General features: G+C 73.1%; 53 protein-coding genes (2 of these 53 cut by a window edge). 25 read left to right on the forward strand and 28 right to left on the reverse strand.

Translation table 11 applies throughout. From position 1 onward, the window contains the following. Window positions 1-1,244, forward strand: the 3' portion of a protein-coding gene (locus ABT129_RS02080) for a sensor histidine kinase (RefSeq protein WP_351895403.1). Its footprint begins 223 nt before the window's first position; only the last 1,244 of its 1,467 coding nucleotides appear in the window; its start codon lies off the left edge, out of view; it ends in the stop codon at window positions 1,242-1,244. Between the two features lie 208 nt (window positions 1,245-1,452). On the opposite strand, the gene ABT129_RS02085 is transcribed toward ABT129_RS02080, so the two are convergent. Continuing rightward, entirely contained in the window at window positions 1,453-1,710 is a 258-nt protein-coding gene (locus ABT129_RS02085) for a WhiB family transcriptional regulator (RefSeq protein WP_003953983.1), read from the reverse strand. 317 nt (window positions 1,711-2,027) lie between these two features. After that, window positions 2,028-2,996 (reverse strand): diacylglycerol/lipid kinase family protein, encoded by a 969-nt coding sequence (locus ABT129_RS02090; RefSeq protein ID WP_351895405.1) that lies wholly within the window; start codon window positions 2,994-2,996, stop codon window positions 2,028-2,030. Window positions 2,997-3,103: 107 nt separating this feature from the next. Between ABT129_RS02090 and ABT129_RS02095 the strand changes: the two genes are divergently transcribed. Continuing rightward, window positions 3,104-3,523, forward strand: a complete 420-nt coding sequence (locus ABT129_RS02095) for a hypothetical protein (RefSeq protein WP_351895408.1) — start codon at window positions 3,104-3,106, stop codon at window positions 3,521-3,523. Window positions 3,524-3,526: 3 nt separating this feature from the next. On the opposite strand, the gene ABT129_RS02100 is transcribed toward ABT129_RS02095, so the two are convergent. From ABT129_RS02100 to ABT129_RS02110, 3 genes are all read right to left on the reverse strand, one after another. After that, window positions 3,527-4,600, reverse strand: a complete 1,074-nt coding sequence (locus tag ABT129_RS02100) for an RNA polymerase sigma factor SigF (RefSeq protein WP_351895410.1) — start codon at window positions 4,598-4,600, stop codon at window positions 3,527-3,529. Then, complete coding sequence (locus ABT129_RS02105) at window positions 4,597-5,010, reverse strand: ATP-binding protein (RefSeq protein WP_019889334.1); 414 nt, start codon at window positions 5,008-5,010, stop codon at window positions 4,597-4,599. The genes ABT129_RS02100 and ABT129_RS02105 overlap by 4 nt, the downstream gene beginning before the upstream one ends. Window positions 5,011-5,373: 363 nt before the next feature. Further along, complete coding sequence (locus ABT129_RS02110; protein ID WP_351895413.1) at window positions 5,374-5,634, reverse strand: UBP-type zinc finger domain-containing protein; 261 nt, start codon at window positions 5,632-5,634, stop codon at window positions 5,374-5,376. Window positions 5,635-5,673: 39 nt separating this feature from the next. Between ABT129_RS02110 and ABT129_RS02115 the strand changes: the two genes are divergently transcribed. Then, a complete protein-coding gene (locus tag ABT129_RS02115) occupies window positions 5,674-7,266 on the forward strand; it encodes a Na+/H+ antiporter (protein WP_351895415.1) in 1,593 nt (530 codons plus the stop codon). Here ABT129_RS02115 and ABT129_RS02120 read toward each other — a convergent pair. Both ABT129_RS02120 and ABT129_RS02125 read right to left on the reverse strand, forming a co-directional pair. Beyond that, the gene (locus tag ABT129_RS02120) at window positions 7,245-8,180 is read right to left on the reverse strand and encodes a 1-aminocyclopropane-1-carboxylate deaminase/D-cysteine desulfhydrase (RefSeq protein ID WP_351895417.1); all 936 of its coding nucleotides are present in this window, start codon (window positions 8,178-8,180) and stop codon (window positions 7,245-7,247) included. The two genes, ABT129_RS02115 and ABT129_RS02120, sit on opposite strands and share 22 nt — an antisense overlap. A gap of 28 nt (window positions 8,181-8,208) precedes the next feature. Then, a complete protein-coding gene (locus ABT129_RS02125; RefSeq protein WP_351895420.1) occupies window positions 8,209-8,799 on the reverse strand; it encodes an N-acetylmuramoyl-L-alanine amidase in 591 nt (196 codons plus the stop codon). Window positions 8,800-9,078: 279 nt separating this feature from the next. Between ABT129_RS02125 and ABT129_RS02130 the strand changes: the two genes are divergently transcribed. Beyond that, a complete protein-coding gene (locus ABT129_RS02130; RefSeq protein WP_351895422.1) occupies window positions 9,079-10,497 on the forward strand; it encodes a family 2B encapsulin nanocompartment shell protein in 1,419 nt (472 codons plus the stop codon). A 183-nt stretch (window positions 10,498-10,680) separates the two neighbouring features. Further along, entirely contained in the window at window positions 10,681-11,724 is a 1,044-nt protein-coding gene (locus ABT129_RS02135) for a family 2 encapsulin nanocompartment cargo protein polyprenyl transferase (protein ID WP_351895912.1), read from the forward strand. A 16-nt stretch (window positions 11,725-11,740) separates the two neighbouring features. Here the strand turns inward: ABT129_RS02135 and ABT129_RS02140 are convergent, their stop codons facing one another. Further along, entirely contained in the window at window positions 11,741-12,316 is a 576-nt protein-coding gene (locus tag ABT129_RS02140) for a TetR/AcrR family transcriptional regulator (RefSeq protein WP_351895424.1), read from the reverse strand. Window positions 12,317-12,427: 111 nt separating this feature from the next. Between ABT129_RS02140 and ABT129_RS02145 the strand changes: the two genes are divergently transcribed. The 3 genes from ABT129_RS02145 to ABT129_RS02155 are packed head-to-tail and all read left to right on the forward strand — an operon-like array spanning window position 12,428 to window position 13,840. Then, window positions 12,428-13,009: a dihydrofolate reductase family protein gene (locus ABT129_RS02145; protein ID WP_351895427.1), complete on the forward strand. Its 582-nt coding sequence runs from the start codon at window positions 12,428-12,430 to the stop codon at window positions 13,007-13,009. Window positions 13,010-13,051: 42 nt separating this feature from the next. Continuing rightward, on the forward strand, window positions 13,052-13,378 hold the full coding sequence (locus ABT129_RS02150) for a hypothetical protein (protein ID WP_351895429.1): 327 nt from the start codon (window positions 13,052-13,054) through the stop codon (window positions 13,376-13,378). Between the two features lie 42 nt (window positions 13,379-13,420). Beyond that, on the forward strand, window positions 13,421-13,840 hold the full coding sequence (locus ABT129_RS02155) for a DUF6304 family protein (RefSeq protein ID WP_351895432.1): 420 nt from the start codon (window positions 13,421-13,423) through the stop codon (window positions 13,838-13,840). Between the two features lie 129 nt (window positions 13,841-13,969). Here the strand turns inward: ABT129_RS02155 and snpA are convergent, their stop codons facing one another. After that, complete coding sequence (gene snpA, locus ABT129_RS02160) at window positions 13,970-14,614, reverse strand: snapalysin (RefSeq protein WP_351895434.1); 645 nt, start codon at window positions 14,612-14,614, stop codon at window positions 13,970-13,972. 185 nt (window positions 14,615-14,799) lie between these two features. Here snpA and ABT129_RS02165 point away from each other — a divergent pair, with 185 nt between their 5' ends. Together ABT129_RS02165 and ABT129_RS02170 are read left to right on the forward strand one after the other, a co-directional pair. Further along, window positions 14,800-15,768, forward strand: coding sequence for a LysR family transcriptional regulator (locus tag ABT129_RS02165; protein ID WP_351895436.1), 969 nt, complete (start codon window positions 14,800-14,802; stop codon window positions 15,766-15,768). Next, complete coding sequence (locus ABT129_RS02170) at window positions 15,765-16,250, forward strand: GNAT family N-acetyltransferase (RefSeq protein ID WP_351895439.1); 486 nt, start codon at window positions 15,765-15,767, stop codon at window positions 16,248-16,250. Before ABT129_RS02165 ends, ABT129_RS02170 begins: the two co-directional genes overlap by 4 nt. 164 nt (window positions 16,251-16,414) lie before the next feature. Here the strand turns inward: ABT129_RS02170 and sodN are convergent, their stop codons facing one another. Beyond that, window positions 16,415-16,810 carry a superoxide dismutase, Ni gene (gene sodN, locus ABT129_RS02175; RefSeq protein ID WP_351895440.1) on the reverse strand — a complete coding sequence of 132 codons (396 nt, stop codon included), beginning with the start codon at window positions 16,808-16,810 and terminating at the stop codon, window positions 16,415-16,417. Between the two features lie 173 nt (window positions 16,811-16,983). On the opposite strand from sodN, the gene sodX reads away from it, so the two are divergent. Continuing rightward, window positions 16,984-17,418 (forward strand): nickel-type superoxide dismutase maturation protease, encoded by a 435-nt coding sequence (sodX, locus tag ABT129_RS02180; RefSeq protein ID WP_351895442.1) that lies wholly within the window; start codon window positions 16,984-16,986, stop codon window positions 17,416-17,418. On the opposite strand, the gene ABT129_RS02185 is transcribed toward sodX, so the two are convergent. After that, window positions 17,322-17,951: a CGNR zinc finger domain-containing protein gene (locus ABT129_RS02185; protein ID WP_351895444.1), complete on the reverse strand. Its 630-nt coding sequence runs from the start codon at window positions 17,949-17,951 to the stop codon at window positions 17,322-17,324. The genes sodX and ABT129_RS02185 overlap by 97 nt on opposite strands. 95 nt (window positions 17,952-18,046) lie before the next feature. On the opposite strand from ABT129_RS02185, the gene ABT129_RS02190 reads away from it, so the two are divergent. Then, window positions 18,047-18,796 carry a class I SAM-dependent methyltransferase gene (locus ABT129_RS02190; RefSeq protein ID WP_351895446.1) on the forward strand — a complete coding sequence of 250 codons (750 nt, stop codon included), beginning with the start codon at window positions 18,047-18,049 and terminating at the stop codon, window positions 18,794-18,796. Window positions 18,797-18,897: 101 nt separating this feature from the next. Here the strand turns inward: ABT129_RS02190 and ABT129_RS02195 are convergent, their stop codons facing one another. The 3 genes from ABT129_RS02195 to ABT129_RS02205 are packed head-to-tail and all read right to left on the reverse strand — an operon-like array spanning window position 18,898 to window position 21,610. Continuing rightward, window positions 18,898-19,665: an amino acid ABC transporter ATP-binding protein gene (locus ABT129_RS02195; protein ID WP_351895449.1), complete on the reverse strand. Its 768-nt coding sequence runs from the start codon at window positions 19,663-19,665 to the stop codon at window positions 18,898-18,900. Beyond that, window positions 19,662-20,612, reverse strand: coding sequence for an amino acid ABC transporter permease (locus tag ABT129_RS02200; RefSeq protein ID WP_351895451.1), 951 nt, complete (start codon window positions 20,610-20,612; stop codon window positions 19,662-19,664). The genes ABT129_RS02195 and ABT129_RS02200 overlap by 4 nt, the downstream gene beginning before the upstream one ends. Before the next feature lie 29 nt (window positions 20,613-20,641). Next, complete coding sequence (locus ABT129_RS02205; protein ID WP_351895453.1) at window positions 20,642-21,610, reverse strand: ABC transporter substrate-binding protein; 969 nt, start codon at window positions 21,608-21,610, stop codon at window positions 20,642-20,644. 536 nt (window positions 21,611-22,146) lie between these two features. Between ABT129_RS02205 and ABT129_RS02210 the strand changes: the two genes are divergently transcribed. From ABT129_RS02210 to ABT129_RS02220, 3 genes are all read left to right on the forward strand, one after another. Next, window positions 22,147-23,358, forward strand: a complete 1,212-nt coding sequence (locus ABT129_RS02210) for an NAD(P)-dependent malic enzyme (protein ID WP_351895456.1) — start codon at window positions 22,147-22,149, stop codon at window positions 23,356-23,358. A gap of 146 nt (window positions 23,359-23,504) precedes the next feature. Next, window positions 23,505-24,470 (forward strand): zinc-binding dehydrogenase, encoded by a 966-nt coding sequence (locus ABT129_RS02215; protein WP_351895458.1) that lies wholly within the window; start codon window positions 23,505-23,507, stop codon window positions 24,468-24,470. A 93-nt stretch (window positions 24,471-24,563) separates the two neighbouring features. Then, entirely contained in the window at window positions 24,564-25,958 is a 1,395-nt protein-coding gene (locus ABT129_RS02220; RefSeq protein ID WP_351895460.1) for a cellulase family glycosylhydrolase, read from the forward strand. 12 nt (window positions 25,959-25,970) lie between these two features. Here ABT129_RS02220 and ABT129_RS02225 read toward each other — a convergent pair whose 3' ends face one another. Both ABT129_RS02225 and ABT129_RS02230 read right to left on the reverse strand, forming a co-directional pair. Further along, complete coding sequence (locus ABT129_RS02225; protein ID WP_351895463.1) at window positions 25,971-26,870, reverse strand: PadR family transcriptional regulator; 900 nt, start codon at window positions 26,868-26,870, stop codon at window positions 25,971-25,973. Window position 26,871: 1 nt separating this feature from the next. Further along, on the reverse strand, window positions 26,872-27,747 hold the full coding sequence (locus ABT129_RS02230) for a DUF4097 family beta strand repeat-containing protein (RefSeq protein WP_351895465.1): 876 nt from the start codon (window positions 27,745-27,747) through the stop codon (window positions 26,872-26,874). Between the two features lie 150 nt (window positions 27,748-27,897). On the opposite strand from ABT129_RS02230, the gene ABT129_RS02235 reads away from it, so the two are divergent. Continuing rightward, window positions 27,898-28,713, forward strand: coding sequence for a hypothetical protein (locus tag ABT129_RS02235; RefSeq protein ID WP_351895467.1), 816 nt, complete (start codon window positions 27,898-27,900; stop codon window positions 28,711-28,713). Between the two features lie 48 nt (window positions 28,714-28,761). Here the strand turns inward: ABT129_RS02235 and ABT129_RS02240 are convergent, their stop codons facing one another. Then, window positions 28,762-28,947, reverse strand: a complete 186-nt coding sequence (locus tag ABT129_RS02240; protein WP_010061466.1) for a DUF6104 family protein — start codon at window positions 28,945-28,947, stop codon at window positions 28,762-28,764. Window positions 28,948-29,041: 94 nt separating this feature from the next. Between ABT129_RS02240 and ABT129_RS02245 the strand changes: the two genes are divergently transcribed. The 7 genes from ABT129_RS02245 to fxsT all read left to right on the forward strand — a co-directional run bounded on the left by ABT129_RS02245 (window position 29,042) and on the right by fxsT (window position 40,692). Then, window positions 29,042-29,479 carry a CU044_2847 family protein gene (locus ABT129_RS02245; RefSeq protein ID WP_351895470.1) on the forward strand — a complete coding sequence of 146 codons (438 nt, stop codon included), beginning with the start codon at window positions 29,042-29,044 and terminating at the stop codon, window positions 29,477-29,479. Next, a complete protein-coding gene (locus ABT129_RS02250) occupies window positions 29,476-31,521 on the forward strand; it encodes a VMAP-C domain-containing protein (RefSeq protein WP_351895472.1) in 2,046 nt (681 codons plus the stop codon). Before ABT129_RS02245 ends, ABT129_RS02250 begins: the two co-directional genes overlap by 4 nt. A 121-nt stretch (window positions 31,522-31,642) precedes the next feature. Further along, complete coding sequence (locus ABT129_RS02255; RefSeq protein ID WP_351895475.1) at window positions 31,643-32,653, forward strand: AAA family ATPase; 1,011 nt, start codon at window positions 31,643-31,645, stop codon at window positions 32,651-32,653. A gap of 7 nt (window positions 32,654-32,660) precedes the next feature. After that, window positions 32,661-35,864, forward strand: coding sequence for an SAV_2336 N-terminal domain-related protein (locus ABT129_RS02260; RefSeq protein ID WP_351895477.1), 3,204 nt, complete (start codon window positions 32,661-32,663; stop codon window positions 35,862-35,864). Between the two features lie 114 nt (window positions 35,865-35,978). Further along, window positions 35,979-36,176, forward strand: a complete 198-nt coding sequence (locus ABT129_RS02265; RefSeq protein ID WP_351895479.1) for a hypothetical protein — start codon at window positions 35,979-35,981, stop codon at window positions 36,174-36,176. Window positions 36,177-36,314: 138 nt separating this feature from the next. After that, window positions 36,315-37,613, forward strand: coding sequence for an aKG-HExxH-type peptide beta-hydroxylase (locus ABT129_RS02270; protein ID WP_351895482.1), 1,299 nt, complete (start codon window positions 36,315-36,317; stop codon window positions 37,611-37,613). Between the two features lie 58 nt (window positions 37,614-37,671). Then, entirely contained in the window at window positions 37,672-40,692 is a 3,021-nt protein-coding gene (fxsT, locus tag ABT129_RS02275; RefSeq protein ID WP_351895484.1) for an FxSxx-COOH system tetratricopeptide repeat protein, read from the forward strand. Window positions 40,693-40,830: 138 nt separating this feature from the next. Here the strand turns inward: fxsT and ABT129_RS02280 are convergent, their stop codons facing one another. The 11 genes from ABT129_RS02280 to ABT129_RS02330 form a co-directional block, all read right to left on the reverse strand. Beyond that, the gene (locus ABT129_RS02280) at window positions 40,831-44,637 is read right to left on the reverse strand and encodes a multifunctional oxoglutarate decarboxylase/oxoglutarate dehydrogenase thiamine pyrophosphate-binding subunit/dihydrolipoyllysine-residue succinyltransferase subunit (RefSeq protein ID WP_351895486.1); all 3,807 of its coding nucleotides are present in this window, start codon (window positions 44,635-44,637) and stop codon (window positions 40,831-40,833) included. 304 nt (window positions 44,638-44,941) lie between these two features. Then, window positions 44,942-46,012 (reverse strand): HAMP domain-containing sensor histidine kinase, encoded by a 1,071-nt coding sequence (locus ABT129_RS02285; protein ID WP_351895488.1) that lies wholly within the window; start codon window positions 46,010-46,012, stop codon window positions 44,942-44,944. A 50-nt stretch (window positions 46,013-46,062) separates the two neighbouring features. Beyond that, window positions 46,063-46,800: a response regulator transcription factor gene (locus tag ABT129_RS02290; protein WP_351895490.1), complete on the reverse strand. Its 738-nt coding sequence runs from the start codon at window positions 46,798-46,800 to the stop codon at window positions 46,063-46,065. A gap of 71 nt (window positions 46,801-46,871) precedes the next feature. Beyond that, window positions 46,872-47,543, reverse strand: a complete 672-nt coding sequence (locus ABT129_RS02295) for a spermidine synthase family protein (RefSeq protein WP_351895492.1) — start codon at window positions 47,541-47,543, stop codon at window positions 46,872-46,874. A gap of 243 nt (window positions 47,544-47,786) precedes the next feature. Continuing rightward, entirely contained in the window at window positions 47,787-48,389 is a 603-nt protein-coding gene (locus ABT129_RS02300; RefSeq protein WP_351895494.1) for a hypothetical protein, read from the reverse strand. After that, complete coding sequence (locus ABT129_RS02305; protein WP_351895497.1) at window positions 48,386-49,711, reverse strand: hypothetical protein; 1,326 nt, start codon at window positions 49,709-49,711, stop codon at window positions 48,386-48,388. Before ABT129_RS02305 ends, ABT129_RS02300 begins: the two co-directional genes overlap by 4 nt. Beyond that, the gene (locus ABT129_RS02310; protein ID WP_351895499.1) at window positions 49,708-50,502 is read right to left on the reverse strand and encodes an ABC transporter ATP-binding protein; all 795 of its coding nucleotides are present in this window, start codon (window positions 50,500-50,502) and stop codon (window positions 49,708-49,710) included. The genes ABT129_RS02305 and ABT129_RS02310 overlap by 4 nt, the downstream gene beginning before the upstream one ends. Beyond that, window positions 50,499-51,395 (reverse strand): zf-HC2 domain-containing protein, encoded by an 897-nt coding sequence (locus ABT129_RS02315; protein WP_351895501.1) that lies wholly within the window; start codon window positions 51,393-51,395, stop codon window positions 50,499-50,501. Before ABT129_RS02315 ends, ABT129_RS02310 begins: the two co-directional genes overlap by 4 nt. Further along, the gene (locus ABT129_RS02320; RefSeq protein ID WP_351895504.1) at window positions 51,392-52,006 is read right to left on the reverse strand and encodes an RNA polymerase sigma factor; all 615 of its coding nucleotides are present in this window, start codon (window positions 52,004-52,006) and stop codon (window positions 51,392-51,394) included. Before ABT129_RS02320 ends, ABT129_RS02315 begins: the two co-directional genes overlap by 4 nt. A 165-nt stretch (window positions 52,007-52,171) precedes the next feature. Continuing rightward, a complete protein-coding gene (locus tag ABT129_RS02325; protein WP_351895506.1) occupies window positions 52,172-52,756 on the reverse strand; it encodes a hypothetical protein in 585 nt (194 codons plus the stop codon). 82 nt (window positions 52,757-52,838) lie between these two features. Beyond that, entirely contained in the window at window positions 52,839-53,477 is a 639-nt protein-coding gene (locus ABT129_RS02330) for a GNAT family N-acetyltransferase (RefSeq protein ID WP_351895508.1), read from the reverse strand. 131 nt (window positions 53,478-53,608) lie between these two features. Between ABT129_RS02330 and lon the strand changes: the two genes are divergently transcribed. Both lon and ABT129_RS02340 read left to right on the forward strand, forming a co-directional pair. Next, a complete protein-coding gene (gene lon / locus ABT129_RS02335; protein WP_351895511.1) occupies window positions 53,609-56,026 on the forward strand; it encodes an endopeptidase La in 2,418 nt (805 codons plus the stop codon). Window positions 56,027-56,152: 126 nt separating this feature from the next. Further along, on the forward strand, window positions 56,153-56,183 hold the 5' end (the start) of the coding sequence (locus ABT129_RS02340; protein ID WP_351895513.1) for a DUF4240 domain-containing protein. Its footprint extends 575 nt past the window's final position; only the first 31 of its 606 coding nucleotides appear in the window; the start codon lies at window positions 56,153-56,155; its stop codon lies off the right edge, out of view.

Raw genomic sequence — 56,183 nt, forward strand, 5'->3', positions numbered from 1 at the left:
GCGGTCGCCGTCCGCTGCTCGACGCCGCCCTCGACGAGGGCAGGATCGTCCGCGAGGGCGACCCGGAGTGGCGCGAGGAGGTTCCGGTACGGGTCGAGTCCATCCCCGTGCGCCGCGAGGGCCGGGTCCTCGGGGTCATCGCCCGCAACACCAACCTGCTGACCGTCCGCACTCCCTCCCGGCTCGAACTCACCTACCTCCAGTCGGCCTCCGACCTCGCGCAGATGATCGCGGCCGGGACCTTCCCCTTCCCCGGCGAGCAGGTCGACATGGACTCCTCGCCCCGGGCCGGCGACGGACTCGTCCGCCTGGACGCCGAGGGCATCGTCCAGTACGCCTCTCCCAACGCCCTCTCCGCCTACCACCGGCTCGGCCTCGCCGCCGACCTCGTCGGCCAGCACCTCGGCCAGATCACCGCGGAACTCGCGCCCTCCCGCGGCCCGGTGGACGAGGCCCTGGAGACCCTGGCCTCCGGCTACGCGCCGCGCGAGTTCGAGGTCGAGGGCAACGGCGGCGTGATCCAGCTGCGGGCGATCCCGCTCAAGCCCAAGGGCACCCGCATCGGTTCGCTGGTCCTGCTCCGGGACGTCACCGAACTGCGTCGCCGCGAGCGCGAGTTGATCACCAAGGACGCCACCATCCGGGAGATCCACCACCGGGTGAAGAACAACCTCCAGACCGTGGCCGCCCTGTTGCGCCTCCAGGCCCGCCGGATGGACTCCGACCGCGGCCGTGAGGCCCTCAACGAGGCCGTGCGGCGCGTCGGTTCGATCGCTATCGTCCATGAGACGCTGTCCCAGAACCTGGACGAGCGGGTGGAGTTCGACGAGATCGCCGACCGGGTGATCGCGATGGTGGCCGAGATCTCTCCGGGCAGGGTCACCTGCCGGCGCAACGGCCGCTTCGGCATTCTCGACGCCGAGGTCGCGACCCCGCTCTCCATGGTCCTCACCGAGGTCCTCCAGAACGCCCTGGAGCACGCGTTCGCCCAGGGCGACGAGGGCACCGTCGAGGTCACCGCCGTGCGCGGCGAACCCCGGGCCGACGCCCGGCTCCTGATCACGATCAAGGACGACGGCCGCGGACTGCCCGAGGGCTTCGACCCCCAGCGGGCCGGCAACCTCGGTCTCCAGATCGTACGGACCCTGGTGGAAGGGGAGTTGGGAGGATCCTTCGACATGCTGCCGGGCGCCGAGCGCGGCACGAAGGTGGTCCTCGACATCCCCGTACAACCGCAGAAGTAGTCGACCGAAGAAGTAGCCGACCGCGAAGGGGCCACCGCTGAACGGCCCCCGCGGAATGGGTTCTCGGCTGCGGACAGCAGCGAGCCCCGGACCGAAGGAACTCGGTCCGGGGCTCGAATGCTGTGGGTTACTGCTGCGCGCTGCGGCTCGGGGGCGGTGATTGCATACGCGATGTATGCGCCGCTGGCCTCAGGCTGTCGGTGGGGCGTCAGGCGCTGGCGTTACGCGCCCGGTTGCGAGCGGCACGGCGCTTCATCGCGCGGCGCTCGTCCTCGCTGAGGCCACCCCAGACGCCGGAGTCCTGGCCGGACTCGAGCGCCCACTGCAGGCACTGCTCCATGACGGGGCAGCGGCGGCAGACGGCCTTGGCTTCCTCGATCTGCAGCAGCGCAGGACCGGTGTTGCCGATGGGGAAGAACAGCTCGGGGTCTTCCTCACGACAAACGGCGTTGTGACGCCAGTCCATGGCTGCTACCTCTCTTGGTATTACGTGCGGGTTGCTTGTGAATGTGAACGCTTTCACGAATCCCCCCGCAAGGGAAGGGCCGACTGCCAGATGAACTGGTGTGGTCCTAAGACTGAGGAGGGGTTCTGGCTCTCAGTGGAGGCCGGTGTTGCGGGCCGTCCCGATCGCCAAGAAGAGACTCGCAAACCTCGGCAGCGGATACAACCCCTTCCGGAAAGTTTTTTTTGATTCCTCGGTGTCGGCTAGGTCACAGCCGTACTTCTAAGGGGTGGATGCGCGCCTAAACGTTCGAGTGAAAGGACTTTGGGCCCTTCCACTCACACAATCACACGCAGTGCACGGCGTACGCCTGTGAACGCCACGCTCGTACGCAGTCCCAGGTGGTCTCCGTCCATCTGGAGGGGGAGCGGGACCTTCGAATGCAAGGTGAAGTCGGTCAGGTCGTGCAGGGATACCGCGTGCTTGCCGCGAGGCCCTCGTTCCGGGGTCGAGGTGAGCAGCTGAGTGGCGTAACGAGCCACCGCCGGAGTGGAGAGACGGCGCAGTCCGAGCACGTCCAGCGCTGTTTCGAAGGAGGCCTCCGGGGACGCGTAGACCGGACGATTGCCCAGGTAGGTCCAGGGGGAGGTGTTGCAGATTATGGAGAGGACCAGGTCCTCGACCGGCTCGGCGCCGGGGCGCTCCAGGGTGATCGTGCCGTGCCGCCGGTGGGGTTCCTCCAGGAACTGGCGCACCACCTGGCGCAGATAGAGGGCGTGGGTGGATCTCTTCCCGCGCTCCCGCTGCTGTTCGACCCGGCCGATGACGCTGGCGTCGAATCCGAGGCCGGCGCAGAAGGTGAACCAGCGGGCCGGAACCGACTCGTCCTCCGTGCCCGGCGCACCCGAGGCCAGACCGAGGCTCACTGTGCGTGCCCGCCGCTCACGCAACGCGTCGAGCAGGGCGCCGGTCGCCTCCACCGCGTCGTTCGGCAGTCCGAGGGCGCGGGCGAACACGTTGGTCGACCCGCCGGGGACCACCGCGAGGCCCGGAAGGCGCTCGGGATCGGGCCCGTCGTGCAGCAGTCCGTTCACGACCTCGTTGACCGTGCCGTCGCCGCCGAGGGCCACGACGAGGTCGATGTTGCCGGAGTCGGCGGCCCGTCGGCCCACGTCGCGGGCGTGCCCGCGGTACTCCGTGGTGACCGCCTCGATCTTCATCTCGCTCGCGAGCGCGTGGATCAGCACGTCACGGGTGCGGGCACTGGTGGTGGTGGCTGCCGGGTTGACCACGAGAAGTGCGCGCATGAGCGCCAGGGTACCTACCCGGCGGTACCGGGCCCAGTCCAGCCCGATCCGTGGACGGCCTCGCCCGGTTTCCGCCGCCCCGCCCCGCCCCCGCTACCCTGCCCTCTATGAGCAGTACGGAGCAGACCCCCCGACCCGCCCGACTCGCCGCCGCGGCGGCCGTGGCCGGTATCGAGGCCCTCGGACTCCTCGCCGGTGGCGTGTACATGCTGGTGCACGCGCTGACCGGGACGTCCGACGACCTCACCGGCGCCGCGACCGGCGCTGTGACGCTCGTCGCACTCGGTCTGATCCCGCTCGCCGCCGCCCGCGGTCTGTGGCTGCGCCGCTCCTGGAGCCGCGGCCCGGCCGTGATCACCCAGATCCTGGCCCTGCCGGTCGCCTGGCAGATGCTCCAGTCGAACAGCGCGATGATCCCGGCCGGCGCGGTCCTCGGCGTCCTGGCCGTCGCCGGGCTCGTCCTCCTGGTGAACCCGGCCACGACCGAGGCGCTCGGCATCCGGCGCCCCGGTCAGGACACCCCCTAGGGCCTACTCCTCCACCAGGAGCTTCTCCCGCAGCTGGGCGAGGGTTCTGGCGAGCAGCCGGGAGACGTGCATCTGCGAGATGCCCACCTCCTGCGCGATCTGCGACTGGGTCATGTTCCCGAAGAACCGGAGCAGCAGGATCCGCTTCTCCCGGGGAGGCAGGTCCTCCAGGAGCGGCTTGAGCGACTCCCGGTACTCGACCCCCTCCAGGGCCTCGTCCTCCGCGCCCAGGGTGTCCGCGACCGCCGGCGACTCGTCGTCGGTGTCGGGAACGTCCAGGGAGAGCGTCGAGTAGGCGTTCGCCGACTCCAGGCCCTCCAGGACCTCCTCCTCCGAGATCCCGAGCCGCTCGGCCAGCTCGTGCACCGTCGGCGAGCGGCCGTGCTGCTGGGAGAGCTCCGCCGTCGCCGTGGTCAGCGAGAGACGCAGCTCCTGGAGCCGGCGCGGCACCCGGACCGCCCAGCCCTTGTCACGGAAGTGACGCTTGATCTCGCCGACGACCGTGGGGGTCGCGTACGTCGAGAACTCGACGCCCCGCTCCGGGTCGAACCGGTCGACCGACTTGATCAGGCCGATCGTCGCCACCTGCGTCAGGTCGTCCAGCGGCTCGCCGCGGTTGCGGAACCGCCTGGCCAGGTGCTCGACCAGCGGCAGGTGCATCCGCACCAGCTGGTTGCGCAGCTCGGCCTTCTCCGGGGAGCCCTCGGGCAGTTCGCGCAGCGTGACGAAGAGGGCACGGGCGCCGCTCCGGTCGTGCGCGGCGTGACGGGGGACCTCCGGGGCCTCGTCGGCCTCGTCGCCGTCCCCCGGTTTCCCCGCCTCCGCGTCCGCCTCGTCGGCCTCGGCCCCGCCCGCCCCGGGCCCCTCCGTCGTGGACTCCGCCGGCGTGGGTCCCCCGGACGTCCCGGAGGAGCCTTCCGCACTCGCGGGGCCCCGGGGGGCTTCGGAGACGCCCGGCGTCTCGGGAACCTCAAGGTGCTGCTCGTGCTCGCTCATCTGGTCCGCCTGCTCCGTAGCGACCTCATACGGCCGCGCCTGCTGCTCAGGGATGCCGGCCGTCGCGTCCCCGCTCCTCACGCCGGGCCTGGCCCCGCGCCGCGCTGTTTGTACAGGCTGATCGAGACCGTACGGTCGTCGGCCACCGACGATTCCACCTTCCCGGCCAGTGCCGACAGCACCGTCCAGGCGAACGTGTCGCGCTCGGGTGCCCGGCCGTCCGTGGTCGGGGCGGAGACGGTCACGTCGAGGGAGTCGTCGACCAGCCGGAAGACGCAGCTGAGGACGGATCCGGGCACGGCCTGCTGGAGCAGGATGGCGCAGGCCTCGTCGACCGCGATCCGCAAGTCCTCGATCTCGTCGAGGGTGAAGTCCAAGCGCGCCGCGAGGCCGGCCGTGGCCGTACGCAGCACGGACAGATAGGCACCCGCAGCGGGCAGCCGGACTTCCACGAAGTCCTGGGTCCCGGGCTCGCCTGCGATCTGGGACACCCTCACCTCCAAGGTGGCACAAGCTCATTCGGGGTCCGGGGGGAGAGGCCCCCGAACCGGGCGGTACGCAGGGGGCTGCGCAGTCCGCCGTGACGCTATCGCGATCCGTCCCGCCGTGTCGCCGCGAGCTCCTGCCCCCACCGGCCCTCCGGTCACCGCTCGTCACCCATGGTAGGCACCATGGGTGCGGACGGTGGGCGGGAGTCTGCGGGGCCGGGAACGCGCGACCGGCGGAGGGGTGACGTACCCAACCGCGGGGCGGCCGAATCGTCGGACGGCCGAATCGCCGGACGGTCGTACCGTCGGACGACCGCATCGGCCCGACGGGCCTGACGTCCGGGCCGGTTCCGGGGGCGGGCCCCCTCAGACGATCGAGCCGTCCACGAAGCACCAGCGCCAGGCCTCGCCCGGCTCGAAGGTCCGCATCACCGGGTGACCGGTCGACGAGAAGTGCCCCGTCGCGTGCCGCCCCGCCGAGGAGTCGCAGCAGCCCACGTGCCCGCAGGTCAGACAGAGCCGCAGCTGGACCGGGTGCGTCCCGTCCGCCAGGCACTCGGGGCAGGTGTCGGCCAGCGGCGCCGGTTCGGGGCGCGGCATTTCGGCAACGTGCGGGCACTCGCTCATGATGGCCAGGTTACGTTGCGGCAGGAGACGGGGACGGGCATGGACGCACTGCAACTGGTGGCGCTGGTGGCGGCGAGCGCCGCGATCGCGGGGGTCGCCCGGAAGACCCCCGTGCCCGCTCCGCTCCTCCTGGTCGCGGTCGGCCTCGCCGCCTCGTACGTCCCCGGCGTCCCCGACTACACCCTCGACCCGCACATCGTGCTGCCGCTGATCCTGCCCCCGCTCCTCTACACGGCGGCGGTCGACTCCTCGTACCTCGACCTGCGGGCCAACATCCGGCCGGTCGCCCTGCTCTCCGTCGGGTACGTCCTCTTCGCCACGGTGGCCGTGGGGTGGCTCGCGTACGTCCTCGTCCCCGATCTGCCGCTCACCGCGGCCCTGGTGCTCGGCGCCGTGATCGCCCCGCCGGACGCCGTCGCCGCCACGGCCATCGCCCGCAAGCTGGGCCTGCCGAACCGGATCACCACGATCCTCCAGGGCGAGTCCCTCGTGAACGACGCCACCGCCATCACCGCGTTCAAGGTCGCCCTCGCGGCGGCCGTCGGCGAGGGCGTCAGCTGGGCGGGCGGAGTGGGGGAGTTCGCGCTCGCGGCCCTCGGCGGCATCGGGGTGGGTCTGGTCCTCATGGTCCCCATCCACTGGCTGCGGCGCGGCCTGGGCGACTCGCTCCTCCAGAACACCCTCTCCCTCCTCATCCCCTTCGTCGCGTACGCGGCGGCCGAGGAGGTCGGCGCCTCCGGAGTCCTCGCCGTCGTCGTGGTCGGCCTCTTCCTCGGCCACCGCGCCTGGCAGGTCGACTTCGCGACCCGGCTCCAGGAGGAGGCCGTCTGGAAGATGGTCGCCTTCGTCCTGGAGTCCGCCGTCTTCGCCCTGATCGGCCTCCAACTGCCGTACGTCGTGCAGGGCCTCGGGCAGTACGGCATCGGCGAGGCGGCCTGGTACGCGGTCGGCGTCTTCGTCGCCGTGGTCGTCGTGCGCTTCGTCTGGGTCTATCCGGCGACCTTCCTGCCCCGGCTCTCCTCCCGCGTGCGGGAACGGGAACCGGGGGTGGACTGGAGGGCTCCCCTCGTCGTCGGCTGGGCCGGCATGCGCGGGGTGGTCTCCCTCGCCATCGCCTTCTCCATCCCCGTGGTCACCGACGGCGTGGAGTTCCCCGCCCGCAACCTGGTCCTCTTCCTCACCTTCACCACCGTCATCGGCACCCTCGTGGTGCAGGGCCTCACCCTGCCGCCCCTCATCCGCTTCCTGAAGCTCCCCGGCCGGGACCGGTACGCCGAGACCCTGGCCGAGGCGCAGGCCCAGAGCGAGGCCTCACAGGCCGCGGAGGCACGCCTCGACGCGCTCCTCGCGGACGAGCGGAACGCCCTGCCGCAGCCCCTCGCCGACCGGCTCCGCACCGTCCTCGAGCGCCGCCGCAACGCGGTCTGGGAGCGGCTCGGCGCCGTCAACGAGGTCACCGGGGAGACCGCCGACGACACCTACCGGCGACTGTCGCGCGAGATGATCGACGCCGAGCGCGAGGTCTTCGTCCAGTTGCGCGACGCACGGCGGATCGACGACGAGATGATGCGGACCCTGCTCCGCCGGCTCGACCTGGAGGAGGCCGCGGCCTACCGGGAGGCCGTGGACTGAGCGCCGTCGGGGGCGCGCGGCGCGTCCGGGGCGCCCGTGACCACCGCCACGAGCCGGGTACCCGCCGGGAACGCGCCCTCCTCCGCCAGGGTGGTGAGGCCGTGCAGCATTTTGGCCACATACAGTCGCTCGATGGCGAGTCCGTGCCGCGCCTCGAAATCACGTGCGAACGCGTCGAGCGCCGGGGGCACGCGCGCGTACCCCCCGGCGTGGAACCGCTCGTCCAGGGTCCAGTCGCCCCGCGGGCCGCCGAACGCCGCCTCCTGGAGGGCGCGGACCTCGCCGCCCAGGAAGCCGCCCCTGAGGACCGGGACGCCCAGCGCCCGCTGGCCGGGGGAGAGGCCCGCCGCGAGGCCCGCCAGGGTGCCGCCGGTGCCGCAGGCGACGGCGACCGTGTCCGCCACCCCGGCCAGCTCGCGGCCCAGCTCCACGCACCCCTGGACGGCGAGCGCGTTGCTGCCGCCCTCCGGGACCACGTACGCGCCCGCGGGGGCCCGTTCCAGGAGCGCCGCGCGCGTGGCCGGGTCGTTCTTCGCCCGGTACGTGGCCCGGTCCACGAACTCCAGCCGCATCCCGTCCGCCGCGCACCGCGCGAGCGAGGGGTTGAGCGGGCGCCCGGCCAGCTCGTCGCCGCGCACGATCCCGACCGTGGGGAAGCCGAGCAGCCGGCCGGCCGCCGCCGTCGCCCGCAGGTGGTTGGAGTACGCGCCGCCGAAGGTGAGCACGGGACGCCCGTCCGCCGCGGCCAGGTTGAGTGCGAGCTTGCGCCACTTGTTGCCCGGCAGGTCGGGGTGGATGAGGTCCTCGCGCTTGAGCAGCAGGGTGAGCCCGCGCCGGGTGAAGCGCTCGTCCGCCACCGGCTCCAGGGGCGAGGGGAGCCGGGGCCGCAGGCGGGAGAGGTCGAACGCGTTCACCCGGCCATTCTCCGTGTGCCCGGCCCGGTCAGCCCAGCAGGTCGGCCACCCGCTCCCGCATCGAGGCCATCGTGAAGCCGCGCGGGTCGACCTTCCCCGGCTGCCACTCGCGGTGCCCGATGACGGAGCGCTGCGTCCAGCCGTGCACCCGGCACAGGGCGGCCGCCGCCTTGGCGATGGCGTCCAGCTGGACCTTCGGCCACGGGTCCACGCCGTCGCCGAGGTTCTCGCACTCGAAGCCGTAGAAGTACCGGTTGCCGTCCGTGGTGGTCTCGTCGTCGGGCGGCAGCCCCTGCTCGGCGACGACCGCCCGGAGCACCTCGTCGTCGCCGAGGCCCGCGTGGTTCGCGCGGCCGTAGCCGACGAGGTGGACCGTGCCGTCCTTGGCGATGACGCCGTGGCAGAGCGGCCCCGGCAGGCCCGCGTAGCCGTCCCGGCAGATCCGGACGGTGTGGGCGGTGCCGCGGGTCACGGTGTGGTGGATCATCACGCCGTGCACCGGGCCCCAGGGGCCCTTGTGGTTGCGGTTGTGGGTGGACCAGTGGCCGACCTGGACGACCGTCAGGCCCTCGCCGCGCAGCGCGTCGAGGAACCTGCTCGCGGACATGGGGATGGACATGACCGACTCCCTTCGGAGAACGGGTGGGCTTCCGGAGGACCGGCAGCTTCCGAAGTACCGGAGTACCGGAGTCCGCTCCTCCGCTGCCATCCGTTCGGACTGTGTGCGAGCCGATCAGGACAGGGCGCCGTGGGGCGGACGGGGCTCCGCTGTTCGGATGGAAATCACGTGACATGCCCCGAAGATCGTCGAACAGTCCCACTCGAATGTGTAATGGCGCCGACACGTTCCGTGCTGAAAGGCTTCGTCTCGCAACTCAGTCATACGAGAGGGAGTTCCATGTCCGTTGGTTCGGTTGGCGACGAGGTCCGCGCGGAGCAGCAGGCGCCCCCGCAGCAGAGTCTCGGTACCGCCGCCGCGCGGAACCTCGCCACGACCACGAAGTCGGCGCCGCAGATGCAGGAGATCACCTCACGGTGGCTGCTGCGGGCGCTGCCGTGGGTCCAGGTGCAGGGCGGTACGTACCGGGTGAACCGGAGGCTCAGCTACTCCGTGGGCGACGGTCGCGTCACCTTCGTCCAGACCGGGGAGCGCGTCGCGGTCATCCCCGCCGAACTCGGCGAACTCCCCGTCCTGCGCGGCTACGAGGACGAGGCGGCCCTGGCCGAGCTGGCGTCCCGCTGCCGCCAGCGGGAGTACGCGGCCGGCGAGGTCGTCGCCGTCGCGGGCGAGCCGACGGACCGGGTCCACCTCCTCGCGCACGGCAGGATCGAGCAGATCGGCGAGGGGCCGTACGGCGACGAGGCCGTCCTCGGCGTCCTCGCCGACGGCTCCTACTTCGGCGACGCCTCGCTCGTCGACCCGGACGCCACGTGGGAGTGGACCGCCCGCGCGGCCACCTCCTGCACGGTGCTGGAACTCACCCGGGACGACGTGCGGAACCTCGCGGAGCGGGCCGACTCGCTCGCCGCCCACCTCGCGAGCGTGGCCGCGCTGCCCCACCAGCGGACCAACAAGTACGGCGAGGCCGAGATCGACCTCTCCGCCGGCCACGTCGGCGAGGCCGTCGTCCCGCACACCTACGTCGACTACGACGCCTCGCCCCGCGAGTACGAGCTGAGCGTCGCCCAGACCGTGCTGAAGGTCCACAGCCGCGTCGCCGACCTCTACAACCAGCCGATGAACCAGACCGAGCAGCAGTTGCGGCTCACGGTCGAGGCGCTCCGCGAGCGCCAGGAGTACGAGCTGGTCAACAACAAGGAGTTCGGCCTCCTCTCCAACTGCGACTACGAGCAGCGGATCCAGCCCCACGACGGCGCCCCCAGCCCGGACGACATGGACGAGCTGCTCTCCCGCCGCCGGGGCTCCAAGCTCTTCCTCGCCCACCCGCGCGCCATCGCCGCCTTCGGGCGCGAGCTGAACAAGCGCGGCCTGGTGCCCGAGACCATCGACATCAACGGCAACCGCATCCCGACCTGGCGCGGTGTGCCGATCTACCCGTGCAACAAGATCCCGGTCTCGGACGCCCGGACCACCTCGATCATCTGCATGCGCACCGGCGAGGCCGACCAGGGCGTGATCGGTCTCCACCAGACCGGTCTCCCCGACGAGATCGAGCCCAGCCTCTCGGTCCGCTTCATGGGCATCGACGAGCAGGCGATCATCTCCTACCTGGTCACGGCCTACTACTCGGCGGCGGTCCTCGTCCCGGACGCGCTCGGTGTCCTGGAGAACGTCGAGGTCAGCCGCTGGCGCTGAGCCGTCGACGCCCGGGGGCGGGGACCGAACCCTCCCGCCCCCGGGCGTTCCCGGTTCGTCGCACCGCGGGATCACCCACGGGATCACCCATGAGGCCGCCGCGCGAGGCCGAACCGTGGGGGCCGACACGCGGGGCCGACACATGAGATCGCCACGGAGGATACGAAGGAAGTGACCGTGACCATGGCCAGTGCGGATGCCGTCAGTGACGGTCAGGGGGCCGTGAGGCTCCTGGACCGGACGCGGACAGCCGTCCATCCCCAACTGCGTTCCACCGTCGAGACCCTGCCCGGTTCCATAAGGCGCGTCGCGATGTACCACTTCGGCTGGGAGCACGCCGACGGCAGCCCGGCCACCGAGCAGGCCGGCAAGGCGATCCGGCCCGCCCTGGTGCTCGCGGCCGCCCGCGCCCTCGGCGCCGAGGAGGCCGCGGCCGTGAAGGCCGCCGCCGCGGTGGAGCTCGCCCACAACTTCACCCTGCTCCACGACGACATCGTCGACGAGGACCCGACCCGGAGGCACCGGCCCACCGCCTGGACCGTCTTCGGCATCCCGGACGCCCTGATCGCCGGGGACGCGATGAGCGCGCTGGCCCTGCGCCTGCTCGCCGAGGACCCGCACCCCGCGTCGGCCGCCGCCTCCGCGCGCCTGACCGCCTGCATCATCGAGCTCTGCGCGGGTCAGCAGGCGGACTGCGCCTTCGAGCAGCGCGGGCCCCGTGAGGTCTCCCTCGACGAGTGCATGGCCATGGCCACCGCCAAGACCGGCGCCCTGCTCGGCTGCTCCTGCGCCATCGGCGCGCTCTACGCGGGCGCCGGCGAGGAGGAGGTCGCGGCGATGGACGCCTTCGGCCGCGAGGCCGGCCTCGCCTTCCAGCTGATCGACGACCTCATCGGGATCTGGGGCGACCCGGACCGTACGGGCAAGCCGGCCGGGGCCGATCTGGTCGCCCACAAGAAGTCGCTTCCGGTGGTGGCGGCGCTCGCCTCCGGGACGGCGGCGGGGGAGGAGCTGGCCGAGCTGTACTCCCGTCCGGTCCTCGACGCGGCGGCGGTCCGGGCGGCGGCGGACGCGGTCGAGCGGGCCGGCGGGCGCGACTGGGCCCAGGCCCAGGCGGCCGAGCGGATGGGCCGCGCCGTCGAGTACCTGGCGCAGGCGGTCCCGGATCTGACGGCGGCGGGGGACCTGCTGGCCCTGGCGGAGTTCGTCACGAGGCGTACGCGCTGAGCCCCGCGACGGGCGGTCAGTCCTCGGGGACGATCCGGCTGACCACCGTCTCGATCAGGTCGTCCAGGTCCCGGTCGCCGTGGAGGCCGGGAACCGTGAAGTGGTCGAAGAGCAGTCCGGTGAGGGCGAAGTAGAGCAGCCGGACCGTGTCCGCGTCCCCGGGCATGTCCGAGGAGAGGTGCAGCCGGACGTTCTCGTCGAGGTCGGCGCGGAGCACCTTGGTGAGCTGGGTCCGCAGCTCGGGGCGGCGGGCGGCTTCGAGACGGAGCTCGAAGAGGCCGAGGTAGCAGGTGCGCTCGGCGGCGAGCCGCTGGGCGAGCTGGCGCATGAGGTCCACGACCAGGGCCCGGCTCGGCGTCGGCAGCAGCGAGTCCTCGATGACCCCGGGCGCGGGGGTCAGCCGCACGAAGATGCGGTCGGCGACCTGGGAGAGCAGGTGGTCCCGGTCGCGGAAGTAGTTGGACGAGGTGCCCGTGGGGACCCCCGACCCGGCGTCGACCGCCCGGAAGGTGAGCCCGCGGGCGCCTTCGTCCGCCAGGACCTGGATGGCGGCGTCGAGCAGCGCCGTACGTCGTTCGGGGTTTCTCGCCATGTCGTCGTTCCTCCTCCTTCGAACATAGGGCTTGCGTAACCACTACAGGTGAAGCACTATAGCCGTCGTGGTTGTGGTCGCAGTCACGCACCGAGTGTGAAGAGGACCGGTTTGCGCAAGCTCACGTACTTCATCGCCTGCTCCATCGACGGCTTCATCGGTGATCCCGAAGGCGATGCCACGTCCATGTACACGTTCGTGGACGCCGCCTTCCTGGAGTTCCTGACCGCCGAGTACCCCGAGACCATCTCGGCACAGGGCCGGGAGCAGCTCGGCGTCGACGCCGAGAGCAAGCACTACGACACCGTCGTCCAGGGGCTGGGCTCGTACCAGCTCGCTCTGGACATCGGCATCACCAGCCCCTACAGCCACCTGCGGGAGTTCGTCGCCACCCGCTCGCTGGCCGAGTCGCCCCACCCCGACGTCGAGCTGATCGCCGACGACCTCGTCGGGCGCGTCCGTGAGCTCAAGGCCGAGGACAGCCCCCTGGGCATCTGGCTCTGCGGCGGCTCCAGGATCGCCGGTCAGCTCATCGAGGAGGTCGACGAGCTGGTCATCAAGACGTATCCGCAGGTCTACGGCTCCGGTATGCCGATGTTCGGCGCCGGCTTCGAGCCCCGCGACTTCGAACTGGAGGACCTGCGCGTCTTCGACAACGGCGTGTTCGTCCGCAGGTACTCCAGGAAGCGGTAGCGGTGGGAAGCGCTCCCGTGTGAGGCGTCCTACCCTGGAGACATGGTGGACGAGGCGCCTCGCACGACGACGCGGGACCCCCGGGCCGAGTACAGGTGCACGGCCTGCGGCAGCCCGCGGACCATGGTGGCCACCCGGCACAAGGTCCTCGGGGCCTGGGTGCCGGAGTGGGAGGTCCAGCCCTGTCGCAGCCCCGACTGCGCGCCCCGCGAGGACCCGGAAACGGGCACCGAATCGGGCTCCGGCGCGGGCGCGGGCCTGCCCGCGGACCCGGGTACGGACAGGGGCGCGGTCACGGGTGCGGAAGCCGCGAGCCCGCACGTGACCGGCAAGAACGTCGAGAACGGGAGAAGTCCGGCCACGGGGTGACCGGCCGAGCGCCGGAGCCGGTCATACCGCTACAGTCCGCGCATGTCATCGGAGTCGACAGAAGTCTGGACCGGCTGGTACCGGGACCGCAGCGGCGCGGAAGCGATCGTCATCACGGCCGACGGGCGGCACGTCGCCACCCGGATCAGGGGGGTCGAGTACACGGGCGAGAGCTTTGCCGCGCTCAGCGCGGCCGAGGAGAGCGGACAGGCCCTCACCGGCTGTGTCCTGGAGTGGGACCTGCCGCTCCCCGTCGTCCTGGACGGCGCCGCCCAGCAGGCCACGCTGGCCTGTCTGCTGACGCTCGGTGAGCGCGCGGACCTCAGCCTGACGCTGCACTACGGCGGCGCCGCCTTCGAGTCGTGCGTCGCCGGGGGTGACTTCGACGGGGCGCTGGAGCGGGTCCGGCGCCAGCTGCCGCCCGGCGCGGACTTCGGCCGCCGACTGCTCCAGGCGGCCTGAGCACGAGATCCAGGCGGCCCCGACCACGAGGCCGCCCGAGCGCGAGGACGGCGGCGCCCCGGGGAGAGGGCGCCGCCGTCATGTTCTTCCCGCCCGCCGGCCCTGGAAGGCGGAGGCGGGCGGCCTTGCTCAGCCCTTGAAGGCGGAGGCGAGGCCGTAGCGCCACAACTGGTCGACGCGGGCGCGCTCCTGGGCGTTCGGCTGGGCGTTCTGGCAGGACGTGCCGGGGCCGCCGCCCGACATCAGCTCGCTGCACGGGCCGCTGTAGCGGTCCGGCAGCCCCAGGACGTGCCCGGTCTCGTGGGCGGTCACGCGGGTGGAGTTGTACTGCTGGTTCTGCCGGTAGTCGAGGAAGATGTAGCCGCTGCCGTGACCGTCGGTGCTCGCGTACGAGCCACGGGAGTCGTTGCCCTCGTAGTAGGCGAAGTCCGGGTTGCCGCCCTCGACGAGCCGGACGTTCACCACCGAGCTGTTCCAGATCTGGGTGGAGCGGGCTATCTGGGTGCGGAAGCTCGGCGCGTTGGAGGCGCTGTAGACGACGGTGACGGCGGCCGCGCCGGGGTTGGCGGCCCGCTTCTTGGCCACCGACTTCACGACGGCGTCGAAGAAGGCCTGGTTGGCCTTCGCCTCCTCGGCCGAACCGGCGTAGGCCGCGACGGCCCTGCTCGTCGAGTCGGTGCTCGCGGCCGCCGCCGGACCCGCGCCGAGGGAGGCGGCGAGGCCGAGGCCGAGGGTGGTGGCCAGCACGGAGGTGAGGACCTTGGGGTGACGCATGGGGGGCTCCTCCTGTAGGGGACTGGAGAGAGTCTCGGGGGAGCCGGGGCGTACGGGGATGATGTCAACCACCGATAGCCCCACCGCATCACCGTCCCGTTTCCCCCCAACTGCCTTGAAAACGAAGGTGATTGAGAGGTTCCGGGTGTCTGGTGCGACTCCGGGAGCCGCCCTACCCTCGGGACATGGAGCTGGAGGTGAGACACCTGCGCGCGCTCTGCGCCATCGCGGACACGGGCAGCCTGCACAAGGCGGCCCGGCAACTGGGCATGAGCCAGCCCTCGTTGACCACCCAGCTGCGCCGCATCGAGAACTCCCTGGGGGCCGAACTGTTCTCCCGCGGCCGCACCGGCTGCCGCCCCACCCCGCTCGGCCGCTCCCTGCTCAGCCGCGCCCGCCCCCTCGTCGCCGACATGGCCGCGCTCGTCACCGAGACCCGGGCGGCGGCCGCCCGCACCGAGGGACCCGGGCTCAGCGTCGGCTCCACCGCGAGCCGGGCGCTCCCCGGGTGGCTGCGCCGGCTCCGCCAGCGGCTGCCCGGCACCGACATCGGCCTGCGGATGGACGTCTCCGCGAACGCCCTGCTGCGGAGCGTCGCCGCGGGGCAGCTCGACGTGGCCTTCGTGCACGAGGTGGAGGGCTGCCCGTTACGGGTCCCCGAGGGCCTCAGGGGGCGGGTCCTGGTCGCCCGCGAACCGCAGTTCGTCTCCCTGGCCCGCGACCACCCGGCCGCCGCCCGGCCCGTCGTGGACCTCGCCGACCTGGCCGCCGACCACTGGATGGTCGACCCGACCGTGGACGGCGAGTGGGACGGCCTCCGACGGGTCCTGGACGCCGCCGGCATCGACCCGCCCCTGCTGCACGGCGACTACCACACGGCCGCCTCCCTGATCGTCCTCGGCGAGGCGGTCGCCCCCTGCCAGCCGACCTCGGTCCCGCGCGAGGACATGGCGGTCCGCCCCCTGCGCGGCGACCCCCTGGCGGTCCGTCTGCTGCTCTACGCGCGCCCCGGGGCGCCCCTGGACACGCTGTACGCGGAACTCGCGGCGGCCTACCGGGAGGTGGCCCTGCGGGCGGCCCCGTACCGCGAATGGCTCCGCCGTCAGGGGACGGAGGCGGGGCTGTCGGTGGGGCCGTGCATGATGACCGTATGAGCGAACGCGAGGACGGCTCCGGCCGGGCGGTGGTACGGCACGCGCACCCCGAGGACCTGCCGAGGGTCGTGGAACTCGTCGCCGAGCACGCGGCGTACGAGAAGGCCGCGCCCCCGGCCGCCGGGCTCGCCGACCGCCTCGGCCGCCTCCTCTTCGGCGCCGAGCCGCCCCGTCTGCGCTGCCTGGTCGCCGCCCTCCCCGACGGCACCCTCGCGGGGTACGCCACCTGCGCTCCCGAACTCTCCACCTGGGACGGCGCGGAGTACCTCCACATGGACTGTCTCTACCTCACGGAGACCTCCCGCGGCCACGGCCTCGGCCCCCTCCTGATGGCGGAGATCCGCGCCGTGGCGCGGAGCCTGGGCCTCCGGGAGATCCAGTGGCAGACCCCCGCGTGGAACGAGGACGCGATCCGCTTCTACGACCGCCTGGGTGCCACGTCGAAGGAGAAGCGCCGCTACAGCCTGCGCGTGGAGGCCTAGACGCCCTCCGGCCGCGCCGGGGCACCCGGCGAGCACCCGCCCGGGCCTCCGCCGCGGCCGGCCCGGCGAGCGGCCCGCACGCGCCCGCCGCCGCCCGGGCGCAGGGAACGCCGAAGGGGTACGGCTGCCGGGCAGCCGTACCCCTTCGGGCGGGAACGGGAAGGTCAGGCCTTCTTCGTCTCCCAGAAAATGCGGTCGATCTCGGCGATGAGCTCCAGCGCCTTCTCGCCCGTCTTCGGGTCCGTCGACGCCTTGGCGGCCGAGAGGGCCTTCAGGGTGTCATTGACGAGCTGGTTGAGCTCGGGGTACTTCTCGAAGTGCGGGGGCTTGAAGTAGTCGCTCCAGAGCACCGAGACGTGGTGCTTGGCGAGCTCCGCGCGCTGCTCCTTGATGACCGTGGCGCGGGCACGGAAGTGCGCGTCCTCGTTCGCCAGGTACTTCTCCTGGACAGCCTTGACGGACTCGGCCTCGATGCGGGCCTGGGCCGGGTCGTACACACCGCACGGGAGGTCGCAGTGGGCGCTGACCTTCACCTTGGGGGCAAATAGGCGGGAGAGCATTGAGCCGTCCTTCCTCGTGATCGTCTTCTCAGGTGGGACATTACTCGGTGAGAAGGGCGATTTCGCGGGCGCCCCTGGGGCTTAGGCCAAAAGTCCAGGGTCGCCATGGGACTCGTGGACGACTGGACGAGTGGACGAGCGGGGCTGAGCGTGGGCGGATCGGGAGGTGCCGGATGAGCGGGTCGGGGCGGGAACGGATGGCGGAGGCCGGGGCTCCGTTCGGGATCGCCGAGGTGACGGGGGTGTCGATGGTGCCCACGCTGCTCCACGGTGATCAGCTGCTCGTGCACTACGGCGGGCGGCTGCGGCCGGGGAACGTGGCCGTGCTCCGGCATCCGCTCCAGCAGGATCTGCTCATCGTGAAGCGGCTGATCGAGCGACGTGACGGCGGCTGGTGGGTGCTGGGGGACAACCCGGACGCCGAGGGCGACAGCCGGGTCTTCGGGGCCGTACCGCCCGAGCTGGTTCTCGGGCGGGTGCGGGCGCGCTACCGGCCGGTGACGCCGGGGCGTCAGCGTTCGCCGGGGGTGACGCTCTCCTGGCTGCTCTCGGCGGTCAGGCCGGTGGGGGCGGGCCGTGCGGCCTCCAGGCGCTTGCGGGCCCGGTAGGCGGCCACGTTGGCGCGGGTCGCGCAGCGGTCCGAGCAGTAGCGGCGGGAGCGGTTGGTGGAGGTGTCGAGGTAGGCGTTGCGGCAGGGCGGTGCCTGGCAGAGGCCGAGCCGGTCGGCGCCGAACTCGGTCAGGTGGAAGGCCAGCCCCATCGCGGCGATCGCCGCGTATCCCGCGGTCGCGTTCGAGGGGTGGTCGGCGAGGTGCATGTGCCATCGCGGCCGGCCGTCCTCGTCGAGGATGTCGTGGCCGGAGATCTGCGGACTGACCGGGAACTCCAGGAGCAGGGAGTTCAGCAGGTCCACGGCGCCCGTGTGGTCGCCCTCGTCGGCCGTGGTGAAGACCGCCCGCAGCCGGGCCCGTACCGCGCGGAAGCGGGTCACGTCGGAGTCGGTGGCCCGGCGGGCCATCTGGGTGGCGGGGCCGAAGAGTTCCCTGATGACCTCGACGGAGGTCAGGGCGTCCTTGTTGCGGGCCGGCTCCTCGGTGTTGACCAGACGCACGGCGTAATCCGAGTAATAGGCCAGTTCCACTTGTAGTCCTTACTCCGGCGGGCTAGTGTCGCGGTCGGCAGCGGGTAACGGCTGTTACCCCTACGAGGGTATTACGAAGGCGGGGAGGAACGGCGATGACCGGAACCGACTGGGCGGGCTGGCAGCAGAGCTGGGACCGTCAGCAGGAGTGGTACATGCCGGACCGTGAGGAGCGGTTCCGCGTGATGCTCGACATGGTCGAGGCCTTGGTGGGGCCGAAGCCCCGCGTCCTCGACCTCGCGTGCGGTACGGGAAGTATCACGGATCGGCTCCTCCAGAGGTTCCCGGAGGCGACCAGTACCGGTGTCGACCTCGACCCGGCGCTCCTCGCCATCGCCGAGGGGCACTTCGCCGGCGACGGCCGGGTCACCTTCGTGACCGCCGACCTGAAGGACCCCTCGTGGGCCGCGCGGCTGCCCCACGACTCGTACGACGCCGTCCTCACCGCCACCGCGCTCCACTGGCTCCACAGCGAGCCCCTGGCGGCCCTCTACGGGCAGGTGGCCGGTCTCGTCCGCGACGGCGGCGTCTTCATGAACGCCGACCACATGATCGACGAGACCACCCCCCGCATCAACGCGGCCGAGCGGGCGCGGCGCCACGCCGTCATGGACCGCGAGAAGACCGGCGGCGCCCTGGACTGGGCCGAGTGGTGGGCCCTCGCGGCCGCGGACCCCGTCCTCGCCGGGCCCACCGCCCGCCGCTTCGAGATCTACGGCGAGCACGCCGACGGCGACATGCCCTCCCCGCGCTGGCACGCCGACACCCTCCGCGCCGCCGGGTTCGGCGAGGCCAGGGCCGTCTGGGCCTCGCCCTCCGACACCCTCCTCCTCGCCGTGAAGTAGCCCGGACGGGGGACGGGGGAGAGGCGGTACGGAGAAGGGGCGGTACGGGTTCTCCCGTACCGCCCCTTCCCTTCTCCGGGTGCCTCGCGGCGCCCTTTCGCCTACAGCACCTTCGACAGGAAGGCCTTCGTGCGGTCGTGCTGCGGGTTGCCCAGGACGTCCCTCGGGTTGCCCGACTCGACGACCACGCCGCCGTCCATGAAGACCAGCGAGTCGCCGACCTCACGGGCGAAGCCCATCTCGTGCGTGACGACGATCATCGTCATGCCCGACTCGGCCAGGTCGCGCATGACGTCGAGGACGTCACCCACGAGCTCCGGGTCGAGCGCCGAGGTCGGCTCGTCGAAGAGCATCAGCTTCGGCTCCATCGCCAGCGCGCGGGCGATGGCGACGCGCTGCTGCTGGCCGCCGGAGAGCTGGGACGGGTAGTTGCCCATCTTGTCCCGCAGGCCGACCCGGTCGAGCAGGCGCTCGGCGCGCTCGCGCGCCACCGCCCTGGACTCGCCCTTCACCTGGATCGGGGCCTCCATGACATTGCCCAGGGCCGTCATGTGGGGGAAGAGGTTGAAGCGCTGGAAGACCATGCCGATGTCCCGGCGCTGGACCGCGACCTCGCTGTCCTTCAGCTCGTAGAGCTTGTCGCCCTTCTGCCGGTAGCCGACCAGCTGCCCGTCGACCGAGAGCCGGCCGCCGTCCACCCGCTCCAGGTGGTTGATGCACCGCAGGAAGGTCGACTTGCCCGAGCCGGACGGGCCGACGAGGCAGAAGACCTCGCCGTTCTGGACCTCCAGGTCGATACCCCGGAGGATGTGCGCCGCGCCGTAGGACTTGTGGACGCCTTCGGCCTTGACCATGGGCTGGCCGGTCATCGCGACCCCTCCGGAGAACGCTTGAACGTGGTCAGGTTTGTCTTGACCCGCTGCCACGGGGTGGGCGGCAGGCTACGGAGCGAACCCCGGGCGAACCGGCGCTCCAGGTAGTACTGGCCGACGCTGAACACGCTGGTGAGCGCCAGGTACCAGATGGATGCCACGAAGAGCATCTCCATCACGGCACCGGCCGTGCTGCCGATGTTCGACGAGGCCCGCAGCAGTTCGGTGTACTGCACGGCCGACACCAGCGACGAGGTCTTCAGCATGTTGATGAACTCGTTGCCCGTCGGCGGCACGATCACCCGCATGGCCTGCGGGAGAACGATGCGGCCCATCGTCTTCGTCTGGGACATGCCGAGCGCGTGCGCCGCCTCGGTCTGGCCCTCGTCGACCGACTGGATGCCCGCGCGGACGATCTCCGCCATGTAGGCGCCCTCGTTGAGGCCGAGACCGAGCAGCGCCACCATGAACGGCGTCATGACGTCCACGGTCTCGTTCTTGTAGATCGGCCCGAGGTCGATGTACTGGAAGATCAGCGACAGGTTGAACCACACCAGCAGCTGGACGTAGACCGGGGTACCGCGGAAGAACCAGATGTAGAGCCAGGCGACCGCGCCCGTCACCGGGTTCTTGGAGAGCCGCATCACGGCGAAGACGACGCCCAGGACGAGACCCAGCGCCATGGACGCGACGCTGATGATGATCGTGTTCCACAGGCCGCTGATGACCGACGGGTCGAACACCTTGTCCCACACCGTGTCCCAGATGATGTTGCCCTGGGAGAAGGCGTAGACAAGCCATCCGAGCAGTACGACGACCACGACGGCGCTGACCCAGCGTCCGTAGTGCCGCACGGGGATGGCCTTGATCGCCTCGTAGGGGGAACCCGAGGCGCCGGGCCCGGCCGGAGCGGCGGCCGGGTCCTTGCTGATCTTGTCAGTCATGACGACTGCCCTTCAGTGGAGCGGGGAGGTCACTTGCCGGCGTTGACGGTGGCCGACTTGACGGCGCTGTCCTCGACGTCCCACTTCTTCAGGGCCTCGGCGTAGGTGCCGTCCTTGATGATGGCGTCGAGCGCCTCCTTGACGGCGTCGCGCAGCTGGGTGTTCTCCTTGGAGACACCGATGCCGAAGAGGCCGACGTCGCTCTGGCTGCCGACGACCTCGAAGTCGTTGCCGCCGCCCGAGGTCTTCGCGATGTACGCGGCCACCGGGTAGTCGTTCAGGTCGGCCACGGCGCCGCCGGCCTTGACGCGGGTCTGCGCCTCGGCGTCGGTGTCGAAGGCCTGGATCGTCAGCGTCTTGGCGCCGCACTTCGTGGCCTGGGCCTTGAAGGTGTCCTCGTAGATGGTGCCGCGCTGGACGGCCACGGTCTTGCCGCAGAGGTCGTCGAGGGAGTTGATGCCCTGCGGGTTGCCCTTCTTGACCAGCAGGGAGACGCCGGAGCTGAAGTAGTCGACGAAGTCGATGCCCTTGCCGATCTTCTTCCCGCTGTCGTCCAGGCCCTCCTGGCGCTTCTTGTTGTCGGTCATCGAGGACATGATCAGGTCCTGGCGGCCGGTGTAGACCGAGGTGATCAGGCCGTCGAAGGTGCCCGAGGTGAACTTGAACTCGACGCCGAGCTGCTTGCCCAGGGCCGCGGCGATGTCGGGGTCGACACCGACGATCTTGCCGCCCTCGGTGAACTCCATCGGGGCGTACGAGGCGTCCGTGCCGACCTTGATGACACCGGCCTTCTGGATGTCGGCGGGGAGCTTCGAGAAGAGCGGGGCGGCGTTGGCGGACGCGGAGCCGCCGTCCTTCGTGGGGCTCGTGGAGCCGCCTTCGGTCTGGTCACCGCAGGCGGTCAGCAGCATGGAGCCGGCGACCGCGATGGCGGCGACCGCGGCAAGACGGGTGGTGCGGGTCTTGGCGGTCGTACAGCGCGTGGAGCGTGCGGTCATGATCGGGTTCCTCCGGCGTGTGAGGGATGCCAGGTGGGCCACGTACGCATCTTCGAGTGTCGTGACCTCGTGTGATTACGGCATCTTGCCATTCGGACCGCCTCAAACCGACGGCCACGGATGTCAAAATCGGATAACGGGTGACCCCCGAATGCCGACAGGCCGGTACATCAGGGCCGGATCTCTTGCCGTATCCCTTCCCCGGCACCGAATAATTTCCTGTTGATCTCGCCATTCGGACGACTCGAAAGCCGCCAATCGGGTGGGGAATGCATCTATCTGGACATCGCGTGACGTGTCGTTCTCCGTCCGTGTCCGGATGCGCTCGGTATGAGTCGCATCACCGAGTGCTTATGGACTCGTCCGCGGTGCCGTCCGTCCGGTAAGAAGGATCCTTACACCCCTCATCCGGGGCTCAGGGCGCGTTGTGCGGCGCGCCCGAGCGGCTGCCAGACAAGGCGGCCGCGGTGCCTCCCCACCCCTCCTCAACCAGGAGTGGACACCCTCAAATGAAACAGACCTAAGGGGTCAACCCAATGGCAGCGGAGATCGTCAATCCTCGCAATGACAGTGGTACGGAAGGGGCTCCGGAGGAGCCCTTCGATCCTGTCTTCGCCCTCCACCGGGGCGGCAAGATGGCCATCCAGGCCACCGTTCCTGTCCGGAACAAGGACGACCTGTCCCTCGCGTACACGCCCGGCGTCGCCAAGGTGTGCACCGCGATCGCCGAGCAGCCCGACCTGGTCAACGACTACACCTGGAAGTCCCAGGTCGTGGCGGTCGTGACCGACGGTACGGCGGTGCTCGGCCTCGGTGACATCGGCCCGGAGGCCTCCCTCCCGGTCATGGAGGGGAAGGCCATCCTCTTCAAGCAGTTCGGCGGCGTGGACGCGGTCCCGATCGCCCTCGCCACCACCGACACCGACGAGATCGTCGAGACCGTCGTCCGGCTGGCCCCGTCCTTCGGCGGCGTCAACCTGGAGGACATCTCGGCCCCGCGGTGCTTCGAGATCGAGCGCAAGCTCCAGGAGCGCCTCGACATCCCCGTCTTCCACGACGACCAGCACGGCACCGCCATCGTCACCCTCGCCGCCCTGCGCAACGCGGCGAAGCTGACCGGGCGGACCCTCGGCGAGCTGCGCGCGGTCATCTCCGGCGCCGGTGCGGCCGGGGTCGCCATCGCCAAGTTCCTCCTGGAGGCGGGGCTCGGCGACGTGGCCGTCGCCGACCGCAAGGGCATCGTCAGCCGCGACCGCGACGACCTCAACCCGGTCAAGCGCGAGCTCGCCGACCTCACCAACAAGGCGGGTCTCAGCGGCTCCCTGGGCGACGCTCTCGTCGGCGCCGACGTCTTCATCGGCGTCTCCGGCGGTACGGTCCCCGAGGCGGCCGTCGCGTCCATGGCCCCGAACGCGTTCGTGTTCGCCATGGCCAACCCGAACCCCGAGGTCCACCCCGACGTCGCGCACAAGTACGCGGCCGTCGTGGCGACCGGCCGTTCGGACTACCCGAACCAGATCAACAACGTGCTCGCGTTCCCCGGCATCTTCGCCGGCGCGCTCCAGGTCCGGGCCTCCCGGATCACCGAGGGCATGAAGATCGCCGCGGCCAACGCGATCGCGGACGTGGTCGGCGACCAGCTCGCCGCCGACTGCGTGATCCCGTCGCCGTTCGACGAGCGGGTCGCCCCGGCCGTCGCGGCCGCGGTCGCCGCCGCCGCCCGCGCGGAGGGCGTCGCCCGCCGCTGACGCGCCGCCGGTACGCCGAGGGGGCCCCGTTCCGTACGCCGGAGCGGGGCCCTCTCGCGTGCCCGGGAGCCGGTGGGGCCGCGGGCGACGCGGGTCACACCGGGGTGTGGTTCCCTGCCCGTCCGCGGCGCCCTAGGGTCGGGTCCATGTTCGCTGCCTACGCCGCCCGAATCGACCGCGACCAGCCCCTGAACGGCCTCGAATTGGGCGAACGTCCCGAACCCGAGGTGCGGTCCGGCTGGACCACCGTCACCGTCAGGGCCGCCTCGCTCAACCACCACGACCTGTGGTCGCTGCGCGGGGTCGGACTGCCCGAGGAGAGGCTGCCGATGATTCTCGGCTGCGACGCCGCGGGCATCGACGAGGACGGCAACGAGGTCGTCCTGCACTCCGTCATCGGCCAGTCGGGTCACGGCGTCGGACCGGACGAGCCCCGGTCCATCCTCACCGAGCGCTACCAGGGCACCTTCGCCGAGCGGGTGACCGTGCCGCGCTGGAACGTGCTGCCCAAGCCGAAGGAGCTCTCCTTCGAGGAGGCCGCCTGCCTGCCCACCGCCTGGCTGACCGCGTACCGCATGCTCTTCACCAACGCCGGTGTGCGGCCCGGTGACTCGGTGCTCGTGCAGGGTGCCGGCGGCGGTGTCGCCACCGCGGCGATCGCCCTCGGCAAGGCCGCCGGCCTGCGGGTCTTCGCCACCAGCCGCGACGAGGAGAAGCGCAAGCGGGCCGTCGAGCTCGGCGCCGTCGAGGCCTTCGAGCCCGGAGCCCGGCTCCCGCGGCGGGTCGACGCGGTCATCGAGACCGTCGGCGCCGCCACCTGGTCCCACTCGATCAAGTCGCTGCGGCCCGGCGGCACGCTCGTCATCTCGGGCGCCACGAGCGGCGACCGGCCCGCGCACGCCGAGCTGACCCGGATCTTCTTCCTGGAGCTGAAGGTCGTCGGCTCCACCATGGGCTCCAAGGACGAACTGGAGGACCTGCTGTCCTTCTGCGCGGCCACCGGCGTCCGGCCCGTGATCGACGACGTCCTGCCGCTGGACCGGGCGCGCGAGGGCTTCGAGCGGATGGCCTCCGGCGAGCTCTTCGGAAAGATCGTCCTGAGGACCTCGTGACGACCCCTTGATGACTCGTCAGTACTGCTGATGGGATCTCCGGCACGCGAAACGTGAACAACGCTCACCTCGTCGTGCCGGAGGTCTACCTTGATGAGCACCATCCCTGTCTGGCGAACCACCCTCGTCGCGGGCGTCACCGCCGCCGCGCTGCTCACCCCGACCGCCGCCCACGCGGAGTCCGGGCGCACGGGCGGCGACGGCATCCCCGCCCTCACCGACGCACACGGCCGCGTCCTCACCCTGCGCGGCTGGAACGTCGAGGACAAGGCGAACCGCGGCGACGCCGCGCTCTCCGCGATCACCGAGCGGCACTTCCGCGACATGCGGGCCAAGGGGTTCAACCTCGCCCGCCTGCTGGTCTTCTGGGACGACCTGGAGCCCCGCCCCGGCCAGTACAGCCAGGGCTACCTGCGGAAGATCGAACGCATCCTGGGCTGGGCCGAGAAACACGACGTCAAGGTCCTCATCGACTCCCACCAGGACGTCTTCGGGCCCGCCTTCGGCCACCGGGGCATCCCCGCGTGGGCGACCAGGACCGACGGACTGCCCTTCACCCCGCACCCGGACGACTGGTTCGCCGAGTACTTCGAGCCCGCCGTCCAGCGGGCCTTCACCCACCTGTACGAGGACGAGGACCTGCGGCGCGCCCAGGCCCGGATGTGGCGGCTGCTCGCCGACCGCTTCGAGGACCACCCGGCCGTCATCGGCTACGACCTGATCAACGAGCCGATGGGCGAGATACGGGAGGGCGAGGACCTGGCCACGGCGGCCCGGCGCATCGAACGGGACCAGCTGACCCCCATGTACAACCGGCTCGCGGACGCGGTCCGTTCGGTCGACCGGTCCACCTGGGTGTTCGTCGAGCCGACCCCGATCGTGGGCGAGGGCGTGCCGACCGGGCTCGGGCGGATCGACGACCCGAAGATCGTCTACGCCCCGCACTTCTACAACACCGGCATGGAGGCGGGCGCCGACTACGACCCCGCCGCCGGCTGGATCGAGAGCTACGAGCGGGCCGTCACCCTGTACCCCAAGGAGTACAAGGTGCCCGTGGTGGTGGGGGAGTGGGGTCCGCTCAACAACTCCCTGCCGAACATGAACCGCTTCTACCGGGAGGCCATGGCCTCGCTCGGCCGCTACGGCTCCGGCTGGGCGGGGTACGTCTGGTGCTACGGCGGCGGCTACTGCGCGGTGGACGGCGCCGGGACCTTCCGCGCGAACAAGGAGCTGACCGCCGAGCCGTACGCGGAGGCGGTCGCCGGCACCGTGCGCTCCACCGCGTACGACCCCGGGGCCGGGAGCTACCGGCTCTCGTACGACGCGGCCGGGCGCCGGGGCTCCCGGGTCACCGAACTCTCCCTGCCGCCCGGCGACTGGCGGGTGTCGGCCAGGGGCGGCGCACTGGTGCTCCGCCCCTCCCCGGGCAGGGCCTGGGTCCTCGCGGCCCCCGGCGCCCGGGTGACGGTGACCGCCACCCGGGGCTGAGCCCCCGCTCGGCTACGCGCGCGGGCGCGACCGGAGCAGGCCCGTGATCCGGGTCGCCGCCTTCGACAGCTGGTCGCGGGTCTCGGCCAGCTGGTCCTGGCTCACCCCGTGGTCGCGGGCCGCGTCCCGGATCTCGTCGCGGAAGCGGTCGAGGAGCCGGTCGAGATCGCGGGCCGGGTCGCCCGAACCCTCCGTGTCCCGCGCCCACTCCGGCACGTCGCCGGCCGGGGCCGTCGCGGCCGGCGGCTCCTGGCCGGCGGCCTTCGGGTGGGTCGTACCCGTCACGAGGTCGCCGAGCTGGGCCGTGATGCCGGAGAGGCCCTCCCAGACCCCCTTGGGCCAGTCGCCGCGCGAGAAGCGGTCCTGGACCTCCTCCTGCACCTGCTGGGCGATCCGCTGGAACTCCTTCGCCTGGTGGCGGGCGGACTTGGCCTCGGCGCGGGCCTGGCGGGCCTGCTCCTTCCACTCCTGGCCGACCCGGCGCAGCTCCTCCTTGGCGTCGGCGAACGAGGAGGGCTCGGCCGCGCGGGTCTGGCCCGCCGCCGCGCGCATCTCGCTGCGCACCCGGCCGGCCGCGCCCCGCACGTCGTCGCGGATCTCCGCCGCGAGCTCGGAGACGGACTCGCGGATCTCCCGCTCCAGGTCGTCCAGTTCGGTGCCGCGCCCGGCGAGTTCGGCGCGGCCCGCGTCGGTGATCGAGTACACCTTCCGGCCGCCCTCGCTGGCGTGGGTGACGAGGCCCTCGGCCTCCAGCTTGGCCAGGCGCGGGTACACCGTGCCCGCCGAGGGCGCGTAGAGCCCCTGGAAGCGCTCCTCCAGGAGGCGGATCACCTCGTAGCCGTGGCGCGGGGCCTCGTCGAGCAGCTTGAGCAGGTAGAGGCGGAGGCGGCCGTGCGCGAAGACGGGCGGCATGTCAGAGCACCTTTCCGGTCGCGGAGGGGGCGGAGGAGGGGGTGGAGCCGCTGTCCTCGTCCCGCTCGGGACGGCGGAGCAGCGCGATGGAGCCGGAGACGGTGGTCGCCTTGAGGGTGCCCCGGCCGGCACCGAGGGTGCCGGTGACGGACCTGGTGCCCCACTGGCCGTCCACCCTGAGGTCCTCGAAGGCGTTCGACACGGAGCCGCTGGTGGTGCTCGCCGAGACCCGGGCGTCGGCCGGGTGCGGAAGCCGGATGGCGACCTCGCCGGAGACGCTGGACAGCCTGATGTCGGCGGGCGGCCCGTCCAGGTCGGCCGGGTCCAGGTCGATGACCATGCTGCCGCTGACCGTCTCGGCCTTCACGGAGCCGCCCGCGCCCTCGATCACCGTCACGTCCCCGGTCACGGAGTTGATCCGCAGGGCGCCGGTGACCGACTGGGCCTCCAGATTGCCCGAGACGCTCTCGGCGCGGACCGGGCCGGAGAGCCCGAGGAGGGTGGTGTCGCCGGTGACCCCGCGCACCTCCGTACGCCCCGTGATGCCGGTGACGACGGCCTCGGCGCCCACCACCCCCACCTCGACGTCGACGCCCGCGGGGACGGCGACGGAGACGACGGCCCGGCGGCGGAACTCCTTGCGGTCGAGCCACTTGAGGACGCTCTTCCACTGCAGGTCCTCATAGCTCACGGTCAGCGTGGAGCCGTCCTGCGACACGATCAGGGGCGGGCCCTCGATCTCGGAGATCTCCACGCGGGCGGAACTCTCGTCCGTCCCCACCACGTTCACCGTGCCGTTGACGATGCGGACGCGCAGGCGGGTCACGGGGTCGGTGGGCGCCAGCTTCGTCGGCTCGGCGACGGACCACTCTGTCATGGTGCTGACCTCCCGGTTCGGCAACGCAACATATCGCGTCTCTTGGTGAACACGATATATCGCGGTGAAGGGAAGTCAACCCTGACTCTTCCCTGACAGGGTGGGGGCAATCTCCGTCGTACACGGACAAATTGGCCTAGCGTAGGGCCCATGAACGCGACATCCGGCCCCCACCCCGTCGGCGCGCTGCTCCTCTGCCGTGCCGATCCCCCGGCGGTCCGGCCGCCGGCCCAACTGCTCAGGGAACAGCTGCTCCTCGCCCCCGCGGGCGCCGACTGGAGCGTGCTCGTCCCGGAGGGGAAGCCCTGGCTGCACGGCGGGGAACCCGTCGACCAGGTCGTCGCCGGCTGGGCCACCGCCCTCGCCGTCTCCGCCGCGACCTGGCCCGTCGTCGCGCTCTGGTGGGACCGGGACCGGGCCGGGATCACGCTCGCCGCCGGCTTCCGCCGTACGGTCGGCTACACCTGGCTCGCGGACGGCACCCCCGTCGGCGAGGACGAGGCCATGCGCACCTTCGCCGCCCGGCTCGCCCTCGACCCCGTCCTCGACGTGCAGGCCCTCGAACCCCTCACCCGGCCCGACCCGGACGCCGACGCCCACAGCAGGCTCCTCGGCGTCGTCGCCGTCCTCGGCCGCGTCGGGCTCGCCCTGCCGACCGGACTCCTCCCCGGCGAGAACGCCGACCGGCTCCGCTCCGTCGCCCTGGCGCAGGGCGCCGAGCAGCTCGAAGGGGCCGGCTGGCGGGAGGCCGTACGCGCCGAACTCGACGTGGTGGAGGGCGGGCCCCTCGGCCCGTACCTGCGCGGCCCCAGGGCGCGCCTCCTGGGCGGGGCGCAGCTCGCGGCGGGGGTCCCGCTGCTGCTCTGGGGCCTCGGCCGGCGCAGCGGCGGCTGGGCGACGGCCGGGGCGGTGCTCGTCACCCACGGCGCGCTCGGCCTCGTCTACGACCGGCTGCGGGAGGGGTGACCACGCGCGCGCGTGGGCGCGGCGCTCAGGCCCGGGCGTCCGGGCCGGTCACTCGTCCTCGTCGTCCTCGTCGTCCAGACGGGCCAGCCAGGTCGCGAGGCGCTCCACCGGCACCTCGAAGTCGGGGTTGAGGTCGACGAACGTCCGCAGCTGCTCGGCGAGCCACTCGAAGGTGACCTCCTCCTCGCCGCGCCGCTTCTCCAGTTCCTCGATGCCACGGTCCGTGAAGTACATGCGATCAGGATAGGCCGTACCCCTCACGTCCCCTGTCGCCCGTCAGTCCCACCGACTAGCCTTCCCCATCATCGTTTCGGGGAGCGGGGGCGCTGTGACTCACGGGATCGCTCGGATTCGGCTCGACGACGGCACGCCGGTGTGGGCACGCGTCAGTGACGTGCAGGAACTCGGCAGGGGCGGGGGGTTCCAGGACACCGGCGTCAGGGACCGGGTGGTCTCGATGGCCGGCGGGCTCACGGACGTGGTGCGCGGGGTGGTCGGTTCGCTGCGGGCCGGGCTCGACCCGCAGGGTCCCGTGGAGGTCGCCGTCAGCTTCGGCATCGAACTGTCGGCCCAGTCCGGCAAGGTGATCGGGGTCCTCGCGGACGGCGCGGGCAAGGCCTCCGTGAACGTCTCCCTCACCTGGACCGAACCGGGCGCGACAGCCGAACCGCCCGGTCCCGCCCCCACGCCGGAGCCGCCGGGCCCCCGTCCCGCGCCCGCCTCCGGGCCTCCCGCACCGGACCCGGCGGCCGACGGGCGCGCATGAGCGCCTACGACGCTCTCGTGCGCCCCGCGCTGGTACGCATCGCCGCTCCCGGCGGCGGGTATGACCCGCACGGCGACCGGTACTGGGGCACCGGCTTCTTCATCGCCCCCGGCTGGGTGCTGACCTGCGCCCATGTCGTGGCCGAGGGGGGAAGCGCGGTGTGGAGGAGCGAGCCGGCCGTCGGCATCACCTGGGAGGACGGCAAGACCACCCGGGAGACCACCGGCTCCGTCGTGCTCGCCCTGCCCCGCCCCGACCGGCCCGACGACCCGCCCGACCGGTGGGCCTTCCCCGACCTCGCCCTCGTCCGGGTGCCCGGCGCGCAGAAGGCGTCCTGCGTGCGCCTCGGCGAGCGCCCGCCCGTCCCGCCGACCGCCGTCGGACTCCACGGCTGGTCCCGGGAGACCGGCGAGCTCGGCATCCGGCACGTCCACGGCACCCTGATCGGCAGCGACGGCAAGGCACTGATCACGGACTGGGTGATGCCCGTCGAAGGCTGCTCCGGCGGCCCCGTCGTCGACCACCAGCAGGGCGCCGTCGTCGGCCTCAACAAGGGCCGCGGGCGCGACGGCGGCGCCGTCGTCCCCGTCACCGCCCTGCGCGGTCTGCACGACCTGCCCGGCGGCGAGGTGATGGGCGAGGTGCTGCGCGCCCACGACCGGTACCACCTCGCCCGCTACCGCTCGCTGGACGACCGGCCCGACTGGACCCGCGCCCAGCGGCTGCTCTCCGGCGGCCAGGGCGTCAGCCCGGGGACCCGCACCCAGCTGTACGGGCGGCTCGCCGAACTGCCCGCGCCCACCGCGCCCGGCGAGATCATGGACCTGATCGACCAGGTCAAGGCCTGGATCAGGGACGACGACCTGCCCGACGCCCTGGAGGACGACCCGCGCACCTGGAGCGAGGGCGCCGGGCTCCTGCGCGGTCTGCGGGCGCCCCGCCGGGACGGTGTCCGCGACCTCGACCTGGACGCGCTGCTCCTGTACGCGGCCCATGTCGTCCGGCACGTCGGCGGCCGGTACGGAGAGCGCGCCGACACCACGGGACTCACCCGCTGGATCGTCGACGAGTCGGGCGACGCCGACCGGCACCTCAGGCGCGAGATCGACCGGCTCGTCGGCCCCGGCCGGCCCGCGCTCCTCTCCGTGCGCGAACCCCGCCCGCGCGGCGACGTCCTCCTGGAGATCGACACCCCCCGCTACGACCGGCGGTACCCGTGGCGGGTCAAGCTCCTCCTGGACGGACAGACCGTCAGCCCGCTCCACCTCGACGACCGGGGCGTCGAGCGGTCCCGTCTCAGGGAGACCCTGCGCGAACCGCTCGCGGACGCCCTGCGGCGCGGTGACAGCGGACCGCACCTGGCCGCCGTGGAGGCGGTGTTGCCGCGCGAGCTCTTCGACGAACCCCTCGACACCTGGCGGCTCGAACCGCCCCAGGGTCCCGACGACGCCTGGGCGCCCACGCTCGGCCAGCGCCGGATCGTCGTCATCCGCGACGCCCGCCGCCACGACCGGGAACCGGCACCCGAATGGCGCGAGCGCTGGGAGGCGGGGGAGCGCGGGCCGCTGCACGCCACCCCGCTGCGCGCCGAGGTGCCCGGCGCGGGCCAGGACGCCCACACCTCCCGCGTACGCCGGGAGACCTGGGCGGAGACGTACGACCGGCTCCGCGAGGCCGGGGGCGGCGCCGTCCCCGTCTACTGCGGTCACGTGGGCAGCGGCGACGGGCTCATGGCGATGAACGCGGCCCTGGCCGCCGGGCATCCGCTCGCCCTCTGGCGGACCGGCGCCCACGACCACGCCGACTGCGCGGAGTTCCACGAGCGGGCCGACCGGCTGCTCGCCACCGCCCTCACCGCCTGGGGCGTGCGGGGGCCCGTCCGCTCCCTGCGCACCCGCGCGACCGACCGCTCGGCGGGACCCGAGTCGCGGGCCGCGCACGCGTGGGCGGAGACCGTCGCCGTCCTGCTCGACCCGCCCGACCGGCCGCCCCACGGCGGCCGTCTGGAGGCCCCGCCCCTGCTCGGGGAGGGAGAGCAGTGACCGGAGCGGCCACCGGGGCGACGCCTTCGCGATCCGTCCGGATACGGCATCGGCAGGCCCCTCCCCGGGGCGGTACCTTCGACGGGCCCGGCATCGACACCACAGCCAGGAGGAGTCCATCGTGAACGATTGGCGGATCTACCGTGGTGCCGGTCTTCCGCACGACGAGATACAGCGGCTGCCCGCCCCGCCGCCCTGGCGCGACTTCTCGACGGGCAGCGCCGACGACACCCTGGCCGGCTCCGACCGGCGGCTCGGCGTCAAACGCAGACTCGTCCAGAACCACCACCCCCGGCCCGCCGAGACCGACGCCGTCAACGCCGCCCTGTACCTGCGGCGCCCGCTCCTCGTCACCGGCAACCCCGGCACCGGCAAGTCCACCCTCGCGCACGCCGTCGCCCACGAACTGCGCCTCGGGCGCGTCCTCCGATGGCCGATCGTCAGCCGGACCACCCTCCAGGACGGCCTCTACCGGTACGACGCCATCGGGCGGCTCCAGGACGTCCAGCTGGAGCGCGCCCAGGCGGGATCACCCGCCGCCGCGGCCCCGGCGGGCATCGGCTCGTACATCCGGCTCGGCCCGCTCGGCACCGCGCTGCTCCCCTCCGACCAGCCCCGGGTGCTGCTCATCGACGAGCTCGACAAGAGCGACCTCGACCTGCCGAACGACCTCCTGAACGCCCTGGAGGAGGGCGAGTTCGCCATCCCCGAGCTGGAGCGGCTCGCCGACCGGGAGCCCGTCGTCGAGGTGCTCAGCGACGACGGCCGCAAGGTGGCGGTCTTCGGCGGCCGGGTCCGCTGCACCACCTTCCCGTTCATCGTGCTCACCTCCAACGGCGAACGGGACTTCCCCGCCGCCCTGTTGCGCCGCTGCATCCGCCTGGAGCTCGAACCGCCCGGCGAGGAGCAGCTCCGCGCCATGATCGAGGCCCATCTGGGGTCCGAGGCCGCCGCGGGCGACGGCGAGCAGGGCCTCCTCCAGCGCTTCCTCAACCGCGAGCCCGGCGAGGTGATCGCCACCGACCAGCTCCTCAACGCCCTCTACCTGACCCAGCACGCCTCCCGCGCCGAGCGGGTCACCAGGGAACGCATCGCCGACATGCTCATGCAACCGCTCGATCAGCCGAGGTGACGGTCGGATGCACCGGATGCATCTGGAGGAGCTCACCCGCAGACTGCGGGCCGGCGGCCAGGACCCCACCGCCGAGGACATCGCGGACGCCCTCTGGCTGGCCCGATGGCTCCCCGGGCCCTCCCCCGAAGGGGCCGAGGAGGCCGAAGGGGCCGAGGGTGCGGAGGAGACAGAGGGTGCCGAGGGGGCGGCGGGCCCCCGGTCCGGCCCGGCGCCGGAGACCGCCGAGGGCGGCTCCGACGGCCCCGGCCGCTCCACCGGGCACGGAGACCCGCTCAGGGGCGAGGACGGTTCCTTACGCCCGGACGGCGGGACCGCCGGACCGGCCGCCGGGCCCACGGGCGCCCGCGAGTCCGTCTCCCTCCACATGGCCACCACCGGAGCCGCCGGGGGAACGGGGGCCGCCGGAGGCCCGGGGCGCACCGAACGGGGCGCGACCCTGCCCGTACGCGCCCCCGGCGCCAACGCCCTCCCCGGACTCCTCGGCCTTCAGAAGGCCCTCCGTCCCCTGCGCGACCACGCCCGCGCGCCGCTCCGCCCCGGCGAGGGGACCCTCGACGAGGAGGCCACCGCCGAACGCAGCGCCGCCGCCGGCATCCTCACCCCCGTCCTGCGCCCCGCCGCCGGCCGCCGCCCCGACATCCAGCTCCTCATGGACACCGGCCCCGCCATGGTCGTCTGGAGCCGGATGGTCGAGGAACTCCGCCAGGCCTGCCAGCAGTCCGGCGCCTTCCGCGACGTCCAGGTGCACCGGCTGTACGACACCGGCGACGGCCCCCCGCTCGTCACCACCACCTCCGGAGCGGACGGCAGGCCCCGGCTGCGCCCCGTCGACCAGCTCCACGACCCGACCGGCCGCCGGTTCACCCTCGTCGTCAGCGACTGCGTCGGACCCCTCTGGCAGCGCGGGGCCGCCCAGCGCTTCCTGCGCCAGTGGCCCCGCCACTCCCCGCTCGCCCTCGTCCAGCCCCTGCCGCCGCGCCTGTGGCCCCGCACCGCCCTCCCCGCCGAGCCCGGCACCTTCCAGCGCTCCGCGACCCCCGGCGGCCACACCGTCTTCCGCTCCGACGACGAACCCTGGGGCCCCCTCGCCCCCGGCCGCAGGGCCGTCCCCGTGCTCACCCCGACACCCGAGGCCTTCGCCTCCTGGACCCGCCTCCACACCGGGCACGGCGGCAACGCCGTACGCGGCTGGGCCGCCTGGCTCACCCCCGAGCCGGTGGAGCCGCGCGCACCCGCCGCCCCCCGCGCCCGGCGGAGCAACGAGGACCTCCTGCGGGCCTTCCGGGCCGGGGCCTCGCCCGGCGCGCTCCGGCTCGCCGTCCACCTCGCGGCGGCCCCGCTGACGCTGCCCGTCATGCAGCTCGTCCAGCGCGCGATGCTGCCCGACACCGGCCCGATGGAACTGGCCGAGGTCCTGCTCAGCGGGCTCCTGAGACGGCTGCCCGGCCCCACCCCGTACCCCTGCTTCAGCTATCCGCCCGGCATCCAGCAGCACTTCCTCGGCTCGCTCGACCCCAGCGCCGCCGCCCTCGTCCTCAAACACTGCTCGGCGTACGTGGAGCGCAATTTCGGCCAGGGCATGCGCAACTTCCCCGCGCTCGCCGCCGCCCGCCTCGCGGGCACCGACACCGACACCGTCACCGGCGCCGGGGACGACCGCGCCGCCGCCACGGGCCGGGCCCCCGGCGGGGCCGCCGACCTCCCCGAGGAGACCGACGAACCCCTCGGTCCGGAAGGCGCCGAGACCGAACTCTTCGCCCGCATCCCCGCGCGCGTGCTCCGCTTCTACCACCCCGACCTCGTCACCCCCGACCCGCTCACCGAGGCCCGCCGCCTGCTCGCGCAGGGCCGCGGCCAGTCCGACCCGGCCCTCCTGGCCGGCGCCCGCGAGCGCGCCGAGGCGGCGCTCCCCAGCGAACCGGTCGAGGCCCGGATCATCCTCGCCCGCGCCCTGTACGCCGAGGCCGGCACCGCCGCCGCCCGCCGCGCCGGGCGCCGCCCCGAACTCCTCCACCAGGCCGCCGACACCCTCGTACGGGCCGGGGAACTCGCCACCACCGGCGAGGAGTCATGGGCCGAGGCCCGGCTCGACCTCGCCGTCGTCCACCACGCGCTCTGGCGCGACACCGACGAGACCGGCCACCTCGACGCGGCCCTCACCGCCCTCGCCGAGGACGCCGACCGCTGGCCCGACACCGCCCGCCACACCCTCCACCTGCGCCGGGGCCGCCTCCTCCTCGCCCGGGGCGACGGCGACGCGGCGGCCGGCGAACTCACCGCCGCCCTCACCCTCCACGAGAGCGCCGCCGCCCTCCTCGACCTCGCCGACGCCCTGCGGCTCGCCGAGGCCGACCCCGGCCGCATCGGCCTCGTGCTCGACCGCGCCGAACCCCTCCTCGGCGACGCCCGCGCCCTGCGGCTCCGCTTCACCACCGCGCGGGCCCGGCTGTACGACACGGAGGGCGACGGGGCCGCCGCCGACGCCGCGTACGAGGAGGCCACCCTGCTCGCCCCCGCCGACAGCGAGCAGCGCGGCCCGCTCCTGCTCACCTGGGGCGGCTCCCTGCTCCGGCGCGCCGCGACCGGCACCGGGACGGCCCCCGTCGACCGGGCCGAGGGGGTCCTGCGCGAGGCCCTCACCCGGCTGCCCGCCGGAGCGCCCGAGCGGGCCAGGGCGCGGACCCTGATCGGCAGCGTCCTCGCGCTCCGCTTCCATCGGGCCGGCTTCCTGCCCGACCTCTTCGAGAGCCGCCACCTGCTGGAACAGGCGCACCGGGGCACCGTGGACCCGGCGGACCGGGCCGAGGTGTGGCTCCAGCTGGGGCGCGTCAGGCTGGAGCTGGCCGAAACCGCACGGGACGGGGTGATCGGCGACGCCCTCACCGCGTACCGCAACGCCGAGGAGGACTCCCGTACCGCCCACGGCTCCGCCCCGGGCACCGTCACCGGCGCCCGCGCCCTGCACGCCCAGGGCGCCGTCCTGTTGCTGATGGGCCGGCCGGGACGGGCCAGGACCGCGCTGCTCGCCGCGACCGAGCGGTGGCGACGGCTGACGGGGGAGCTGGTGGAGGTCGACTGGGGCGACGTCGAACGGACCCGGGCGCTGCTCGCGGGGGTGGAGAGCGCGGGGGTGCGGGAGGGCGTGCCGCTCACGTCCGAGGAGCGCCGCCGGGTCCTTCCCCCGTGGTGGTTCTGGACGGCTGGATAACGGGGGCGCACATGGGGGCAGTTGAATCGAATGGGTTTCCGGTCTCGTGGCGTCGGGAAGAACCGCCGCACCGCTACGACCGTGGGGGACAGCGTCGGTGAGGAGGAGCCGAGAGTGTTCGAGCACACGGGGTGGGCGACCGGTGGCGGCAGGGATGCCGCCAGGTCTCCGCATCTGTCCGATCTCGCGGCTGTCGACCTGCGGACCCTGCGGGTCATGGACGACGCCGCCCTCGGGGCGGCGGTGGAGAGAGTGCTGCTCCGCCCCTCGGAACTCGTCCAGTCCTGGCAGGAGGACGAGTCCGTCCGGTGACGGCCGCGGCCCCGCGCGGGACGTCCGCCCGGGGAGGCCGTCCGGTGTCCTGACGGGACGGTCGCCCGGAGTCCGTGCGGGGCGAACGTTTTCGGCCGTATCGACGCCCGGCCGCCGCCCGTCGGCGGGGAGCCCCGGGTGATCGCCGCACCGCCGGACCCGGCCGTCCTCGCCGGTCTCGCCACCACACGCCCCGGATCCGCCGGGGCGTCCTTCCTGCGCTCCGGGCTGCACGCCCGTCGGCTTCTCCTCCTCAAGACCCTTCTGGTGCGGGTCCAGCGCCACCGCGAGGCGGTGGCGCCCGCCGTGCTGCGCGGCTTCGGGGCGGGCTGGCTCCTGCTCGAAAGGGCCGAGCGGGTCCGCCCCGACGTCGTCCGCGCCGTCCTGGACTACCCCACCACCGGCGGCTGGCTCGCCACCGCGCTCACCGAACCGCTCGGGACCGGCCTCGACCACCACCTCGCCCATCTCGAACTGCTCGCCGCCACCGCCGCCCTGCGCGCCGGGCTCCCCGTGGACCTGGTGGTCGAGACCCCCGGCGGGGTGCTGCCGCTGCCCGGTGTCGGCCGGGTCGACGCGGGCGGCGCCCGGCGGGTCCGGATCGACGCCCGCTCCCGCTCGGTACGGATCGGGGCCGAGGACGGGGCGGGCTCCCGCGCCGTGCTCCGCCGCCGGGCGGGCGGCCCCGCGGGGCCGCTGACCGGCAGCGGTCCCGGCTGGCGGGGGCTGCGCGCCCTGCCCGGCGGCGCGACCCGGCTGGAGGACCTCGACCCGTACCGGCTGCCGCCGGCCATGGGCATCCCGGAGCGGGCCGCGGCCGATCACGCCGACACCGACCACGCCGGCTGGGCCGTCCGCTGGACCGCCGCCCGCGTTCTGCTGCGCGGCACCGACCGGGCCAGGGCCGTCGAGGTGAGCCGGTCGGTGGACGCCGTCGTACCGCTCGTCCCGCGCGGGACGCGCTCCGTCGGGGCCACCCTGAGCGCCGCCCCCGGCGCCGTCCTCATGACGCCCGCCGCCGGTGGAGCGGACATGGCCGAGACCCTCGTCCACGAGCTGCAGCACAGCAAGCTCGCCACGCTCCACGAACTGGTCCCGCTCCACCGGCCCCACCCGCCGGACCGGGCGGCCCCCACCTACCGGGTCGGCTGGCGCTCCGACGCCCGCCCGGTCGCCGGTGTCCTCCAGGGCGCCTACGCCCACCTGGCGCTCACCGACCTGTGGCACCGGGCCGCCCGGGTCCCGCGCGCCGCCGGAGTGCCGGGGGAGTGGCGCGTACGGTCCGCGCAGAGGTTCGACCATGTCCACGATCAGGTGGCCGCAGCCCTGGCGATCCTGCTTGAATCCGATGAACTGACCAATGCGGGACGGGAGTTCGCCCGGCAAATGCGGAAGCATCATGCGAGCCTCGGCCCCGGCCGGCGAGCCCTTGGGTAACACTGTGCCCACGGCACATGACACTGCGTTGCGCGTGAGCGGGACGGGAGATGCACACATGGCGGAACAGCGGTCGGGCGGCGCTTCGGCGGACGGCGGTGGCAGAGCCGCTCCCGAACACGTCCTCGTCGTCTTTCCGGGCTACCACCGACCGTGGGCGGCCTGGATCAACCAGCGCCTCGACACCCACGGCGTCCGCGCCACCCTGCAACGCTGGGACCCGCCCCGCGAGATCCCCCTGGAGGACTCCCTCGGCGACCTGCTCCTCGCCCGCGGCCGGGTCCTCCTCGTCCTCGACGACTGGTTCTTCGAACTGGGCCCCCGCGCCTCCGGCGAGTGGAACGACGTCCTGCGCAGCTTCGTCGCCAGCCACGCCGACCGCTTCGCCGCCGTCAACCTCACCAACCGCACCCTGCTCCCGGCCACCGCCGTCCTCGAACCCGTCAGCCTCTGGGGCGTCGGCGAGGAGGAGGCCGAGGCCCGGCTCCTCAGCAGGCTCGACATCGAACCGCGCCGTTCCCCCGCCCGGCGGATCGCGCCGGCCGCCCTCGTGCGCTACCCCGACACCCCGCCGGACATCTGGGGCGAGGTGCCCCGCCGCAACCCCCGCTTCACGGGCCGCGACGACCTCCTCACCGAGCTCCAGGAACGGCTCATGGACGCCGAGCGCGGCAACGCCGCGTACACCCTCCTCGGCATGTCCGGCATCGGCAAGACCCAGATCGCCGCCGAGTACGCCCACCGCTTCAGCTCCGACTACGACGTCATCTGGTGGGTCAGCTCCGACGACCGCAACGTCCAGCGCGACCGCCTCGGCGAACTCGCCGTCGCCCTCGAACTCCCCACCGGCAGCGAGCCCGGCGAACGCATCCGCGCCGTCCGCGAAGCCCTCCGCCGCGGCGACCCGCACGGCCGCTGGCTCGTCGTCTTCGACGGCTGGGACGACATCGAGGGCGTCAACGTCATGCTCCCGCACGGCCCCGGACACGTCCTCATCACCTCCCGCAACCACGGCTGGCGCGAACACACCGACGTGCTGCCGGTCCGCAACTTCGACCGCGCCGAATCCACCGGCTACCTCATGCGCCGCGCCCCGCACATCACCGCCGCCGAGGCCGACGAGGTCGCCGCCGAGTTCGGAGACGTACCCCTGCCCCTCGTCCAGGCCGCCGCCTGGCTCGGCGAGTCCGGCATGGAGGCCTCCGAGTACCTGCGCATGGTCCGCGAGGGACGGCTCTCCACCGTCGACGAACCCCGCGGCGGCGACGGCATGCCCAACACCTCCCTCACCTCCTGGTCGATACTGATCAACCGGCTCCGGCGCGCCCAGCCCCAGGCCATCGACATCCTCAGCCTCTGCGCCTCCTTCGCCCCCGGCCGCATCCCGCTCGGCATCGTCCGCGCCCACCCGCAGGCCCCGCTCCCCGAGGACCTGCGGTGGATGGCCACCGACCTGCCGGCCTGGTCCCGGGCGCTCGACACCCTCGTCAACTACTCGGTGCTCACCCGGGAGACCCGGGGGCCCGTCAGCGAGGAGGCCGTACCCCAGCAGGAGTCGGTCCACATGCACCGGCTCGTCCACGACATCGTGTCCCGGCTCACCGACGGCGAGCACCGCGAAGCCCACCGCAAGGCCGTCCGCACCCTCCTCGCCGAGGCCGACCCCGGGAACCCGACCGACAGCCGGAACTGGCCCCGCTACTCCGAACTCCTGCCCCACCTGGAGCCCTCCGGGGCGCTGCGCAGCACCGACCCGCGCATCCAGACCACCGTCCTCAACTGCCTGCGCTACTGCGACCGCAGCGGCGAGTACAAGGCCGGCACCCGCCTCGCCGAACGCATCCGCGGCAGCTGGACCGGGTTCATGGACCCGCTCTCCCCGCACATGCAGGAACTCACCACCGTGGAGGGCGACATCCTGCGCCGCAGCGGCGGCTTCCGCGAGGCGTACGAACTCGACCTCACCCGCCGCAACCTGCTCACCGCCGCCGACCACCCCGACGAGCTCGGCGAACTCAAGTCCAAGATCTGCATCGCCCGCGACCTGCGCTTCCTCGGCCAGTACAAGGAGTCCGAACACCTCCAGCGCGAGGTCCTCGCCGAGGCGCGGACCCTCCTCGGCGAGACCCAGCAGCTCACCCTCGCCGCCCGGCACAACGTCGGCGTCGTCCTGCGGATGCTCGGCCGCTACCAGCAGGCGTACGACCAGGACGCCGACACCCTCGCCCGCTGCGAGAACATCCTGCGCCCCCACCACCCCTCCACCCTCAACTCCAACAACGCCGTCGCCCAGGACCTCCGGCTGCTCGGCCGCTACCGCGAGGCCCTCGGCCGCCAGGAGGCCAACGTCCGCCTCCATGTGAAGATCCTCGGCGCACAGCACCAGCAGACCCTCTACGCCCGCAGCCAGCTCGCCCTCTGCCGGCGCCGCGAGGGCGGCTTCAAGGAGGACATCGGGGCCGTCATGGCCGGGGTCCTCGACCACCTCGAACAGGCCCAGGGGCGCGGCCACTACCTCACGCTCTCCGCGGTCACCAACTACGCCAACTACCTGCGCGAACACGGCGACCTCGACCGGGCCCGCGCCCTCATCAACGAGGCCGAGGCCGGCTACCGCGCCCTGCTCGGACCCGCCCACCCCGTCTCCACCGGCGTCCTCGCCAACACCGCCCTCGTGATGCAGGCGGCCGGCGAGCGCACCGAGGCCATGACGATGCTGGAGGCGGCGCTCGCCGGACTCACCGCCGCCCTCGGCCCCGACCACCCCTGGGTCCTCGGCTGCGCTCTCAACGCCACCGCCGCCCGCAACTTCAACGGGCGGGTGTCCGACGCCGCCGAACTCAGCCGGGACACCCTGCGCCGGGCCCGCCACGTCATGGGCAACGAGCACCCGCTGACCCTCTCCTGCCAGGTCTCGCTCGCCACCGACCTGCGCGGACTGCGCGAGACCGAGGAGGCCGGGAAGCTGGAGGAGGACGCCCTGCTCACCCTCACCAGGACCCTGGGCGCCCAGCACCCCCACACCCTCTCGGCGCGCCAGCGCAACCGCCCGTACTGGGACTTCGAGGCCAACCTCTGACCCGGCCGCGCGCGAGAACGCCGGACCGGCCCGCCGTGAGAACGCGTGAGGCCCGTCCGGCCCGGCCGTGAGAACGCCGGAGGCCCGGCACCCCCTCGCGGGGTTGCCGGGCCTCCGTACGTGCTCCGAGGGCGACGATCAGGCGTCGAAGACCTCGTTGACCAGCTGCTGCTGCTCCGCCTGGTGGCGCTTGGCCGAGCCGACCGCCGGGGAGGAGGAGTGCGGACGCGAGATCCGGCGCAGGCGCTCGCCCGCCGGGATGTCCGCGCCGACCGCCAGGTCCAGGTGGTCGATCAGGTTGAGCGCGATGAACGGCCAGGCACCCTGGTTCGCCGGCTCCTCCTGCGCCCAGATGTACTTCGCGGCGTTCGGGTACTTGGCGATCTCGGCCTGGAGCTCGGCACCCGGCAGCGGGTACAGGCGCTCCAGACGGATGATCGCGGTCTCCGTGTCACCGCGCTTCTGACGCTCGGCCTCCAGGTCGTAGTAGACCTTGCCCGCGCAGAAGACGACCTTGCGGACGTCCGCCGGGTTCGCCGTCGAGTCGCCGATCACCGGGCGGAAGCCGCCGGTGGTGAACTCCTCCACCTTGGACGCCGCGGCCTTCAGACGCAGCATCGACTTCGGGGTGAAGACGATGAGCGGCTTGTGGTGCGGGTTGTGCACCTGCCAGCGCAGGAGGTGGAAGTAGTTCGACGGCAGCGTCGGCATGGCGACCGTCATGTTGTCCTGGGCGCACATCTGGAGGAAGCGCTCCGGGCGCGCGGACGAGTGGTCCGGGCCCTGGCCCTCGTAGCCGTGCGGCAGGAGCAGCGTGACGCCGGAGGTCTGGCCCCACTTCTGCTCGGCCGAGGAGATGAACTCGTCGACGACGGTCTGCGCGCCGTTGACGAAGTCACCGAACTGGGCCTCCCAGACGACCAGGGCGTCCGGGCGCTCCAGCGAGTAGCCGTACTCGAAGCCCATCGCCGCGTACTCGCTGAGCAGCGAGTCGTAGACATTGTAGTGGGCCTGCTCCTCGGTCAGGTAGAGCAGCGGGGTGTAGTCCTCGCCGGTCTCCTGGTCGACCAGGACCGCGTGGCGCTGGCCGAAGGTGCCGCGGCGGGAGTCCTGGCCGGAGAGCCGGACCGGGGTGCCCTCCATCAGCAGGGAGCCGATGGCGAGGGTCTCGCCGAAGCCCCAGTCGATGGTGCCGTCGTCGATGGACGCGGCGCGGCGCTGCATCTGCGGCAGCAGACGCGGGTGGACCGTGATCCGCTCCGGGATGGTGACCTGCGACTCGGCGATCCGCTTCACGACCTCCGTGGAGACCGCGGTGGTGACACCGACCGGGAACTCGGCGCGGGCGTCCGGGACGTGCGCCGGGGTCGGGGCGGCGGTGGCCTCGCGGACCTCCGCGAACACCTTCTCCAGCTGGCCCTGGAAGTCCTGGAGCGCCTGCTCCGCCTCTTCGAGGGTGATGTCGCCGCGACCGATGAGCGACTCGGTGTACAGCTTGCGCACCGAACGCTTCTTGTCGATCAGGTTGTACATCTGCGGGTTGGTGAACTGCGGGTTGTCGCCCTCGTTGTGACCGCGGCGGCGGTAGCAGATGAGGTCGATCACGACGTCCTTGTTGAACGTCTGGCGGAACTCGAAGGCGAGCCGCGCGACGCGGACCACGGCCTCCGGGTCGTCGCCGTTCACGTGGAAGATCGGCGCCTCGATCATGCGGGCCACGTCGGTCGCGTACATCGAGGAACGCGAGGACTCCGGGGCGGCGGTGAAGCCGACCTGGTTGTTGATGACGATGTGGACCGTGCCGCCGGTGCGGTAGCCGCGCAGCTGCGACATGTTCAGCGTCTCGGCGACGACACCCTGGCCGGCGAAGGCCGCGTCACCGTGCAGGGCGACGGGCAGGACGGTGAAGTCCGTGCCGCCCTTGTTGATGACGTCCTGCTTGGCGCGGACGATGCCTTCCAGGACCGGGTCGACCGCCTCCAGGTGCGAGGGGTTGGCGGCCAGGGAGACCTTGATCTCCTCGCCGTCCAGGCCGGTGAAGGTGCCCTCGGCGCCCAGGTGGTACTTGACGTCGCCGGAGCCGTGCATCGACTTCGGGTCGAGGTTGCCCTCGAACTCGCGGAAGATCTGCGCGTACGACTTGCCGACGATGTTCGCCAGGACGTTCAGACGGCCGCGGTGGGCCATGCCGATGACGACCTCGTCGAGGCGCGACTCGGCGGCCGAGTCGATGACCGCGTCGAGCAGCGGGATGACGGACTCGCCGCCCTCCAGGGAGAAGCGCTTCTGGCCGACGTACTTCGTCTGCAGGAAGGTCTCGAAGGCCTCCGCCGCGTTGAGCCGGCGCAGGATCCGCAGCTGCTCCTCGCGCTCCACACGGGAGTGCGGGCGCTCGACGCGGTCCTGGATCCACTTGCGCTGCTTCGGGTCCTGGATGTGCATGAACTCGACGCCGGTGGTGCGGCAGTACGAGTCGCGCAGCACGCCGAGGATGTCGCGGAGCTTCATCATCGACTTGCCGGCGAAGCCGCCGACCGCGAACTCCCGCTCCAGGTCCCAGAGGGTGAGGCCGTGCTCGGTGATGTCCAGGTCGGGGTGCTTGCGCTGCTTGTACTCCAGCGGGTCGGTGTCGGCCATGACGTGGCCGCGGACCCGGTAGGAGTGGATGAGCTCGAAGACGCGCGCGGCCTTGGTGACGTCGTCGTCGTGCGAGGCGTCGATGTCCTTGAGCCAGCGGACCGGCTCGTAGGGGATGCGCAGGGCCTTGAAGATCTCGTCGTAGAACCCCTCCTCGCCGAGGAGGTAGTTGGCGACGACGCGCAGGAACTCGCCGGAGGCGGCGCCCTGGATGACCCGGTGGTCGTACGTCGAGGTCAGGGTCATGACCTTCGAGATGCCCAGCTTGTTCAGGGTGTCCTGGGAGGTGCCCTGGAACTCGGCCGGGTAGTCCATCGAGCCGACGCCCATGATGACCGACTGTCCGGGCATCAGACGCGGCACGGAGTGGACGGTGCCGAGGCCACCGGGGTTCGTCAGGGAGACCGTGACGCCGGTGAAGTCCTCCATCGTGAGCTTGCCCACGCGGGCGCGCTTGACGATGTCCTCGTACGCCTGCCAGAACTCGAAGAAGTTGAGCGTCTCGGCCTTCTTGATGCCCGCGACGACGAGCTGGCGGTCGCCGTTGGGCTTCACCAGGTCGATCGCGAGACCGAAGTTCACGTGCTCCGGCTTGACCAGGGTCGGCTTGCCGTCCTTCTCCGCGAAGGAGTGGTTCATCGACGGCATGGCCTTGATCGCCTGCACCATCGCGTAGCCGATGAGGTGCGTGAAGGAGATCTTCCCGCCCCGGGCGCGCTTCAGGTGGTTGTTGATCACGATCCGGTTGTCGAAGAGCAGCTTCACCGGGACGGCGCGGACGGACGTGGCCGTCGGCACCTCCAGGGAGGCGTTCATGTTCTTCGCGACCGCGGCGGCGGGGCCGCGCAGCGTGATCAGCTCGGGGCCCGCGGGGGCCTCGGCCGCAGGCGCGGCCTTCGCCGCGGCCGGAGCGGCGGCGGCCGGCTTCGCGGCGACCGGCGCGGCCGGGGCCGCGGCGGGCTTCACGGGAGCCGGAGCGGGCGCCGGGGCCGGGGCCGCGACCGGAGCGGGCGCGGGGGCCGGAACGGCCGCAGGAGCGGCAGGAGCGGCCTGTGCGGGGCCGGCCTGCTGCGCGGCGGGCGCGCTCTGCGTGGTGGGTGCCGGGGCGGCCGGGGTCTCCGACGTTCCGGGCTTGTAGTCGGCGAAGAAGTCCCACCAGGCACGATCGACCGAATTCGGGTCCTGGAGGTACTGCTGGTAGATCTCGTCGACGAGCCACTCATTGGCACCGAAGGCGGCTGCAGGGTTCTGGCCCTGCCCGTCTTGGTCGGTCGGGGAGCTCGGGGTACTGGGGGACTGAGACGACACGGCGGCAACCGCCCTCTTCCGCTTCACAAGGTGATGGACAGCGGGAATCAAGGCTACGCCTGTCCGGCCGGGAGGTGCAGGCCGGGCGCACCAACGTCGCGCAAGTCACACTTGACGGGGTGTTTCGGAGCCGTGAATGGCGGGAAACAAGCGGGGTTTCACGGCTGTGAGGGTACGGAGAAGCACGAGTACGGCCCGCCTCGGCCGCACCCCTGACCACGTCCCGCTGGTGTACACCCCGGTCAACCGGCTCCACCGGAGCGGCTGCGCGGCGCGGGACCGGCTCTTCCTGTTCGACCCTACGTCAATCTCTCGGTCGGGTACTTCCCGGAAGAGTGACCCTGATGCGGCATCCGCGTGCGGATTCGGCCACACCGATCCCGCCGCCGTGCAGATCCACCGCCCAGCGCGCGATCGCGAGCCCGAGCCCGGTGCCGCCGTCGCTCCCCGGCCCCGACCGGTGCGCCGCCGTGCCCCGGTTGAAGCGCTCGAAGACCCTGTGCCGCTCCGACTCGGGGATGCCGGGGCCCTCGTCCTCGACCTCCAGCTCCAGCGAGTCCGGATACCGGCCGCGCCGGGCCCTGACCGTGACCCGGCCGTGCGGCGGCGAGTGCTTCACCGCGTTGTCGATCAGGTTCGCCATCACCTGGTGCAGCCGCTCCGCGTCGGCGTGCGCGACCAGCTCCGGCGGCGACACGTCCAGGTGCAGATGGACGTCCGTGCGGTTGTGCAGGCCCGAGGTGGACGAGAGCCCGCGCTGCGAGGCGGCCAGGTTCGCTTCCCGCAGAACTCCCGAGAGGTACGGCCAGACCTCGAACCGACTCGCCCGCAGCCCCACGACACCGTTGTCAAGGCGTGACAGGTCCAACAGCGTCTCCACGAGCCGGCCCAGCCGCTCGGTCTGCTTGAGTGCCCCCCGCATCGTCTCCGGATCCGCCTCGGAGACCCCGTCCACGACGTTCTCCAGTACGGCCCTGAGCGCGGCGATCGGGGTGCGGAGCTCGTGCGACACGTTGGCCACCAGCTCCTTGCGGTGCCGGTCGACGGCCTCCAGGTCGTCCGCCATGCGGTTGATCGTCGACGCCAGGTCGCCCAGCTCGTCCCGCCGGTCCGCGCCCCGCACCCGGCGGGTGAAGTCCCCGCGCGAGATCGTCCCGGCCACCGTCGTCATCTCGTCGAGCGGAGCCGTCAGGGACTGCGCCACGAACTGGGTGATCAACAGGGTCGCGATCATCGCGAAGATCGTGATGTACCGGAACTCCGTGGACGTGCGGATCGCCACCAGGGCCAGGCAGGAGGTCAGCAGGACCGCCCCGACGACCAGGGCGCCCAGCTTCGTCTTGATCGAGATCACGATCCGGCGCCGCCGGCGCACCGCACCGCCGGGCCCCCGCTGCTCCCGCGGCCCTCCGGGCCCCCGCCGGCTCACAGCGCCGGGGTCTCCAGCGCGTAGCCGACGCCGTGGACCGTGCGGATCCGCTCGGCCCCGATCTTCCGGCGCAGCGCCTTGATGTGGCTGTCCACGGTCCGGGTCCCCGAGGCGTCCGCCCAGTCCCACACCTCGGCCAGCAGCTGCTCGCGGGAGAGGACCGCCCGGGGGGTGCTCGCCAGGCAGACCAGCAGGTCGAACTCGGTCGGGGTCAGGTGCACGTCCTCGGAGCGGACCCGGACCCGGCGCTGCGCGTGGTCGATCTCCAGCTCGCCCAGGCGCAGGATGCCGCTGCGCGGGGTGACCGCCGCGAGCGCCGCCCGCTCCACCCGGCGCAGCAGCACGTGCACCCGGGCGGCCAGCTCACGCATGGAGAACGGCTTGGTCATGTAGTCGTCGGCGCCCACGCCCAGGCCGACCAGCATGTCGGTCTCGTCGTCGCGGGCGGTCAGCATGAGGACCGGGACGGGCCGCGCGGCCTGGACCCGGCGGCACACCTCCAGGCCGTCGAAACCGGGCAGCATCACGTCGAGGACCATCAGGTCCGGCTGCCAGGCCTCGGCCGCGTCGACGGCCGCCGGGCCGTCGGTCGCGGTCTGCACGAGAAAGCCCTCGGCGCGGAGTCTCGCGGAGATCGCCTCCACGATCGTCGCGTCGTCCTCGACCACCAGGACGCGCCGCTGGGCCCCCGGAGTGGCCGCCGCACCGTGGTGAGTGGTGTGTGTCTGCTCCATTGCCCCGCCTCGCGTCGCCGATGTCGGCTCAGCAGCCTAGAGGTACCGGTGGCGTCCCGGCTATCCAGGAGCTATCCGGGACGGACGGCGAGGTGGACCGCGTCGGGGACGCCCCGGGCAACGGGGATCTCTTCCGTCCGTACCCCGCTGAATCCGGCATTCCGCAAGGACCCTTCGAAATCGCCGGAGGGTCGGGCGGACCACACGGCGAGCACTCCGCCCGGATTCAGCCGGGCCGCGCAGGCCGCCAATCCCCCGGCCGTGTACAGGGATTCGTTGTCCTCGGTGACCGTCCAGTCCGGCCCGTTGTCGATGTCCAGGCAGAGGGCGTCGTACGTGTCGGGGGAGGTGGCGAGGTGGTCCACCAGGTCCGTGTGCAGGATCACGGTGCGGGAATCGGCCAGAGCCGCTCCGGAGATCGACGCGAGCGGCCCCCGCCGGTGCCAGTCGATGATCGCCTCCTCCCGCTCGACGACGGTGATCCGGCTCCAGCGGGGGTCGGCGGCGGCGTGGGCGAGGGAGAAGCCGACGCCGAGGCCGCCGACGAGGACGGTGGCACCGGCCCGGGCGGCCTCGGGCAGCGCGGCCTGCGCGGCGTCGATCAGGAGCCGCTCGGAACGCCCGTCGGAGGTGTCCATCAGGAAGGTCCCGTTGGCGATGATCTCGAAGTGCTCGGCACGGCGGCGCAGTACGACCTCTCCGTAGGGTCCTTCACGGCGGTCGAGGGTCACAGGTGCCGGCATCGGCGGTCTCCGCTCTCGTCTCGGCGGTCGGTCCCGGCCCATCCTTACGGGGCGACGCGGCCGGGACAAACCCGTTACGGGGGAGGGGAGATGGGTTCCGGACAGGCGCGCGCACCGGCGGGCGGCGCCCCGCGCGCGGGGCGCGGGGCCGGACGAAGGGCCGGGTCGGCCGCCGCGCGGTGCCACGCCGTACGGGGCGGGCTCCGGCCCCGTACGGGCTTCCGCCGGAGCGGAGGGCGTGGATCAGGACTCGGTGGCCGGAACCCGCCGGCCACCCCGCCACACGTACAGACCGGAACCGGCCACGAACACGGCGACCGCCACCGTCCACGCCCCGGCCTGCGGACCCGGCTGCATCACCCAGGCCCACCACTGGGCCGCGCCGCCCGGCCGGGACGGCGCCGCCAGATAGACCGCGCCGACGGCGAAGGCGGGCGGCAGCCAGCTCAGCCGGGCGCCCACGAGGGCGGCGGCGCCCGCCGTCACCCCCGCGAGCCCCAGCGTGTTGCGTACGGCGGCGGGCGGCCCGAAGGCCTCCGCGTGACCCGGCACGGCGAGGGCCAGCAGGCCGACGGCGAGCGCGGTCGCGGCGAGCAGGTGGGCGAGGCGCCGGGGCCACCACGGGCGGACCGCCGTACGGTCCAGCTCGTCGCTCGGCGTGTGCAGCCCGGTGCCGATCGCGGCCACCGCGAGCAGCGGGCCGAAGACGACGACCGGCAGCCGGGCCGTGTGGTCGAAGGCGGGCAGCGACACCAGCCAGCGGGCCGCGAGGGCGGCGACCACCGCCGTGCCGACGAGGGCGGCGAGCGTGGCGGGCACCGCGCGGGAGCGCAGATAGAGCCTCACGGGACCGGCACCTCGTCCGGGTGGCAGCCGTTCGCCGCGAGATAGCGGGTCAGGTAGTCGCGCTGCTCGGCCGGGGACCTGGCGCGGAGCCGCTCGATGTACGGCTGCGCGGCGGTGGGGTCGGGGCCGTAGCCGGCGGGGGTCGGGGCCAGCCACTCGGAGACCGCGAGGTGGATGTCGCTCGCCCGGCGCGCGTTCGGGCCCGTGCCGTCGCCCGGCTCGCACGTGTCCGAGAAGAGCCAGGTCACGGCCGAGTTCAGGTACAGGTCGGGGCGGGTGAGCCGGCCGCGCGTCGCGTCCTGGGCGGCGTCGGGCAGCTCGATGTCGCCGGGGCGGGTGGGTCCGTACGGACCGGCCACCCAGCGGACCGGGGCGCCGGGCAGTCCCCTGAGGCGCGCGTTCAGCGGGGCGAGCACCGCCGACACCTCCGGCAGCAGATTCTGGTCCAGGACCGTCAGACAGACCTGCGGCGTGCCGTCGTCGCAGACCTGCCGGGCCAGGGCCGGGTCCGGGCGCCACGGTCCCTGGTCCGCCGGAAGGCGCAGGATCAGGCCGGCGGCGGCGACCGCCACGGCCAGCGGAACCAGGGCGAGCGTCCGCAGCCGGGCCGGGCGCAGGCCGTACGCGAGGAGCGCGGCGAGCGCGAGCCCCGCCGTCCACGCCATCGACACGGGGGCGAACCACCACACCGGCCGGTCCCAGAAGGACTGGTGCTCACCGGCGGGGCCCAGCCAGCGGGCGGTGCCCTCCGTGTACGTGGCGAGCGCGAGTCCCACGTATCCGACGATGCCCAGGAGCGGGGCCGTGAGCCGCCAGCGGACCACCTGTCCGACGACATGGCCCAGCGCGCCGAGGGCGCCGACGGCCACCACGTCGGCGGCGAGGAGTTCGAGGAAGGGGCGGCCCCCGGAGACGTACGGCCAGGTCGCGAGGAGACAGACGGCGTCGGCCAGGAGCACGCCGGCGGCGGGCCAGAGCGCGGACGGGGCGGCCGCGACGAGCACCCGGCGCAGCGGCGGGCGGGGGACGGACTCCCAGAGGTCCAACGTCCGCCGCCGCCGGTCCCGGCCGCCCTGCCAGCAGCCCGCGGCGAGCGCGAGCGGCCCGCCGAGCAGCCCGGCGGCGACGTGCAGCATGTTCGTGGCGTCGCTCCAGCGGGCCTGCCAGCCGGGCGCCTTGCCGTACATCGTCAGGAGCAGGGTGAGGGCGACGGCGGCGCCGGTCCACGGGCCGATCCCGCGCCGCAGCTCGGTGAGGAGCGGCGAGGGGGCCCGCACGGGCGCGGTCGGCTCGGTGCCCGGCGGGGTGAGGGTGGCGGTCATCGGAGCGCCCCCTTCGTCTCCGCGGGCGACCGGTGGGCGCGCAGGGCGGCCGTGTAGCCGCGCTCGACGGCGTGCGTCGTGGAGTCGTCCGCGCCGGTGGACTCCCCGCCCAGCGAGGTGAGGTCCGCCGTCGTGCCCTGGAAGGCGAGCCGGCCCGCCTCGATCAGGGCCACCCCGGTGCACGCGGCGGCCACGTCCTCCACCAGGTGCGTGGAGACCACGACCGTCGCCTCCGTGCCCAACTCCCTCAGCAGCGAACGGAAGTCGACCCGCTGTTCCGGGTCGAGACCGGCGGTCGGTTCGTCGAGGAGCAGCAGCTCGGGTTCGTTCACGATCGCCTGGGCGATCCCGGCGCGCCGGACCATGCCGCCCGAGAGGGTCTTCATCCGCGCGTCGATCCGGTCGCCGAGCCCGACCCGCCGCACCGCGCGCTCCACGGCCGCCGGGGCCCGGTCGGCCGGCAGCTCCTTGAGCCAGGCGACGTACGCGACGAACTCCCGCACGGTGAAGCCCGGGTAGTAGCCGAACTCCTGGGGCAGATAGCCGAGCCTGCGCCGGATGCCGGTCCGGCCGCGGTGGCTCGTGGCGTCGCCGCCGAGCAGCTCCACCCGGCCCGAGGAGGGCGCGGCGACGGTCGCGAGGACCCGGATGAGGGAGGTCTTCCCGGCCCCGTTCGGGCCGAGCAGGCCGTGCACGCCGGGCCCGAGGGAGAGGTCCAGCCGGTCGAGGGCGACGGTACGGCGGTGGCGGACGGTCAGTCCGGTCACGGCGACGGCGGTCGGGATGTTCACCGGGGCTCCAGGTGGTCGAAGGAACGGCGCCGCAGCGCGAGGAGGGCGGCACAGGCGAGCGCGGCGCCCGCCCACCCCCCCTGCGCGGCGGGGCCGGAGAAGTACGGGGCGAGCGTGGCCGCCCCCGAGGGGGCACCCGCGTCCGGCTGCCCGAGCAGCGGGCCCGTGACGGCGAGCAGCCAGCCCCCGCCGAGCGTCGCGGCCGCCGCCCGGCAGCCCACGAACGAACCGAGCGCGAGGGCGCCCAGGGTCAGCGCGAGACCCGGGAGCAGCCAGGCGGCCGCGCCCGGGAAGCCGGCCACCGGCGGCAGCAGCGCCCCGGCCGCCGTCAGCAGCGGCACGCACACGGCGAGGACGGCGGCGGTACGGGTGAGCAGCAGCCGCAGTCCGCCGGACGGGGTGGCGGCGGTGATCTCGTACAGCGGGTCGGCGTGCCGTCCGTACGAGACGGCGACCCCGGCGAGCGGAAGGAGCGGCGAGACGGCGAGCAGCAGGCTCCGCGCCCCCCGGAAGCCGGCCCCGTGGGCGAGTGCGAAGGCCCCGCCGACGACGAGGAGCACGGCCACCACCCAGGACCCGCGCAGCGCGGGCCCGACGGCCCACCAGAACCTCGCCCGGCGCCCGGGGGGGCTCCCGGCGACGGGGGCGTGCCGCAGGGCGCCTCCGGGGGCGGCGGCAGGGGCGGGCCGGTGTCCGAGGGAGGTCAGGAGCTCGTCGCGGACGGACGCGAGGACGGGGCCCGCCGCGCCGGAGCGGACGGCGGCCGAGACGCGGGCCGCGCAGCCGCCGCAGGACTCGACGTGCTTCTCCAGGGACCAGGCGTCCGTCTCGGGGGCCGTGCCCCGCGCGTAGTGGGCCGCCAGGGTCTCGGTGACGTGCCAGGGGGACGTCATGCGGTGCCTCCCAGGGGGTGGGGTCCCCCGGGGCGGCCCGCCCCGAGAGCCGCGCGCAGTTCGCGGCGGGCGCGCAGGGCGCGGGTCTTGACGGTGCCCTCGGGTATGCCGAGGAGCCGGGCGGTCTCGCGGGTCGTCAGGCCGTCGACGACGGTCGCCCGCAGGACCTCGGCGAGTTCGGGGGAGATCCGGTCGAGGGCGGCGCCCACCTCCCCGTACTCCAGGCCCGCGAGCACCCGTTCCTCGGCGGAGGGCGCGGTCGGGGGCGGTTCCGCCGGGGTGGCGGTGGCGGCGCGCTCCACGCGGGCGCGTGCCCGCTGGGCGTCGACCAGCCGCCGGGCGGCGATCACCCAGAGCCAGCCGCCGGCCTCGCCCCGGCCCCGGTGGCCGCCGGCCGAGCGCCAGACCGTGACGAAGGTGTCCTGGAGGACCTCCCGTACGGTCTCCTCGTCCGGGCAGCGCCGGGCGAGGCGCGCGTGCAGCCAGCCGGCGTGCCGGTCGTACAGCACGGCGAGCGCCTCGGTGTTCCCCCGGGCGACCGCGCGCAGCAGCGCGGCATCGTCCTCGTCGCCCCCGGAGGGGCCTCCCCCTGCGGGGCGCAACAGTCTCACGCCCTCTCTATCGCCCGCGTGGGCCGGTCCGGTTCACGGGATCGCGCGCGTGGGCCGGGTCCGTCCACGGGACGGCCCGCGTCTCTGCTCCGTGCACGGGACGGCCCGCGTGTGCCGGTTCCGGCCACGGGATCGCGTGCCCGGCCCGGGTGCGTGTCCCTCCGCTCAGGGGCTCGTCGGCGGGCCGCCCTCCGGGAGGGCGGCGAAGACCCGCCGGAGGGCGGGAGGGCGTTCCCCGTCGCCCGCGACGACGAGGCGGTGGCGGTACGTCACGGCGTACTGGAAGCCGTCGGCGACCGGTCCGCCGGTGGGCCGCTCGGGGACCCGGGCGTACGCGGGGTCCTCCAGGGCGGCCCGGAGCTCGGCGGCCTCGGCGGGGGTCTGCCGACCGGTGCGGGGCGGCTCGGTTCCGGAGCGGCTGGTCCAGCCGCCGTCGTAGCGGACGACGAGCCGGTTGCGGACGCCGGCGAGGCCACCGCTGACGACCACCTCGACGAGGACCTCACCCGGCTGCGGGTCGGCCGACGGGGTGCCCGGGGTGCTCGGGGTGCCTGGAGTTCCCGGGGTTCCCGGGGTTCCCGGCGTGGCGGTGGCGGTGCCCGGGGCGGTGGTGGCGCCGGGTGCGGTGGCGGTGGGGCCGGTGGCGCCCGGCGCGGGCCCGCCGCCCGGCCCGCAGCCGCTCACGCCGCCGACCAGGGCGCCCGCCAGCAGCAGGGCCCCGCACCACGTCCGCCGTACGCCTCGCACCATGGACCGAGCATGCCGGGTGACGGGCCCGGCGCGCAGCCGGACGGCCGGGTTCCCTCGGGGAGGCCGGACCCGGGGCCGTACGTCAGGCGCCGTCCCGGACGATTCCGGTGAGCGGCCCCCGGTACCGCCAGCCCAGCGCGTCGTACAGCGCGAGCCCGTCCGTGGTCGCGGCGAGCACCCCGGTCCCGGCGCCCGCCTGGGCGGCGGCGGCCTCCAGGGTGCGCATGACGTTGGCGCCGAGCCCGCGCCGCCGGTGCGCGGGGTCGGTCTCGATCTGGTCGGCGACGGCGGTCGAGCCGGTGGGCGCGATCTGGCCGCGCGCGGCCAGGGTGCCGTCGGGGGCGAGGATCCGGACCCGGACCACACCGTCCCTGACCTCGGTGGTCCGGGCGTACCCCTCCGGCGGCACGGGCCGGGCGCCGGGGTCGAGCGGCTTGACCATCATGAAGCCGGGGTCGTCGGGGACGGTCCACCCGTCGGTGATCCACGCGGCCGCGTCCTCGGGGCCCGCCATGATCTTGAGCCAGCTGTACGGGGCGGTGAGGCGGGCGCAGAGCGCGCCGACGGAGTCCGCGTCGGGGGCGGGCAGGACATGCCGCACGACGTGCCGGGGGAGACCGACGTCGATCCGGTACCCCCAGGGCTCGGCGACGGCCGCCGGGGTCCCCCGGGAGAGGGTCCAGCCCGCCACCCACGCCGATGTAATAGACGAGATATCCATAGGGTCATTACATCTGTTCGGGCGGGGTCGACGGGAGAGTGATCGCTCAGAGCGAACGGGTGGTCGGGAACATCCTCGGGCTCACATGCATTGAGTCCACATAGCTCAACTTGACTGCCGAAGGGGAGATCATGGCTTCTGACTCCAAGCCGTCCGTGCCGCTCACTCTGCCCGTGCTGCCGCTCGACGACGAGGTCGTGCTGCCCGGCATGGTGGTGCCGCTCGACCTGTCCGACAACGAGGTGCGCGCCGCCGTGGAGGCGGCCCAGGCCGCCGCGCGGCCCGGCGCCGGAAAGCCGCGGGTGCTGCTCGTGCCCCGCGTCGACGGGACCTACGCCGGAACCGGCGTCCTCGGCACCGTCGAGCAGGTCGGACGGCTGTCCGACGGCGACCCCGGGGCCCTGATCCGCGGCATCGGCCGCGTGCGCATCGGCGCCGGTACGACCGGGCCCGGCGCGGCCCTCTGGGTCGAGGGCGGCACCGTCGAGGAGACCCTGCCCGACCCGCTCCCCGGCCAGGTCACCGACCTGATCAAGGAGTACAAGGCGCTGGCCACCAGCTGGCTCAAGAAGCGCGGTGCCTGGCAGGTCGTCGACCGCGTCCAGCAGATCGACGGCGTCGGCGCCCTCGCCGACAACTCCGGCTACTCGCCCTTCCTCACCGTCGAGCAGAAGGTCGCGCTCCTGGAGACCGCCGACCCGGTCGCCCGTCTCAGGCTCGCCACCGCCCAGCTCCGCGAGCACCTCGCCGAGCAGGACGTCGCCGAGACCATCGCCAAGGACGTCCAGGAGGGCGTCGACAAGCAGCAGCGCGAGTTCCTGCTCCGCCGCCAGCTCGAAGCCGTCCGCAAGGAGCTCCGCGACCTCAACGGCGAGTCCAAGGACGCGGCCGACGAGTCCGACGACTACCGCGCCCGCGTGGAGGCCGCCGACCTGCCCGAGAAGGTCCGCGAGGCCGCCCTCAAGGAGGTCGAGAAGCTGGAGCGGTCCAGCGACCAGTCCCCCGAGGGCTCCTGGATCCGCACCTGGCTGGACACCGTCCTCGAACTGCCGTGGAACGAGCGGACCGAGGACCGGTACGACATCAGGGGCGCCCGCGCCGTCCTCGACGCCGAGCACGCGGGCCTGGACGACGTGAAGGAGCGCATCACCGAGTACCTGGCCGTGCGCAAGAGGCGCGCCGAGCGCGGCCTCGGCGTCGTCGGCGGCCGCCGCGGCGGAGCCGTACTCGCCCTCGTCGGCCCGCCCGGCGTCGGCAAGACCTCCCTCGGCGAGTCCGTCGCGCACGCGATGGGACGCGAGTTCGTGCGGGTCGCCCTCGGCGGCGTACGGGACGAGGCGGAGATCCGCGGCCACCGCAGGACCTACGTCGGCGCCCTCCCCGGCCGGATCGTCCGCGCCATCAAGGAGGCCGGGTCCATGAACCCGGTGGTCCTGCTCGACGAGATCGACAAGGTCGGCTCCGACTTCCGCGGCGACCCCGCGGCGGCCCTCCTCGAAGTCCTCGACCCGGCGCAGAACCACACCTTCCGCGACCACTACCTGGAGGTCGAACTCGACCTCTCCGACGTCGTCTTCCTGGCCACGGCCAACGTCCTCGAAGCCATCCCCGAGGCTCTCCTCGACCGTATGGAGCTGGTCAGGCTCGACGGCTACACGGAGGACGAGAAGGTCGTCATCGCCCGCGACCACCTGCTGCCCCGGCAGCTGGAGCGCGCGGGCCTGGAGCCCGGCGAGGTCGTCCTGGAGGACGCGAGCCTGCGCAGGCTGGCCGGTGAGTACACCCGCGAGGCGGGCGTCCGCACCCTGGAGCGCGCCCTCTCCCGGCTGCTCCGCAAGATCGCGGCCGAGCACGAACTCGGCGACCGCGCGCTGCCCTTCACGGTCGGCCCGGACGACCTGCGGGGGCTCATCGGACGGCCGCACCACGTACCGGAGTCCGCCCAGGACCCGGCGGAGCGCCGGACCGCCGTGCCCGGCGTCGCCACCGGGCTCGCGGTGACCGGCGCGGGCGGTGACGTCCTCTTCGTGGAGGCGTCCCTGTCCGATCCGGAGACCGGTGCCTCCGGCCTGACCCTCACCGGTCAGCTGGGCGACGTGATGAAGGAGTCGGCGCAGATCGCGCTCTCCTTCCTCCGCTCGCACGGCGCGGAACTGGAGCTGCCCGTCACCGGTCTGAAGGACCGCGGCGTGCACATCCACTTCCCGGCGGGCGCCGTCCCCAAGGACGGCCCGAGCGCGGGCGTCACCATGACGACCGCACTGGCCTCGCTGCTGAGCGGCCGGCTCGTCCGCACGGACGTGGCCATGACCGGCGAGGTCTCCCTCACCGGCCGGGTCCTCCCGATCGGCGGCGTCAAGCAGAAGCTGCTCGCCGCGCACCGGGCGGGCATCACGACGGTCGTGATCCCCAAGCGGAACGAGGCCGACCTGGACGACGTCCCGGCCGAGATCCTGGAGAAGCTGGAGGTCCACCCGGTGACGGACGTCCGTCAGGTGCTGGAGATCGCGCTGGCCCCGGCGGCGGTGCCGGTGGGCGTGGCGGCGTAACGGGCCCGTGGTGAGCGGGGTGTCCTCGGACGGGGGCACCCCGCTCCGCCGTGTCCGGCGGGAGCAGGGGCGCACCGGGGGAAATTCGTCACCTGGATGTCAGCGAGGGGTGTCATGCTCGTACGCATGAACGAAGACGCCTTCTGGGCTCTCATCG

The organism is Streptomyces sp. NPDC002057, assembly GCF_040296665.1.
Lineage (GTDB): Bacteria > Actinomycetota > Actinomycetes > Streptomycetales > Streptomycetaceae > Streptomyces.

Coding starts and splice junctions, on each gene's coding strand:
- ABT129_RS02085 (WP_003953983.1), bottom strand. CDS start 1,710: ATGGACTGGCGTCACAACGCCGTTTGTCGTGAGGAAGACCCCGAGCTG.
- ABT129_RS02090 (WP_351895405.1), bottom strand. CDS start 2,996: ATGCGCGCACTTCTCGTGGTCAACCCGGCAGCCACCACCACCAGTGCC.
- ABT129_RS02095 (WP_351895408.1), top strand. CDS start 3,104: ATGAGCAGTACGGAGCAGACCCCCCGACCCGCCCGACTCGCCGCCGCG.
- ABT129_RS02110 (WP_351895413.1), bottom strand. CDS start 5,634: ATGAGCGAGTGCCCGCACGTTGCCGAAATGCCGCGCCCCGAACCGGCG.
- ABT129_RS02115 (WP_351895415.1), top strand. CDS start 5,674: ATGGACGCACTGCAACTGGTGGCGCTGGTGGCGGCGAGCGCCGCGATC.
- ABT129_RS02125 (WP_351895420.1), bottom strand. CDS start 8,799: ATGTCCATCCCCATGTCCGCGAGCAGGTTCCTCGACGCGCTGCGCGGC.
- ABT129_RS02130 (WP_351895422.1), top strand. CDS start 9,079: ATGTCCGTTGGTTCGGTTGGCGACGAGGTCCGCGCGGAGCAGCAGGCG.
- ABT129_RS02135 (WP_351895912.1), top strand. CDS start 10,681: ATGGCCAGTGCGGATGCCGTCAGTGACGGTCAGGGGGCCGTGAGGCTC.
- ABT129_RS02140 (WP_351895424.1), bottom strand. CDS start 12,316: ATGGCGAGAAACCCCGAACGACGTACGGCGCTGCTCGACGCCGCCATC.
- ABT129_RS02150 (WP_351895429.1), top strand. CDS start 13,052: ATGGTGGACGAGGCGCCTCGCACGACGACGCGGGACCCCCGGGCCGAG.
- ABT129_RS02155 (WP_351895432.1), top strand. CDS start 13,421: ATGTCATCGGAGTCGACAGAAGTCTGGACCGGCTGGTACCGGGACCGC.
- snpA (WP_351895434.1), bottom strand. CDS start 14,614: ATGCGTCACCCCAAGGTCCTCACCTCCGTGCTGGCCACCACCCTCGGC.
- ABT129_RS02165 (WP_351895436.1), top strand. CDS start 14,800: ATGGAGCTGGAGGTGAGACACCTGCGCGCGCTCTGCGCCATCGCGGAC.
- ABT129_RS02170 (WP_351895439.1), top strand. CDS start 15,765: ATGAGCGAACGCGAGGACGGCTCCGGCCGGGCGGTGGTACGGCACGCG.
- sodN (WP_351895440.1), bottom strand. CDS start 16,810: ATGCTCTCCCGCCTATTTGCCCCCAAGGTGAAGGTCAGCGCCCACTGC.
- sodX (WP_351895442.1), top strand. CDS start 16,984: ATGAGCGGGTCGGGGCGGGAACGGATGGCGGAGGCCGGGGCTCCGTTC.
- ABT129_RS02190 (WP_351895446.1), top strand. CDS start 18,047: ATGACCGGAACCGACTGGGCGGGCTGGCAGCAGAGCTGGGACCGTCAG.
- ABT129_RS02195 (WP_351895449.1), bottom strand. CDS start 19,665: ATGACCGGCCAGCCCATGGTCAAGGCCGAAGGCGTCCACAAGTCCTAC.
- ABT129_RS02200 (WP_351895451.1), bottom strand. CDS start 20,612: ATGACTGACAAGATCAGCAAGGACCCGGCCGCCGCTCCGGCCGGGCCC.
- ABT129_RS02205 (WP_351895453.1), bottom strand. CDS start 21,610: ATGACCGCACGCTCCACGCGCTGTACGACCGCCAAGACCCGCACCACC.
- ABT129_RS02210 (WP_351895456.1), top strand. CDS start 22,147: ATGGCAGCGGAGATCGTCAATCCTCGCAATGACAGTGGTACGGAAGGG.
- ABT129_RS02215 (WP_351895458.1), top strand. CDS start 23,505: ATGTTCGCTGCCTACGCCGCCCGAATCGACCGCGACCAGCCCCTGAAC.
- ABT129_RS02220 (WP_351895460.1), top strand. CDS start 24,564: ATGAGCACCATCCCTGTCTGGCGAACCACCCTCGTCGCGGGCGTCACC.
- ABT129_RS02225 (WP_351895463.1), bottom strand. CDS start 26,870: ATGCCGCCCGTCTTCGCGCACGGCCGCCTCCGCCTCTACCTGCTCAAG.
- ABT129_RS02230 (WP_351895465.1), bottom strand. CDS start 27,747: ATGACAGAGTGGTCCGTCGCCGAGCCGACGAAGCTGGCGCCCACCGAC.
- ABT129_RS02235 (WP_351895467.1), top strand. CDS start 27,898: ATGAACGCGACATCCGGCCCCCACCCCGTCGGCGCGCTGCTCCTCTGC.
- ABT129_RS02240 (WP_010061466.1), bottom strand. CDS start 28,947: ATGTACTTCACGGACCGTGGCATCGAGGAACTGGAGAAGCGGCGCGGC.
- ABT129_RS02250 (WP_351895472.1), top strand. CDS start 29,476: ATGAGCGCCTACGACGCTCTCGTGCGCCCCGCGCTGGTACGCATCGCC.
- ABT129_RS02260 (WP_351895477.1), top strand. CDS start 32,661: ATGCACCGGATGCATCTGGAGGAGCTCACCCGCAGACTGCGGGCCGGC.
- fxsT (WP_351895484.1), top strand. CDS start 37,672: ATGGCGGAACAGCGGTCGGGCGGCGCTTCGGCGGACGGCGGTGGCAGA.
- ABT129_RS02290 (WP_351895490.1), bottom strand. CDS start 46,800: ATGGAGCAGACACACACCACTCACCACGGTGCGGCGGCCACTCCGGGG.
- ABT129_RS02295 (WP_351895492.1), bottom strand. CDS start 47,543: ATGCCGGCACCTGTGACCCTCGACCGCCGTGAAGGACCCTACGGAGAG.
- ABT129_RS02305 (WP_351895497.1), bottom strand. CDS start 49,711: ATGACCGCCACCCTCACCCCGCCGGGCACCGAGCCGACCGCGCCCGTG.
- ABT129_RS02315 (WP_351895501.1), bottom strand. CDS start 51,395: ATGACGTCCCCCTGGCACGTCACCGAGACCCTGGCGGCCCACTACGCG.
- ABT129_RS02325 (WP_351895506.1), bottom strand. CDS start 52,756: ATGGTGCGAGGCGTACGGCGGACGTGGTGCGGGGCCCTGCTGCTGGCG.
- ABT129_RS02330 (WP_351895508.1), bottom strand. CDS start 53,477: ATGGATATCTCGTCTATTACATCGGCGTGGGTGGCGGGCTGGACCCTC.
- lon (WP_351895511.1), top strand. CDS start 53,609: ATGGCTTCTGACTCCAAGCCGTCCGTGCCGCTCACTCTGCCCGTGCTG.